General features: G+C 74.3%; 50 protein-coding genes and 1 tRNA gene (1 of these 51 running past the window's edge). 30 read left to right on the top strand and 21 right to left on the bottom strand.

The annotated features are described in order from the left end of the window. The 3 genes from LN037_RS25115 to LN037_RS25105 all read right to left on the bottom strand — a co-directional run. Positions 1-220: the start of a class I SAM-dependent methyltransferase gene (locus LN037_RS25115; RefSeq protein WP_230758604.1), read on the bottom strand. 413 nt of this gene lie to the left of the window's left edge; only the first 220 of its 633 coding nucleotides appear in the window; the start codon lies at positions 218-220; its stop codon lies off the left edge, out of view. Positions 221-287: 67 nt separating this feature from the next. Beyond that, positions 288-1,610: an MFS transporter gene (locus tag LN037_RS25110; protein ID WP_230758601.1), complete on the bottom strand. Its 1,323-nt coding sequence runs from the start codon at positions 1,608-1,610 to the stop codon at positions 288-290. 88 nt (positions 1,611-1,698) lie between these two features. Beyond that, complete coding sequence (locus LN037_RS25105; RefSeq protein ID WP_230758598.1) at positions 1,699-2,082, bottom strand: nuclear transport factor 2 family protein; 384 nt, start codon at positions 2,080-2,082, stop codon at positions 1,699-1,701. 55 nt (positions 2,083-2,137) lie between these two features. Between LN037_RS25105 and LN037_RS25100 the strand changes: the two genes are divergently transcribed. Together LN037_RS25100 and LN037_RS25095 are read left to right on the top strand one after the other, a co-directional pair. Continuing rightward, complete coding sequence (locus tag LN037_RS25100; RefSeq protein ID WP_230758596.1) at positions 2,138-2,887, top strand: endonuclease/exonuclease/phosphatase family protein; 750 nt, start codon at positions 2,138-2,140, stop codon at positions 2,885-2,887. A gap of 20 nt (positions 2,888-2,907) precedes the next feature. Beyond that, positions 2,908-3,195, top strand: coding sequence for a conserved oligomeric Golgi complex subunit 6 (locus tag LN037_RS25095; protein WP_230758594.1), 288 nt, complete (start codon positions 2,908-2,910; stop codon positions 3,193-3,195). On the opposite strand, the gene LN037_RS25090 is transcribed toward LN037_RS25095, so the two are convergent. Next, the gene (locus LN037_RS25090; RefSeq protein WP_230758592.1) at positions 3,182-4,108 is read right to left on the bottom strand and encodes a nicotianamine synthase family protein; all 927 of its coding nucleotides are present in this window, start codon (positions 4,106-4,108) and stop codon (positions 3,182-3,184) included. The two genes, LN037_RS25095 and LN037_RS25090, sit on opposite strands and share 14 nt — an antisense overlap. Positions 4,109-4,164: 56 nt before the next feature. Here LN037_RS25090 and LN037_RS25085 point away from each other — a divergent pair, with 56 nt between their 5' ends. After that, on the top strand, positions 4,165-4,509 hold the full coding sequence (locus tag LN037_RS25085) for an ArsR/SmtB family transcription factor (protein WP_372460526.1): 345 nt from the start codon (positions 4,165-4,167) through the stop codon (positions 4,507-4,509). An 11-nt stretch (positions 4,510-4,520) separates the two neighbouring features. Here LN037_RS25085 and LN037_RS25080 read toward each other — a convergent pair whose 3' ends face one another. Both LN037_RS25080 and LN037_RS25075 read right to left on the bottom strand, forming a co-directional pair. Continuing rightward, a complete protein-coding gene (locus LN037_RS25080) occupies positions 4,521-4,754 on the bottom strand; it encodes a hypothetical protein (protein ID WP_230758590.1) in 234 nt (77 codons plus the stop codon). Positions 4,755-4,850: 96 nt separating this feature from the next. Beyond that, a complete protein-coding gene (locus LN037_RS25075; protein WP_372460525.1) occupies positions 4,851-5,279 on the bottom strand; it encodes a helix-turn-helix domain-containing protein in 429 nt (142 codons plus the stop codon). A 124-nt stretch (positions 5,280-5,403) separates the two neighbouring features. Between LN037_RS25075 and LN037_RS25070 the strand changes: the two genes are divergently transcribed. From LN037_RS25070 to LN037_RS25035, 8 genes are all read left to right on the top strand, one after another. Next, positions 5,404-5,481: transfer RNA gene (locus LN037_RS25070), tRNA-Leu, on the top strand. 264 nt (positions 5,482-5,745) lie between these two features. Beyond that, entirely contained in the window at positions 5,746-6,384 is a 639-nt protein-coding gene (locus tag LN037_RS25065) for an ANTAR domain-containing response regulator (RefSeq protein ID WP_230758586.1), read from the top strand. 137 nt (positions 6,385-6,521) lie between these two features. Then, positions 6,522-7,727 (top strand): branched-chain amino acid ABC transporter substrate-binding protein, encoded by a 1,206-nt coding sequence (locus LN037_RS25060; RefSeq protein WP_230758583.1) that lies wholly within the window; start codon positions 6,522-6,524, stop codon positions 7,725-7,727. Positions 7,728-7,899: 172 nt separating this feature from the next. Continuing rightward, a complete protein-coding gene (locus LN037_RS25055; protein ID WP_230758581.1) occupies positions 7,900-9,105 on the top strand; it encodes a branched-chain amino acid ABC transporter substrate-binding protein in 1,206 nt (401 codons plus the stop codon). A gap of 219 nt (positions 9,106-9,324) precedes the next feature. Continuing rightward, positions 9,325-10,269, top strand: a complete 945-nt coding sequence (locus tag LN037_RS25050; protein ID WP_230758579.1) for a branched-chain amino acid ABC transporter permease — start codon at positions 9,325-9,327, stop codon at positions 10,267-10,269. Further along, positions 10,266-11,474 (top strand): branched-chain amino acid ABC transporter permease, encoded by a 1,209-nt coding sequence (locus LN037_RS25045; RefSeq protein ID WP_230758578.1) that lies wholly within the window; start codon positions 10,266-10,268, stop codon positions 11,472-11,474. Before LN037_RS25050 ends, LN037_RS25045 begins: the two co-directional genes overlap by 4 nt. 83 nt (positions 11,475-11,557) lie before the next feature. Then, complete coding sequence (locus LN037_RS25040) at positions 11,558-12,409, top strand: ABC transporter ATP-binding protein (protein ID WP_230758705.1); 852 nt, start codon at positions 11,558-11,560, stop codon at positions 12,407-12,409. Continuing rightward, positions 12,406-13,125: an ABC transporter ATP-binding protein gene (locus LN037_RS25035; protein WP_230758575.1), complete on the top strand. Its 720-nt coding sequence runs from the start codon at positions 12,406-12,408 to the stop codon at positions 13,123-13,125. Before LN037_RS25040 ends, LN037_RS25035 begins: the two co-directional genes overlap by 4 nt. A 66-nt stretch (positions 13,126-13,191) precedes the next feature. Here the strand turns inward: LN037_RS25035 and LN037_RS25030 are convergent, their stop codons facing one another. The 5 genes from LN037_RS25030 to LN037_RS25010 form a co-directional block, all read right to left on the bottom strand. Then, a complete protein-coding gene (locus LN037_RS25030) occupies positions 13,192-14,436 on the bottom strand; it encodes a heparan-alpha-glucosaminide N-acetyltransferase domain-containing protein (RefSeq protein ID WP_230758573.1) in 1,245 nt (414 codons plus the stop codon). 32 nt (positions 14,437-14,468) lie between these two features. Next, positions 14,469-15,842 carry a M1 family aminopeptidase gene (locus LN037_RS25025; protein ID WP_230758572.1) on the bottom strand — a complete coding sequence of 458 codons (1,374 nt, stop codon included), beginning with the start codon at positions 15,840-15,842 and terminating at the stop codon, positions 14,469-14,471. Further along, positions 15,839-16,480 (bottom strand): BPL-N domain-containing protein, encoded by a 642-nt coding sequence (locus tag LN037_RS25020; protein ID WP_230758570.1) that lies wholly within the window; start codon positions 16,478-16,480, stop codon positions 15,839-15,841. The genes LN037_RS25025 and LN037_RS25020 overlap by 4 nt, the downstream gene beginning before the upstream one ends. Beyond that, positions 16,477-20,391 carry a Pls/PosA family non-ribosomal peptide synthetase gene (locus LN037_RS25015; protein WP_230758568.1) on the bottom strand — a complete coding sequence of 1,305 codons (3,915 nt, stop codon included), beginning with the start codon at positions 20,389-20,391 and terminating at the stop codon, positions 16,477-16,479. The genes LN037_RS25020 and LN037_RS25015 overlap by 4 nt, the downstream gene beginning before the upstream one ends. A 197-nt stretch (positions 20,392-20,588) precedes the next feature. Further along, a complete protein-coding gene (locus LN037_RS25010; protein ID WP_230758567.1) occupies positions 20,589-21,020 on the bottom strand; it encodes a hotdog fold thioesterase in 432 nt (143 codons plus the stop codon). Between the two features lie 58 nt (positions 21,021-21,078). Between LN037_RS25010 and polA the strand changes: the two genes are divergently transcribed. From polA to LN037_RS24995, 3 genes are read left to right on the top strand one after another with little or no spacing between them, the layout of a single operon-like run. Next, positions 21,079-23,835, top strand: coding sequence for a DNA polymerase I (gene polA / locus LN037_RS25005; protein ID WP_372460524.1), 2,757 nt, complete (start codon positions 21,079-21,081; stop codon positions 23,833-23,835). A 51-nt stretch (positions 23,836-23,886) separates the two neighbouring features. After that, positions 23,887-25,377 carry a flavin-containing monooxygenase gene (locus LN037_RS25000; protein WP_230758566.1) on the top strand — a complete coding sequence of 497 codons (1,491 nt, stop codon included), beginning with the start codon at positions 23,887-23,889 and terminating at the stop codon, positions 25,375-25,377. Next, positions 25,374-26,231: an NAD(P)-dependent oxidoreductase gene (locus LN037_RS24995; protein WP_230758563.1), complete on the top strand. Its 858-nt coding sequence runs from the start codon at positions 25,374-25,376 to the stop codon at positions 26,229-26,231. Before LN037_RS25000 ends, LN037_RS24995 begins: the two co-directional genes overlap by 4 nt. Here the strand turns inward: LN037_RS24995 and LN037_RS24990 are convergent. Then, positions 26,228-27,214 (bottom strand): GNAT family N-acetyltransferase, encoded by a 987-nt coding sequence (locus tag LN037_RS24990; protein ID WP_230758561.1) that lies wholly within the window; start codon positions 27,212-27,214, stop codon positions 26,228-26,230. The genes LN037_RS24995 and LN037_RS24990 overlap by 4 nt on opposite strands. Continuing rightward, positions 27,214-28,008 carry a class I SAM-dependent methyltransferase gene (locus LN037_RS24985; RefSeq protein WP_230758558.1) on the bottom strand — a complete coding sequence of 265 codons (795 nt, stop codon included), beginning with the start codon at positions 28,006-28,008 and terminating at the stop codon, positions 27,214-27,216. Before LN037_RS24985 ends, LN037_RS24990 begins: the two co-directional genes overlap by 1 nt. A gap of 260 nt (positions 28,009-28,268) precedes the next feature. On the opposite strand from LN037_RS24985, the gene rpsA reads away from it, so the two are divergent. Continuing rightward, positions 28,269-29,783, top strand: a complete 1,515-nt coding sequence (gene rpsA / locus LN037_RS24980; protein WP_230758556.1) for a 30S ribosomal protein S1 — start codon at positions 28,269-28,271, stop codon at positions 29,781-29,783. 364 nt (positions 29,784-30,147) lie between these two features. Further along, the gene (coaE, locus tag LN037_RS24975; RefSeq protein ID WP_230758554.1) at positions 30,148-31,065 is read left to right on the top strand and encodes a dephospho-CoA kinase; all 918 of its coding nucleotides are present in this window, start codon (positions 30,148-30,150) and stop codon (positions 31,063-31,065) included. Between the two features lie 37 nt (positions 31,066-31,102). On the opposite strand, the gene LN037_RS24970 is transcribed toward coaE, so the two are convergent. Next, complete coding sequence (locus tag LN037_RS24970) at positions 31,103-31,615, bottom strand: ribonuclease FAU-1 family protein (RefSeq protein WP_230758551.1); 513 nt, start codon at positions 31,613-31,615, stop codon at positions 31,103-31,105. Positions 31,616-31,778: 163 nt separating this feature from the next. On the opposite strand from LN037_RS24970, the gene LN037_RS24965 reads away from it, so the two are divergent. The 4 genes from LN037_RS24965 (at position 31,779) to LN037_RS24950 (ending at position 36,760) form a co-directional block, all read left to right on the top strand. Then, a complete protein-coding gene (locus tag LN037_RS24965) occupies positions 31,779-33,011 on the top strand; it encodes a DUF5685 family protein (RefSeq protein ID WP_255694901.1) in 1,233 nt (410 codons plus the stop codon). Between the two features lie 45 nt (positions 33,012-33,056). Further along, positions 33,057-35,288: an excinuclease ABC subunit UvrB gene (uvrB, locus tag LN037_RS24960; protein ID WP_230758546.1), complete on the top strand. Its 2,232-nt coding sequence runs from the start codon at positions 33,057-33,059 to the stop codon at positions 35,286-35,288. Between the two features lie 37 nt (positions 35,289-35,325). After that, a complete protein-coding gene (locus tag LN037_RS24955; protein ID WP_230758543.1) occupies positions 35,326-35,895 on the top strand; it encodes a TetR/AcrR family transcriptional regulator in 570 nt (189 codons plus the stop codon). A gap of 67 nt (positions 35,896-35,962) precedes the next feature. Then, positions 35,963-36,760: an SDR family oxidoreductase gene (locus LN037_RS24950; RefSeq protein ID WP_230758542.1), complete on the top strand. Its 798-nt coding sequence runs from the start codon at positions 35,963-35,965 to the stop codon at positions 36,758-36,760. Here the strand turns inward: LN037_RS24950 and LN037_RS24945 are convergent. Both LN037_RS24945 and LN037_RS24940 read right to left on the bottom strand, forming a co-directional pair. Further along, on the bottom strand, positions 36,757-37,416 hold the full coding sequence (locus LN037_RS24945; protein ID WP_230758539.1) for a UdgX family uracil-DNA binding protein: 660 nt from the start codon (positions 37,414-37,416) through the stop codon (positions 36,757-36,759). The genes LN037_RS24950 and LN037_RS24945 overlap by 4 nt on opposite strands. Before the next feature lie 125 nt (positions 37,417-37,541). Continuing rightward, positions 37,542-38,021: a GNAT family N-acetyltransferase gene (locus LN037_RS24940; RefSeq protein ID WP_230758537.1), complete on the bottom strand. Its 480-nt coding sequence runs from the start codon at positions 38,019-38,021 to the stop codon at positions 37,542-37,544. Positions 38,022-38,106: 85 nt separating this feature from the next. Between LN037_RS24940 and LN037_RS24935 the strand changes: the two genes are divergently transcribed. The 7 genes from LN037_RS24935 to LN037_RS24905 all read left to right on the top strand — a co-directional run bounded on the left by LN037_RS24935 (position 38,107) and on the right by LN037_RS24905 (position 47,249). Next, positions 38,107-39,351 carry a helix-turn-helix domain-containing protein gene (locus tag LN037_RS24935; RefSeq protein WP_372460529.1) on the top strand — a complete coding sequence of 415 codons (1,245 nt, stop codon included), beginning with the start codon at positions 38,107-38,109 and terminating at the stop codon, positions 39,349-39,351. A gap of 48 nt (positions 39,352-39,399) precedes the next feature. Then, positions 39,400-40,455 (top strand): 2,3-butanediol dehydrogenase, encoded by a 1,056-nt coding sequence (locus tag LN037_RS24930; RefSeq protein ID WP_230758535.1) that lies wholly within the window; start codon positions 39,400-39,402, stop codon positions 40,453-40,455. Beyond that, on the top strand, positions 40,452-41,234 hold the full coding sequence (locus tag LN037_RS24925) for an acetoin reductase (RefSeq protein WP_230758534.1): 783 nt from the start codon (positions 40,452-40,454) through the stop codon (positions 41,232-41,234). Before LN037_RS24930 ends, LN037_RS24925 begins: the two co-directional genes overlap by 4 nt. 230 nt (positions 41,235-41,464) lie before the next feature. After that, positions 41,465-41,776 carry a hypothetical protein gene (locus LN037_RS24920; RefSeq protein WP_230758532.1) on the top strand — a complete coding sequence of 104 codons (312 nt, stop codon included), beginning with the start codon at positions 41,465-41,467 and terminating at the stop codon, positions 41,774-41,776. Between the two features lie 158 nt (positions 41,777-41,934). Then, positions 41,935-43,503 (top strand): ABC transporter transmembrane domain-containing protein, encoded by a 1,569-nt coding sequence (locus tag LN037_RS24915; RefSeq protein WP_230758530.1) that lies wholly within the window; start codon positions 41,935-41,937, stop codon positions 43,501-43,503. After that, positions 43,500-45,248: an ABC transporter ATP-binding protein gene (locus LN037_RS24910; RefSeq protein ID WP_230758527.1), complete on the top strand. Its 1,749-nt coding sequence runs from the start codon at positions 43,500-43,502 to the stop codon at positions 45,246-45,248. Before LN037_RS24915 ends, LN037_RS24910 begins: the two co-directional genes overlap by 4 nt. Before the next feature lie 54 nt (positions 45,249-45,302). Beyond that, positions 45,303-47,249 (top strand): AAA family ATPase, encoded by a 1,947-nt coding sequence (locus LN037_RS24905; RefSeq protein ID WP_230758524.1) that lies wholly within the window; start codon positions 45,303-45,305, stop codon positions 47,247-47,249. A 63-nt stretch (positions 47,250-47,312) separates the two neighbouring features. Here the strand turns inward: LN037_RS24905 and glmS are convergent, their stop codons facing one another. Genes glmS through LN037_RS24890 form a run of 3 tightly spaced genes read right to left on the bottom strand, consistent with a single transcriptional unit; the run spans position 47,313 to position 50,566 of the window. Next, a complete protein-coding gene (glmS, locus tag LN037_RS24900; protein ID WP_230758521.1) occupies positions 47,313-49,121 on the bottom strand; it encodes a glutamine--fructose-6-phosphate transaminase (isomerizing) in 1,809 nt (602 codons plus the stop codon). A gap of 10 nt (positions 49,122-49,131) precedes the next feature. Then, a complete protein-coding gene (locus LN037_RS24895; protein WP_230758518.1) occupies positions 49,132-49,389 on the bottom strand; it encodes a hypothetical protein in 258 nt (85 codons plus the stop codon). 49 nt (positions 49,390-49,438) lie between these two features. Further along, the gene (locus LN037_RS24890; protein ID WP_230758515.1) at positions 49,439-50,566 is read right to left on the bottom strand and encodes a citrate/2-methylcitrate synthase; all 1,128 of its coding nucleotides are present in this window, start codon (positions 50,564-50,566) and stop codon (positions 49,439-49,441) included. A gap of 55 nt (positions 50,567-50,621) precedes the next feature. Here LN037_RS24890 and LN037_RS24885 point away from each other — a divergent pair, with 55 nt between their 5' ends. Beyond that, positions 50,622-51,740, top strand: a complete 1,119-nt coding sequence (locus LN037_RS24885) for a citrate synthase (protein WP_230758512.1) — start codon at positions 50,622-50,624, stop codon at positions 51,738-51,740. A gap of 101 nt (positions 51,741-51,841) precedes the next feature. Then, positions 51,842-52,999: a hypothetical protein gene (locus LN037_RS24880; RefSeq protein ID WP_230758510.1), complete on the top strand. Its 1,158-nt coding sequence runs from the start codon at positions 51,842-51,844 to the stop codon at positions 52,997-52,999. Between the two features lie 28 nt (positions 53,000-53,027). Here the strand turns inward: LN037_RS24880 and LN037_RS24875 are convergent, their stop codons facing one another. Together LN037_RS24875 and LN037_RS24870 are read right to left on the bottom strand one after the other, a co-directional pair. Beyond that, a complete protein-coding gene (locus LN037_RS24875) occupies positions 53,028-53,891 on the bottom strand; it encodes an ABC transporter permease (RefSeq protein ID WP_230758508.1) in 864 nt (287 codons plus the stop codon). Next, complete coding sequence (locus LN037_RS24870; RefSeq protein ID WP_230758506.1) at positions 53,888-56,788, bottom strand: alpha/beta fold hydrolase; 2,901 nt, start codon at positions 56,786-56,788, stop codon at positions 53,888-53,890. The genes LN037_RS24875 and LN037_RS24870 overlap by 4 nt, the downstream gene beginning before the upstream one ends. 263 nt (positions 56,789-57,051) lie before the next feature. Between LN037_RS24870 and LN037_RS24865 the strand changes: the two genes are divergently transcribed. Next, on the top strand, positions 57,052-57,671 hold a 620-nt coding region (locus LN037_RS24865), incomplete at its 3' end, for a TerC family protein (RefSeq protein ID WP_443611902.1).

The following is a 57,671-nucleotide window of genomic DNA, read 5'->3' as shown; positions in this document are numbered from 1 at the left end:
GCTCGACCGCGGTGGGGGAGGCGTCGGCGGCGAGGACGTCGTAGCCCTGCCGGGCGAGCAGCAGGGCGTGCTCGCCGGCCCCGCAGCCGAGGTCGAGGACCGGCCCGACGATGCCGCCGGCCCGCTCGAGCTCGACCACCGCGGGCTGCGGCCCGCCGATCACCCACGGCGGTTCCCCGGTGCGGTACGCCTCGTCGAACGTGCTCGGTGGTGTGGTCATCGCGGCCTCCCGGCGTCGTACGGACGGCGCGCACGCTCCACCCTGAACCGCGGTCGAGGTCAAGCCCTCACGCCTGCGCGCGCACCGCCTCGTCGTCGGAGGTGCCGTCGACGAACGCCTCCCGCTCGGCGGCGGGCCGCTCGCGCAACGCGAGCACCGCGGCGAGGGTGATCAGCGACAGCACCGCGATGTACCCCGACACCGACAGCGAGGTGCCGGTGACCTCGACCAGGTACGCCGAGAGCAGTGGCGCGAAGGCCCCGCCGAGCACCGCGCCCAGGGCGTAGGCCAGGGACGCGCCGCTGTAGCGGACGGCGGCGGGGAACATCTCCGCGTAGGTCGCGGACTGCTGGCCGTAGGTCAGGCCCAGCGGGATCCCGAAGACGACGACGGCGAGCACCATCAGGCCGACGTTCGCGGTGTCCAGCAGCAGGAACAGCGGGAACGCCCAGACCAGCAGCGCGAGCGTGCCCACGAGGTAGACCCGCTTGCGGCCGACCCGGTCGGACCAGCGGGCGGCGTACAGCGTCGCGAACCCCCACGAGACCGCCCCGGCGATCCCGATCAGCAGCATCGTCGCCGTCGAGAGCCCGAGCGTGCGGGTGCCGTAGGCGGTGATGAAGGCGATCAGCAGGTAGCCCGCCATGTTGTTCGCCATGAAGAGACCGATCCCGACGAGCAGCTCGCGGGGGTGGCGGCGCAGCACCACACCCAGCGGGGCCGAGCGCCGGGCCCGCCGGCGGCGCAGCTCGTCGAAGACGGGGCTCTCGTCGACCCGGTACCGGATCACGAAGCCGACGGCGATCAGCACGATCGAGAGCAGGAACGGCAGGCGCCAGCCCCAGGAGAGGAACTGCTCGCGGGTGGTGAGCCCGGAGACCGTGAAGAACACGCCGTTCGCGATCAGCAGCCCGATCGGCACCCCGAGCTGCGGGAACGACCCGTAGTAGCCGCGCTTGCCGTGCGGCGCGTGCTCCACCGACATCAGCGCGGCCCCGCCCCACTCGCCGCCGGCCGACACACCCTGGAGCAGGCGCAGGACGACGAGCAGGACCGGCGCGGCCGCGCCGATCGAGGCGTAGGTGGGCAGCAGGCCGACGCCGACGGTCGAGACGCCCATCAGCAGCAGCGTCGCCACGAGCACCCCGCGGCGCCCGAAGCGGTCGCCGAGGTGCCCGGCCAGGATCCCGCCGAAGGGACGGACGACGAAGCTCACGCCGATCGTCGCGAACGAGGCGAACAGCCCCGCCGTCGGCCCGAGCGGGGAGAAGAACAGCTGCCCGAACACCAGGCCGGAGGCCGAGGCGTAGATGAAGAAGTCGTACCACTCGATGGTGGTGCCGACGAGGCTCGCGCCGAGCACGCGGCGCACCTGGCGCTGATCGGACATCGGTGACCTTCCCGACGGGGTGCCCTGGGCGCGGTCACCGTAGGCGAGGGGCCCGACACGCACCAGGATCCGTCCGCCCGGTGGAAGGTCAGTACTCCGCGAACTCGCCCATCCGCCGCCAGTCCGGCCAGGTGAGCTCCTTGAGCCAGTGGATCCGGCCGTCGCGGTAGCCCGCCAGCAGTACGACCTCGATCCGGGTCGGTCGCTCGCCCGGCATCGTCGTGGTGATCCAGACGCGGCCCGCGAGGCGGTCGCCGGACTCGATCCAGGCCTCGTCGTCGTACTCGACCGCGTAGGTGATGGCGGTGGGGTAGACGCGCTCGTGGCCGGCACGGAAGGCCGCGAGGTCCTGGACCGCGCCGTTGGTGTGGAGCTCGAACCCGGGGTCGTAGAACTCGTCGACGAGGGAGGCGTCCTTCGCCTCGACCATGCGCGTGAACATCTCGCGCAGCCGTGCCTGGAGGGTGCTCATCGGTCCACCCTGGCCCACACCGCGGCGCTCGCGACCCTCCGCGACACTGCTCGTCGTGCTGGCCCGGTCCGTGCTGCTGGTCGTCCTCCTGCTCGGCGGGTGCGGCACGGCGGCGGCGCCAGCGCCCGCGCCGGTGGGCGAGCCGCTGCGCGTGATGACCTGGAACGTCCTCACCTCACGGTCCGACCCCGCCGACTGGGCGCCCGTGATCGCCGCGCACCGACCCGACGTCGTGGGCCTGCAGGAGATCTGCGCCGCGGAGGTGACCGGGCTGGCCGCGCTGCTGCGGGCGCGGGGGCTGGCGTACACGGCGGTGCCCGGGCCCGTCGTCCCGACGCCGGACGAGGACGCGGCCCCCGTCAACGCCGCGCTGCGCCGGCCGTGCGCGGACCGCGGGGACGTGACCTACGGGCTCGGGGTGCTCAGCCGCCTCCCCGTCGCCGCCGCGTCCACGACCCTGTTCGCCCCCGACCGCCGCGACGAGCAGCGCGGCTACCAGCGCGTCGACCTCGGCGGACTCGTCGTCGTGAACGCGCACCTCGGGCTGAACGGGACCGCCGGGCCGCAGCTGCGGGCGCTGGCCGGGGTCGCGGCCGGAGAGCCCGGACCCGTCGTCGTGCTGGGGGACCTCAACCGCGCCGACGTCGGGCCCCTCGGGGCCCTCACCTCCGTGGGCTCCTTCCCGACGTCGGGTGCGGGCGCGATCGACCACGTGCTCGTCCGGGGGCTGGGCGTGGTGTCCGCCGCGGCGCCCGAGGTGTCGGTGTCCGACCACCGGCCGCTCGTGGCGGAGCTGCGTCGGTGACGGCACGTAGCGTCGGGGGCATGCGTGGATGGGTGCGACCGTGGCTGCAGCTCGTCGAGATCTCGGTGTCCGCGCCGATCGTGATCGGACTGCGGACGGCGCGGATCGTCGCGAGCGGGCGCCCGCCGGGCCCGAAGGAGCGCCGGGAGCTGCGGCGGATGGTGACCGAGAAGGCGACGGCGTTCACCGAGGCCGGCCGCATCGCCGTGACCCGGCCGCCGAGCGACGTCGCCCGCTACGTCGGCGACGTGCTCGCCCCGGTGCACCGCACCGTCCGCGGCAACCGGCGCCGGCTCACGCGCCTCTGACGCGGGCCACGAGCACCGAGTTGACGACGTCGGTGAAGGGGTGGACCACCGAGAGCGTGTCCATCCCGGGCAGGTCGTGCGGGTCGAGCACCGGGTAGAGCAGCCCGCGCAGGGAGTGGGCGCTGCGGGCGAGGACGAGCGTGCCCGGCGCCAGGGTGCGCGCGAGGTGGGAGAGCAGGGCGAGCTTCGCGTCGGGGTCGAGGCCGGCGAGGGCCGCGAGGTAGACGAGGTCGTGGTCGAGGTCGTGGCGGTCGAGGACGTCGCCCACGTCGAAGCGCAGCCCGGTGCGCCCGAGCCGTCGGGCGAGCGCGGTGCTCAGGGCGACCGCCTCGGGGGCGTGGTCGAGGTTGTCGACCGCGCAGCCGTACGTGTCGGCCAAGAGCATCGAGGTGAGGGGGAGCGGGCCCGACCCGACGAACAGCACCCGCCGGATCCGGTGCGGCACCAGGCCGGAGACCGCGTGGTGCTCCAGGCGGGTCAGGTCGACGTAGTTCTGGTGGTACGGGAACCGCGCGAGCTCGGCCTCGGGGTCCTGGGCCGCCGCGATCCGCTGCGCCCAGTGTCGCTCGAGCTCGAACTCGCCGTCGGCGCAGAGGCGGCGCAGCTCCGGCAGGAGGCTCGCGACGGCGGGGTCGCCGAGGACCGCGTCCGCCTCGCGGGCGGCCGACGGGTCGACGGCGAGGGCGACGAGCCGACCGAACAGGTCGTCGGTGCGTGGGCCGGGCGTCAGGTCCGGACACGCGGCGAGGGCGGCGTGCAGGGCGCGGACCTGGGTGACCACGGCGGCCCGTGCGGACCCGGTGTCGCCGTGACCGCACCCGTGGACGGCCGGTCGCGCCGCCCGGGACGGGGTCGGCTGGTGCTGGTGGGACGGGTGGGGCCCGGGACGACGGGTCGGCGTCGAGCTCGTCATGATCGTTCGACCTCCACGATGGTGCCCGGCGGGAACGCGTGCCAACATACGTGCTCGTGTGCGCACGCAACACCACTGAACCGGTCGATCCGTGGCAGCAGCTGCCCGCGGACGACCGGGTGGAGGAGGTCGTCGACGGCCTGCGGATGCTGGCCGACCCGACGCGCCTGCGGCTGTTGTGGCTGCTCTGTGGCGAGGAACTGGACGTCTCGACCCTCGCCGAGCGCCTCGGCGCGGCACGCCCCGCGGTGTCGCAGCACCTCGCGAAACTCCGCCTCGTGGGCCTGATCACCCAACGCCGCGACGGTCGCCGGGTGCTCTCGCGCGCCCGGGACCACCACGTGGGAGAGCTGCTGGCCGTGCTCGTCCACGACGCGGGGCACCGGCTCGCGGAACGGTGACGGTCGGAGCGTCAGTACTTGGGTCCGACGAATTCGTCGAGTCTCGCCACCGCCGCCCTGCGTGCCACCGAGATCGCGTTCCAGCGCGGTCGACGGTGCTCGACCCCGATCTCGTCGAGGGCGTGCGCGCAGATGTCGAGGATGTCGACGGAATGGTTGGAGAACCAGTAGCGCGGATATTCGTAGCGCTTGCCGCCGGGCCGCGACCGGGCCCAGTTCACGACGCGGCAGCCGTCGGAATGCATCAGTCCTCGCACGAGACGCCCGGCGTGCGCCCGGGAGACCTGTTCCTGCCAGGGCGCCAGGACGATGGTGCGATCGTGCTTGCGGCCCGGCCCGTGTTAAGGGAACAGGCACGTCCAGTGCGTCGAGTAGCTCTTCACCTCGCGGCAGCCCGCCCGGCGCACCGAGGAGACCGACGACGTGGGCATGACGGCGCACATCGCCCGTTCCACCTCGGCCCGGACGCCGGGCCAGTCGTCCGCGCAGAAGACGGACAGGGAGGCGACGCCGCGCCGACCCTCGACGATGTGTCCGTCGCCGAGGTACTGCCCGAGCAGATAGGCGTACTCCGCGTCGTCGAGACCGACCGCGTGGCAGATCGGACATCGATCCCGACGTGAACCGTCGGAATCCGGTCCGGATCGCGGGGCACGGCACCACCGCCGGACCGTGGACGGCGAGACGCCCACGCGACGCGCGATCTCGTCCGTCGACACCCCGTCGGCGAACAGGGCGAGAACGACGTCGACGGTGGCTCGGTCATGCATGTCGGAATGGTGCATCGACGCCCCGACAGTCTCGGCGGGAGTCGATCGGCGCCGCGAGCGACACCGCGTCCGCCGGTCGCCGGAGCACTGCACTAGAATCGTCGGAGCACGACCGAGTGGAGCAGCCCCCGTAGCCCAATCGGCAGCAGGCAATGGTCTCAAACTCCATACAGTGTGGGTTCGAATCCCACCGGGGGCACCACGCTCGTCCCGCGGGTACGTCAGGCAGGGGTCATCCGCCGGCGCCCGGGATGCCTGACGTCAGGCTCGCGACGCGGCGGCCACCGGGGCTGACGGGGCACTGTGAGAGCGCCCTCATCGTGGCGCTCGTCGTCGACGGCGGGCGAGGGCCGCTCGGTACGCTGCACTGAATCGAACCCGCCAGCACGGGGACGAGGATCGGCCCGCCCCTCGGGGGAGACGCAGGGCGGCTCGAGCGGCAGCGAGCGCACCAGGAGGACCCGCCATGAGCCAGCAGGCCGCGGACATCGTCGCCGAGGCGGACACCGTCCCCGAGCCCGAGGAGACGCCGCGCGAGTCGCTGCGTGTCCTGGTCGCCGAGGACGAGGCGCTCATCCGCATGGACCTCGTGGAGATGCTGCGCGAGGAGGGCTACGACGTCGTGGGCGAGGCCGCCGACGGCGCGCAGGCCGTGGAGATGGCCCGCAGCCTGAAGCCGGGCCTCGTCATGATGGACATCAAGATGCCCGGCACCGACGGGCTCGAGGCGGCCACGACGATCGCGCAGGAGCGCATCGCTCCCGTCGTCATGCTGACCGCCTTCTCCCAGCGCGAGCTGGTCGACTCGGCGCGCGACGCCGGGGCGATGGCCTACCTGGTCAAGCCGTTCACGCGCACCGACGTGGTGCCGGCCATCGAGGTCGCCGCGAGCCGGTTCGCCGAGGTCCGGGCGCTCGAGGACGAGGTCGCCGGGCTCACCGAGCGCCTCGAGACCCGCAAGGCCGTCGAGCGCGCCAAGGGCCTGCTCATGGCGAAGAAGAAGATGACCGAGCCGGACGCCTTCCGCTGGATCCAGCGGACCGCGATGGACCGGCGCACCTCGATGAAGGTCGTGGCCGACGCCGTCATCGAGACGTTCGGCTGACCGGGGCGCGCGCCGTACCGAGACGATCACGGTGACGGTGCGTCGATGGTCCGCGTGAGTGACCGGTGACGCTGACCTGCAGTAACGGGCCCACCCGTCACCGGGCTTCACCTGATCGTGACCTACGGTGTCCGGCCATGAGGCGAACCGCAGCGCTCGCGACCGTCGTGGTGACGGCTGCCCTGGCCCTGACGGCCTGCGGCGCCTCGGGCTCCTCGCCGGGGGACTGCGACACCGACCGGGGCACGCTGACCGTCGGCCTGGTGGCGCCGCTGTCCGGCGAGCTCGCGAACATCGGCGCCGGCATGCGCAACGCCGCCGACCTCGCCGTCCGCCAGGCCAACGACCGGTGCGCGATCCCGGGGTACCGCCTCGCGCTGGACGCGCGGGACGACCGCGCCGACCCGGCGACCGGCGCCGAGGCGGCCCGGCAGCTCGCCGCCGACCCCGACCTCGTCGGCGTGGTCGGGACGTACAACTCCTCCACCGCGCAGGCCGTGCAGCCGGTGCTCAGCGACGCCGGGGTCGTGCAGGTGTCCCCGGGCAACACCAACGTGTCCCTGACCCGGGGGGCGAACCCCGTCACCGCCCCGCTGCGGCAGTACCAGACCTACTTCCGCGTCGTCGCGACCGACGCCGTGCAGGGCCCCCTCGCGGCGAACTACCTCGCCGGGACCGGACGGACCCGGGTCGCGGTGATCAGCGACGGCAACACCTACGGCGAGGGTCTCGCGGGCGAGTTCGTCAAGCAGTTCCAGACCCGCGGCGGCCAGGTGGTCCTGCGTCAGACCCTCCCGGCGACCGCATCCGCGACGGCCCGGGACGCCACGGTCGCCGCCGTCCGCGCGGCCCGGCCGCAGGCCGTCTTCTACGGCGGCGAGTACCCGGCCGGCGGGCCGCTCTCCGAGGCGCTCGCGGGCGCGGGCGGCCCTGTGATGGGCGGCGACGGCATGGTGAACCCCGCCTACGCCGCGGCCGGGGGACAGGACGGCGACCTGGGTACCACCGTGGGCGCGCCGCCCGAGTCGGTGCCCGGCGCCCGGGGCTTCGTCGACGCCTACCGCGCGGCGGGCTACCCCGAGGGCTACGGCGAGTACGGCGCCTTCAGCTTCGACGCGACCAACGTGGTGCTCGATGCCGTGGCGAGCGTGGTGAACGGTCGTGGTGGCGGAGAGTGGTCGACCGATCAACGCCCCGCGGTGGACCAGGCGGTGCAGTCGACTGACGCGGACGGCGTCACCGGGCCGATCTCCTTCGACCGCTTCGGGGACGTCAGCTCCGACGCGGTGGCCGTGTATCGGCTGGTCGGCGGCCGATGGATCCCGGAGCGTACCCAACCTTAAGCGGTTGCGCCGAGCGGCACGTCCGTTCCGGCAGAGCTTGCGTTACGGCTTCGATACCAGCTGGACGCCCGCTGTTCCTCGCGGTGATTTGGGTCTATGTTTCCCACCCGACCGGCGGAGTTTGGAACTTCAACGGTCGCTCTGCGAGCACACCAGCATGGAGGTTGTTTCAGTGGTCCGACGTCGGTTCGCCGCCGCGGGCGCCCTGGTCGCGGCAGCGGCCCTGGTGCTCTCCGGCTGCGCCAACCAGAGTGGGAGCGGTCCGGCGCAGACCAGCGCCGCCCCCGCGCCCGCCCAGCCCAACAACGCCGTCCTGCCCGCCGGTGACGGCCAGGGCCGGTGCGCGCCCGGCACCTCGATCGCGTACGTCGGCACCCTCGCCGGCCAGAACGCCGCGCTCGGCCAGGCGATCGCCAACGCCACCGAGCTGGCGGTCAACCAGCACAACCAGGCGAACCCCGGGTGCCAGGTCACCCTCGTCAAGGCCGACTCCGGCGGCACGCCCGACACCGCGGTGGGCCCGACGCAGGCCGTCATCAACAACCAGGCCGTCCTCGGCATCGTCGGCCTGCCGTTCTCCGGCGAGTCGAAGGCCGTCGGCCCGGCGCTCAACGCCGCGGGTCTGGTCAACATCACCCCGTCGGCCACCAACCCGGGCCTGACGCAGAACGGCTGGACGACCTTCTTCCGCGGCCTCGGCAACGACGCCGTCCAGGGGCCGGCCGCCGCGAAGTGGATGCAGCAGAAGTTCACCCCGCAGTCGATCTGCGTCATCAAGGACGACTCGGACTACGGCATCGGCCTCGCGCAGGCCGTCACCCAGGCGCTCGGCCCGCAGGTCGCCGCGTGCCAGGGCGACGTCAAGACCAACCAGAAGGAGTTCTCCGCGACGGTCGGCCAGGTCCAGCAGGCCAACCCGCAGGCGATCTTCTACGCCGGGTACTACACCGAGGCCTCGCCGCTGATCCAGCAGCTGCGTGACGCGGGCGTCCAGACGCCGTTCGTCGCGCCGGACGGCGTCAAGGACGAGCAGTTCGTGGTCAACGCCGCCGGCTCCGCCAACGGCTCGTTCCTCACCTGCCCGTGCGTCCCGCAGGAGGGCTTCACCGCCTTCACGCAGGCCTACCAGCAGGCCTACAACACCCCGCCGCAGACCTACTCGGCCGAGGCGTACGACGCCGCGACCATCCTGCTGCAGGGCATCGACAAGGGCGCGAACTCGCGTCCGGCGCTGCTCAACTTCGTCAAGTCCTACAACGGTCAGGGCCTGACGAAGAAGTTCCAGTGGCAGCCCAACGGCGAGCTCACCGACACCCCGGTGTACGTCTACCGGGTCGACGGCGACAAGATCGTCACGGATTCGCCGATCACCGGCTGATCACCGCCAGATGACGGCCGCGTCCGGGCCAGGAGCCCGGGCGCGGCCGTCGTTCGTCCGCCCCCGCGGCACCACTACGGTCACCACCGCCGCGTTCCCCCGGCCGGGCCACCAGCCTCGGCCGCCGGCGCCCCCAGGGAGAGCGTCATCCACACCCTCACCGCTGTCACGGACCTGGTCGCCCAGGGTTCCGGGCCGTGGATCAACTTCGACGTCGGGTTGTTCCTCGACCGCTTCTGGGCCAACACCATCAACGGGCTCTCCTACGGGAGCATCTACGCCCTGGTCGCCCTCGGTTACACCCTGGTCTACGGGGTGCTCCAGCTCATCAACTTCGCCCACTCCGAGATCTTCGTGATCGGGGTGTTCGGCGTGTACTTCACCTTCCTCGCGCTGGGCTTCCAGCCGGGTCAGACCCCGAACGTCCCGCTCGCCGGGATCATCGCGAACCTGGTCCTCGCGGGCGCGGTCGGCATGATCCTCGCCGGGGTCGCGGCGGTGATCCTCGAACGCGTCGCCTACCGGCCGCTGCGCAAGCGCAACGCCCCGCGCCTCGCGTTCCTCATCACCGCGATCGGCGCCTCGTTCGTCATCCAGCAGATCTTCCGGATCACCCGCGGCTCCAACCCCGAGGGCACCATCCGGCTGCTGCCGCCCGAGCCGCTGTTCCGCATCTTCGGCGCGCCCGTCACCAACCTCCAGGTGATCATCATCCTGGCGGCGCTGGCGTTGTTCGTCATCGCGGACTCGTTCGTCAACCGGACCCGCCTCGGCCGCGGCGTGCGCGCCGTCGCCCAGGACCCGGCCACCGCGACCCTCATGGGCGTCAACCGCGAGCGCGTCATCATGATCACGTTCCTGCTCGGCGGCCTGCTCGCCGGCGCGGCGGCGCTGTTCTACCTGATGACGATCCCGCAGGGCGCCGTGTTCAACGGCGGCTTCCTGCTCGGCATCAAGGCGTTCGCGGCGGCCGTCCTCGGCGGGATCGGCAACCTGCGCGGCGCCCTGCTCGGCGGGCTGATCCTCGGGATCGCGGAGAACTACGGGCAGTCCCTGTTCGGCGGCGACTGGCGCGACGTGGTCGCGTTCGTGCTGCTCGTGGGCGTCCTGATGTTCCGGCCGACCGGGATCCTCGGCGAGTCGCTGGGGAAGGCGAGGGTATGACGACCACCGAGGCACGTCTGTCGTCGTCGGGCCCGAAGCAGAGCCGCCGCGCCGAGCTCTCGCGCTGGTGGAACGCCCGCAGCCGTCCCCAGCAGTGGGGCCTGCTCGTCCCGGTGGCCGCGCTCATCTACCTGCTGCCGGTGCTCAACCCGCCGATCATCACCACCGAGCCGGCGACGTCGTTCCCGATCGCGCTGTTCAACGCAGCGGTCTTCGCGCTGATCGCGATCGGCCTCAACGTCGTCATCGGGCAGGCGGGCCTGCTCGACCTCGGCTACGTCGGCTTCTTCGCGATCGGCGCCTACACCGCGGCGCTGCTCTCCTCGCCCGACTCCGAGCTCGGCGTGCGCTTCCCGTGGCTGGTGATCGTGCCGATCGCCATGGTCGTCACGATGATCTCCGGGGTCATCCTCGGGACGCCGACGCTGCGGCTGCGCGGCGACTACCTCGCGATCGTCACGCTGGGCTTCGGCGAGATCGTCCGCCTGCTGGCCGACAACATCGACCCGCTGCGCGGCAACCGGGGCTTCCAGGACATCGCGCGGCCCGGCGGCGCGTACTCCGACGGCACGCCGATCTTCACCCAGAACGACGCCCAGGGTTTCTACTGGCTCGCGGTCACCATCGTCATCATCATCCTGCTGTTCATGGGGAACCTGGAGCGCTCGCGGGTCGGGCGCGCCTGGATCGCCGTGCGCGAGGACGAGGACGCCGCCGAGCTCACCGGGGTGCCGACCTACCGGTTCAAGATCTGGGCGTTCGCGATCGGCGCCGCGGTCGGCGGCCTGTCCGGCACGCTGTTCGCCGCGCAGGTCGGCTTCGTCAACAACCAGCGCTTCGACGTCACCACCTCGATCCTCTACCTCGCCGCGGTCGTCCTCGGCGGGCAGGGCAACAAGATCGGCGTCGTCGTCGGGGCCTTCCTGGTCTCCTACATCCCCGACCGGTTCCAGTTCGAGCCCGAGTACCGCTTCCTGGTCTTCGGTCTCGCGCTGATCGTCCTGATGATCTTCCGGCCGCAGGGCCTGCTCGGGATGCGCCAGCACCTGCTCACCTTCGGGCGGCAGGCATACCAGAAACTGTTCGGGGCGGGGACCGGCGTCGCGCCGACGTCGCTCACCCCGGCGACCAGACCGGCGGGTGAGCCGCCGGAGGCCGTTCCCGACGACAGGTCCGGGTCGCGTCCGGAGGGAGGTGGCGAGTGAGCAGCGCAGCGGGAGACGGAGCGGAGCGGAGCTCGACCCGGACGACGCAGCCCGAGGAGGGCCTGCTCGAGGCCGTCGAGCAGATGGACTCTGCCGAGCGGGCGGAGCACGAGGCCGCGGTCGCCGAGAAGGTCGCCCCGGACCGCGAGATCGCGGTGTCGGCGGGGGAGACCCTGCTCGCCGTCGACGGCCTGACCGTCCGGTTCGGCGGGCTCACCGCGCTCGACGACGTCTCGTTCGACGTGAAGCGGGGCGAGATCCTCGGCCTCATCGGACCGAACGGCGCCGGGAAGACGACCTGCTTCAACATCGTCACCGGCGTCTACCGGCCCACCGAGGGCGACATCCGCCTCGAGGGCCGGTCGCTCGCGAAGATGAAGCGGTACAAGATCATCCAGGCGGGCGTGGCCCGGACGTTCCAGAACATCCGGCTCTTCGGGGCGATGACGGCGCTGGAGAACGTCGTCGTCGGCACCGACGCGCGGCACCGCACGTCGGTGCCCGGCGCCCTGCTCCGGCTCCCGCGGCACCGTCGCGAGGAGCGGGAGGCCGTGGACAAGGCGATGGCGCTGCTGGAGTTCGTCGGGATCGCCCACCGGGCGGCGGACAAGGCGACGTCGCTGCCCTACGGCGACCAGCGCCGGCTGGAGATCGCCCGCGCGCTCGCGACGGAGCCCAAGCTGCTCTGCCTCGACGAGCCCGCGGCCGGGTTCTCGGCGGTCGAGAAGGACGCGCTCTCCGAGCTCATCCTCAAGATTCGCGACGACGGGTTCACGGTGGTCCTCGTCGAGCACGACATGCGGGTGGTGCTCGGCGTGACCGACCGGCTCGTCGTCCTCGACTTCGGCCGCAAGATCGCCGACGGCGTCCCCGACGACGTGCGGCGCGACCCCGCCGTCGTGTCGGCCTACCTCGGAACGGCGGTGGACGAGTGAGCCTGCTCGAGCTCGCGGACGTCAACGTCGCCTACGGGCGCATCCAGGCGCTGCGGGGGATCACGCTCTCGGTGACCGAGGGGCAGATCGTCTCGCTGATCGGCGCGAACGGTGCCGGCAAGACGACGACGATGAAGACCGTCTCCGGTCTCCTCGGACTGCAGTCGGGGACGATGACCTTCGACGGCGAGGACCTGACGAAGGTCCGCGCCGACCTGCGGGTGCGCAAGGGCATCTGCCAGGTGCCCGAGGGCCGGGGGATCTTCCCCGGCATGACGGTGCTGGAGAACCTGGACATGGGCGGGTTCGTCCGGTCCGACCGCCGGTCCAAGGAGTTCGCCGAGGACCAGGAGCGGGCGTTCACCTACTTCCCGCGCCTGGCCGAGCGACGCAACCAGGTCGGCGGCACCCTCTCCGGCGGCGAGCAGCAGATGCTCGCCATCGGCCGGGCGCTCATGGCCCGGCCCCGGCTGCTGCTGCTCGACGAGCCCTCGATGGGGCTCGCCCCGCAGTTCATCCAGCAGATCTTCCGGGTGATCGAGGACATCAACAAGGAGGGGGTGACGATCCTGCTCGTCGAGCAGAACGCCACCCAGGCCCTCGGGCTCGCCCACCAGGCGTACGTGCTGGAGACCGGGGAGGTGACCCGCTCCGGGCCGGGCTCGGAGCTGCTCGCCGACCCGACGATCCAGGACGCGTACCTGGGCGTGTCGTAGGGGTCGCCCCGCTGTTCCCGACGAACGGGTCGATCGTGCGGTGAGAACGCACGGACGACCCGTTCGTCAGGTCCGGGCGGCCCGCGCCGCGGTCACCGCCCGGACCGCCCGCCGGCTCAGGGCGGTCACGACGGCCTCGAGGGGACCGCGGCCCGCGGTCGCGCGCCAGCCCCAGCCGAGCAGGAGGACGGCGACGACCTGGATGACGTAGCCCGCCGTCGGGCCGTACACGTCCAGGTCGGAGTTGATGAACAGGACGTGCAGCGCGTAGAAGGTCAGCGTCATGCCGCCCGCGGCCGCGAGCGGGGCGCGGACCACGTCGAGCGCGACCCGCAGCCGTGGGCGCGTCACGTGGTCGGCGAGCAGGGCGACCCCGAGCACCGCGAGCGAGATGCCGATCGTCAGGGTCAGGTCGGGCGGTGTGGAGGAGTGCGGGGTGTCGACGGCGAGCCACCACCAGGTCGTCGTCGGGGTCACCCCGTCCGGCCCGACGGTCAGGGCCTCGTGGACGGTCGCCGGGTCCGCGCCCGACGAGGCCGCGAGGATCCGGGGCAGCCCCTCGCGTATCAGCAGGTCCGAGACCACGACCGCCGTGACCGCGAGCGCCGCGCCGACCCCCGCCAGCAGACCCGCCGTCCGAGCCGAGGACAGGCGCATCCGGCCGACGGCCAGCCCGACACACAGGTAGGGCAGCCAGGACAGCACGGGGTAGTAGCCCGTGACGGCGAGCTCGGTGAGCAGCCCGCCGGGGTCGCTCGCGAGCCACGCGAACGACGGGTTCAGCCCGCTCGCCACGGGCAGGTGCGCCCGCAGCGCGTGGCTCGCGACCGGGGCGGCCACCACCAGCACCGCCCCGAGCGCGAGCAGGGTGCGCCGCCCCAGGAACACCAGCGGCACCGCGGCCACGAACAGCAGCGCGTAGTAGACCAGGATCACCGCCGCCACCTCCGGGTCGTTGCCGCCCAGGAGGAGCCCGACCAGCCCGACCGCGAGGCCCCGCACCACGAGCCCCACCGCCGTCGGGAGCGCACGGTCGCTCCGCACCGGGACCCGGCTGCGCCCGGTGGTGAAGGCGATGCCGACGCCGGCGAGGAGTGCGAACAGCGCGGCCGACTTCCCGCCGGCGAGCACCGAGGTCCAGGTCGCGTTCCCGGCGGCGTCGGACTCGTAGAGGGCGTGGACCGCCATCATCCCGATCAGGGCGAGGCCGCGGGCGGTGTCGACCCCGAGGATGCGCGCCCGCGGGGGAGCGGGCTCCTCGGCGACGGGAGGGGCGGGCTCCGGGGGCGTCAGGGTGAGGGCATGCGTCATCGCGGGTCCTCTTCGGGAGGGGTCGGCAGGGCTCAGGCGGGCGGGAGTGCGCCGCGGGAGGTGAGCAGGTCGGTCACGGCGGGGAGGTCGCGGAACGCGGCGGCGACGTCGGCCGGGCCGGCCACGCGGTGGGCGTTCACCGCGAGGTAGCGGCGCACCGCGTCGTCGAAGGCCGATGCGCCGACCCGCCGTCGGGCCTCGAGCAGCGTGGCGGCGCCCTGGACGTAGACGCCGTCCTCGTAGCGGCCGAAGCGGTCGCCCCACGCGGTCATGGGGTCGCCGAGCCGGCCGTCGAGCCGGTCGGGGACCGCGGCGAGGGAGTACTCGTCGGGCCGGCCGGTCGCGACCGCCTCGGCCCACGTCGCGAACGCCTCGTCCATCCACGGGTGCAGGCCCTGGTCGTTGCCGACCAGGGCGTAGAACCACTGGTGGGCCAGCTCGTGGGTGGCCAGGCCCGCCAGGTCGCCCGGGCGCGTGTCCCCGAACTGCAGCGCGCCGGGGTACTCGATGCCCGACGACTGCCCGGGCGCCAGCGCGACCCAGAGGTCGGGGTACGGGAACGGCCCGAGGAGCGGCTCGAGGCGGCCGATCGCGGTGTCGAGCTCGGCCACCCAGCGGTCGGGGTCGGTGCGGGTCCCCGTGAGCAGGAACAGGTGCAGGCGGGTGCCGGCGATGTCCCGCTCGACGACCTCGTACGGGCCGACGGCCACCGCGACGTCGCGGACGGTGTCGGCGGCGAAGCGGTGGGTCGTCCGCCCTCCGGCATCGGTCGTGCCCGATGCGCGGCCGACGCCGGACACCGCGAGGCCGCGGGGCGCGGTCACCTCCAGCGAGCGCAGCGTGAACTCCTCGGACACCGCGTTCTCGCCGGCGACGGACGCGGCCGGGGTACGGGACCACCCCTGCCCACGCACCCACGCGAGCAGCGGGAAGGCGGATCCGAACCACGCGACGCCGCGGGACGAGCCGAGCCGGTCGTCGGCGTCGGGTCCCAGCGTCAGCGTGAAGCCGAGATCGGCGGTCACGGTCCGACCGGCGGGCACGCAGGACGGCAACGGCAGGGACACGAGCGTGCCCGGCGCGCCGGCGGGGGCACCGGCCGCCTCGACGCGCGGCGCGACCGGGGCGCCGTCGACCGCCGCGGCGTCGACCCGCAGCGAGCTGCCCTCCCCGGCCGACACCGGCGCGTTGGGCCACGCCCGCAAAACCACCTCGCAGATCGGGGCGTCGGGGGTGAACACGACGCGCTCGCGACCGGTCGCGCCACGGAGGTCGTCGGCGAGATCGAACGCCAGGGACACGACGGGCCGGGCGGGATCGGGGTCCGCCCGCGGGGCGGCGGAGGGGCCCGGCGAGCACGCGACCAGCAGCGTCAGCAGGGCCGCGACGACGGCGGCCCGCCTCACGTGGTCACCGTGGCCACGAGGTCGTGCGCCAGGTCCCGGGCGTCGTGGACGGGGAGCCCGACGTCGGTGAACCAGTCGGCGGTGGCCTCGGGGTGCGGCCCGACGACGCCCACCCGCCCGGTCCCGTACGCGGCGACGAGGGCGGCGGCCTCACCGCCGGGGTACCGGGCCAGGACGTCGGTCCCGCCGGGGCCGGTGAACCGGGCCCCGTCCTGGAAGAAGAGCGTCCGGCGGTGACCGCGCCAGTGCACGTCGACGAGGGTGTCGACGTCGGCGTCGTCCAGGGTCGCGTGCGGGGACGTGACGTACCGGTCGGTGTCGCCGGGCAGCAGCCCCAGCCCCGGTCCCCGTCCGGCGAGGTAGGCGCCGAGGCAGAAGCCCACGTAGGCCCCGCCGTCCGACACCCAGCCGCGCAGCAGGCGCCGGTGCCGCCGCAGGTGCCGCCACGCGTGCCTCAGGGTCCCGCCGCCGGGCTGGGCGTAGAGCGCGGCCCCGGCGAGGACGTCCGCCTCCAGCGGGCGCTCGCCGCCCGGACCCACCGTGGCGACGTCGAACCCGTGCGCGGCGAGCAGCGTCGCCACCGCCTCCGGGCAGCCCGGCAGCGTGGCGGGGCCGACGTGGACGAGCGCGAGGCTCACGCGGCCACCGCCTCGGCGGGGATCCCGCACGACCGGCTCCCGGCCGCGAGGTGCTCGCCCTTCATGACGAGGCTGAGCGGACCGAGCTCCGCGCCCGGGCCGACCCGGCCGTCGTACAGGACGATCGAGCGGTCGCCGACGGTCGCGCCCGCCTCGACGCGCACCGTCGACAGCTTCATGACGCGGTCCTCGAAGAGGTGGGTCTGCAGCGAGGCCTCGCGGCCGACCGCGGCGTCGTCGCCGACGTCGACGAGGTCGAACTCGGTGAGGTAGGTCGTCCCCAGCCAGACCCGGCGCCCGATGCGCGCGCCGAACAGCCGCAGCGCCCCGGGCAGGAACGGAGTGCCGGAGAGCAGGTCCAGACCCGCCGGCACCGCGGCCGCCTCGTAGAGCCCCGTCACGAACTCCGAGCGCCGCACGAACTCGTCCCACAGCGGGGCGGTACGGGGGCGATAGGTCCCGAGGACGTGGTGCTTCACCGCCGCGACGTAGCCGATCACCAGCGCGGAGGCCGCGGCGGCGAGGAACGGGGCCACGAGGGCCGGGACCCAGAGCGGCTGACCACCGGCGACCGAGGAGAGCACCGTGAGGTGGAGGTAGACGGCGAGTCCGAGCAGCGACGCCGGCAGCGAGGCGCGGACGAACTCGACCGCGAGACGCTGCCGCACCCGTCGTCGGGACGGCCGGAACGTCTCCGAGTCGGGGTGGGGCTCGGAGACCTCGCGCCGGGGCAGGTGGATCGCGGGGGAGCCGAGCCAGGACGAGTCGCGGTCGACCACGGCCGGCGGCGCGGTCGCCACGCCGACCAGCGAACCGCTCTCCGCCCGGGTCCCGCCGGGCAGGAGGGCGGCGTTCCCGACGAAGGCCCGTTCCCCGACCAGTGTCGGGCGCAGCAGCATCCGCCCGCGGGCGAACACGGCGCTCCCGACCCCCGCCATGTCGGCGACGAAGCTGCCGGCGCCGAGGTCGAGCAGGTCGGGGTCGACGTGAGCGACGGTGGAGATCTCCGCGCCGGGGCCGATGCGGGCGCCGAGCAGCCGCATCCAGCCGGGCGTGTAGAGGGTCGCGTAGAGGGAGTTGGTGAACGTCAGCGAGTCGACGAGCAGGGCGTCGGCGAGCCACTTGCGCAGCCCGAGCCCGGAGCGGACCGGGTGCACGCCGACCGGGGTGCGGGGGAGGAGCAGCCGACGACCGCCCGCGACGACCGCGCAGACGGTGACCACGAACAGCGGCCCGGAGAGCAGCGTGGCGACGAGGCCGGCGAGCACGCCCCAGGCGAGCAACGCCGCCCAGACCGCGACGACGGTCGGGACGACCATGAGGACCGCGGCGGCCTCGAGGCCGATGACGCCCGCGACCGCCGGCCCGAGGTGGTACCAGCGCCAGCCCCGGGCCGGGCGGGCCCGGCCGATGGCGGCGAGCATCGGGTCGGTGCTCGCGGCGGGCACCGGGGGCGACCCCGCCACGACGGCGCCGTCCGGCACGCACGCGTCACGGGAGAGCACGGACTGCTCGCCGATCACCGCGTCGACGCCCACGACGGACCCCGAGGCGAGGACGGTGCCCGTCCCGACGACGGCGCGCTCGCCGACCGTGATCCTCCCGACCTCGACCCGGCCGCCGCGGACCTGCCACGGGCGCAGCGAGACGCCGTAGCCGAGGGAGGCGTCGTCGCCGAGGTGCAGCAGGGACGGGGCGCTGACGGCGGCGGACGCGAGGTGGACCCGGCGTCCGACGCGGGCTCCGAGGAGGCGGAGGTAGGGAGCCGCGAACGGGCCGCCCGCGAGCACGGGCAGCGGCGAGAGCCGCACCAGCAGGTCGACCGCCCACAGCCGGAGGTACACCGCGCCCCACAGGCGGTACGTGCCCGGGCGCAGGAACAGCGTGAGCGGCCGGACGAGCAGCACCGGCAGCACCCAGCGGACACCGAGGTAGGTCGCGGTGCCGGCGGCGAGGATCTCGAGCAGCACCGCCGGCGAGACGACGCCGTCGTTCCACCAGTAGACGACGGACGCGGGCAGGGTCAGGGCGAGCAGCACGAGGTAGAGGGCGACCGCCTGTGCCCCGCCGGCAGCGGCCACGCGCCCGCCGGCGTGCCGCAGCGGTGGCTCGGCCGGGACGGCGGTCGCGGGGCGGTCGTGCAGGACGGCGGCGAGCCCGCGCACGTCGGGATGGGCGTAGAGGTCCCGGACGGCGACCGCGAAGCCCGCCTCGCGCAGGGCGGTCACCACGCGGGCGGCGAGCAGCGAGTGGCCGCCCAGGTCGTCGAAGAAGTCCGCCGTCGCGGGAACCGTCCGCAGGCCGAGCACCGACGCCATCACGTCGGCGATCCGCGACTCCGGGCCGGGGGCGGGGGCGTCGCCGACGACGGTCGCCCCGACGAACCGGGACCCCGTGGGCGGGGGCAGCGCGGACCGGTCGACCTTGCCGCCGGCCTGGGTGGGGAGCGCGTCGAGGACGTCGAGGGTGGCCGGGACCATGTAGGACGGCAGGCGGTCGGCGGCCACGGCGTGCAGGCGGTGCCGTCGGGCGTCCGGGTCCGCGACGCCGCCGGCGGGAGCCACCACGTACGCGGCGAGTTCCCCGGAGGCCGCGTCGAGGGCCACGACGGCCGCCCCCACCTCGTGGTCGGCGAGCAGCACGCTCTCGATCTCACCGAGGTCGACGCGGTGGCCGCGCACCTTGACCTCGGCGTCGGCCCGGCCGAGGTAGACGATCTCGCCGTGCTCGTCGAGCCGCCCCAGGTCGCCGGTGCGGTAGACGCGTTCGCCGGTCTCCGGGTGCACCACGAACTTGTCGGCGGTGAGCTCGGGCCGACCCAGGTAGCCCAGCGCCACGCCGGGTCCGCCGAGCGTGATCTCCCCGACCGCGCCGTCGGCGACCCGCGGATGGTCCGGGTCGTCGGGGTCGGTGAGCTCCGCGGTGTACGTCGGCAGGGGGCGGCCGATCGTGACGGGGTGCCCGGGGCGGAGCTCGCACCAGGTGGCCGTGACCGTGGCCTCGGTGGGCCCGTAGGTGTTGAGCAGGCGGCGGCCGGGTCGGGCCCAGCGCTCCACGATCGCGCCGGGGCAGGCCTCGCCGCCCACCAGCACGGTGCGCAGGTCCGGCAGTGCGGTCGGCACCGTGGCGAGCAGGGTCGGCACGGCGCACAGCACGGTGATCCGGTGCGTGGCGAGGTGCTCGCCCAGGTCGGCCCCGAAGGCGCGCTCGTCGTCGGGACCCGCGACCACGGTCGCGCCCACCGCCCAGGCGGACCAGATCTCCTCGATCGAGAAGTCGAAGGAGATCGTCATGCCCTGGTGCACGCGGTCGTCGGGCCGGACGTCGTAGACGGTCGGGATGACGCCGAGGAAGTTGGCGATGCTCGCGTGGGAGACCGCGACGCCCTTGGGCCGGCCGCTGGAGCCGGAGGTGAAGATGACGTACGCGGTCCCGACGTCGGGTCGCGGGGCCGGTCGGGCGGGGTCCGCGGCGGCGAGCTCGTCGGCGGCCTCGTCGAGCACGACGGCGGTGGCCCCCCTGACCCGGTCCGCGAGCGCGCGGACGGTGACCACGACGGCCACCTCGGCGTCGTCGACCACGTGCGCCACCCGGTCGGCGGGGGACCCGGGGTCGAGCGGCACGAGGGTGGCCCCGGCCTTGAGGACCCCGAGGATCGCGACGTAGGTCCGGCCGGAGCGGGGCAGCAGGACCGCCACCCGGTCCCCGACCCCGACGCCGCGGCCGGCCAGCAGGTGGGCGAGCCGGTTGGCCCGCGCGTCCAGGTCGCCGTAGCTGACGGCCTCGCCGTCGGCCTCGACCGCGGTGCGCCCGGGCGACCGGTCCGCGATCGCCTCGAAGAAGCCCTCCATGCGTCCCGGGCCGGTGGCCGGGTCGGACGGGGGCGGGCAGGGGGAAACGTGCGTGGTCACCGTCGCGCCTCCGGGCGCCCCCGGTCCGGGGGCGGTGGGAATCGTGACGGACGGCTCGCGACGCCGGTGGTGTCCACGCGGCGAACGTCCGAGTGTTCAGGGCGTCGCGACGGTCACCCGTCGTCGACCGCGGGGCGGATCGCCACACGATCGTGCAGGCAAACGTCACTCGGTCGTGGCGCGGGCATCACGCGTGGTCAGGCCTGCGGGGTCGCGTCCCGGTAGACGCAGGTGAGCTTCGCGGTGCAGACCCGCCGGCCCTCGTCGTCGGAGATCACGATCTCGAACGTCCCGACCGTCTTCCCGACCGACGCCGGCGTGCACACCGCCGTGACCAGGCCGGACAGGGCCGACCGGTGGTGGGTGCAGGAGAGCTCGAGGCCGACGGGGCGACGCTCCCCGACGCGGTTCAGGTACGCCGCGGTCGACCCGATCGTCTCCGCGAGGACCGCGCTGGCGCCGCCGTGCAGCAGGCCGAAGGGCTGGCGGTTGCCGGCGACCGGCATCGTGCCGACCACCCGCGCAGGATCCCACTCGGTGATCTCGATGCCCATCTTCGTCCCGAGCTGCTCGTCGGGGTACGCGACCTCGAGCTCGGGGACGGCCTGCTGTTCCGGGGACTGTGCCACGGCTGCACCCTAGGGACGTCGGGCGAGACCGTCGGACCCCCCTGGCAGACTCGGCGACGTGGCTGGGACGACGACCGCAAGCAAGCCCTCGACGACGCCGGGGGACGAGGCCGGGGGCGCGCGCCTGCTGCTGCTCGACGGGCACTCGCTGGCCTACCGCGCGTTCTTCGCGCTGCCGGTGGAGAACTTCACTACCACGTCGGGGCAGAAGACGAACGCGGTCTACGGCTTCACGTCGATGCTGATCAACCTGCTGCGCGACGAGGCGCCCACCCACGTCGGCGTGGCCTTCGACGTCTCGCGGCAGAGCTTCCGGTCCGAGACCTACGCGGCCTACAAGGCCAACCGCAGCGCGACGCCCGACGAGTTCCGCGGCCAGGTCGACCTGATCAAGGACATCCTCGCCACGCTGCACATCCCGGTGATCACGCGGGAGGGCTACGAGGCGGACGACGTGATCGCCACGCTGACCACCCAGGCGGTCGCCGAGGGCATGCGGGTGGCCATCTGCACCGGCGACCGGGACGCGTTCCAGCTGGTCACCGACCAGGTCACCGTGCTCTACCCACGCAAGGGCGTGTCCGACCTCGTGCGCTACACCCCCGAGGCGGTGCAGGAGCGGTACACGCTCACCCCGGAGCAGTACCCGGACTTCGCGGCGCTGCGCGGCGACCCCAGCGACAACCTCCCGAGCATCCCGGGCGTGGGGGAGAAGACCGCCCAGAAGTGGGTGCGCGAGTTCGGCAGTCTCGACGCGCTCGTCGAGCGGGTCGACGAGGTCCGTGGCAAGGCGGGCGACGCGCTGCGCGAGCACCTGTCGTCGGTGGTGCTGAACCGCCAGCTCACCGAGCTGGTGCGCGACGTCGAGCTCGACGTCTCCCCGCCCGAGCTGGAGGCCCGGGCCTGGGACCGGGACGCCGTGCACCGGCTGTTCGACGAGCTGGAGTTCCGGGTCCTGCGCGAGCGGCTCTTCTCCACGCTGCAGTCCGCCGAGCCGGAGGCCGACGAGGGCTTCGAGGTGCGCGGCGCCGCGCTGGAGCCGGGCGCGGTCCCGGCGTGGCTCGACGCGCACGCCCGCGACGGCCGCCGCGCCGGGCTGGGCTTCAGGGGCACCTGGTCGCACGGCACGGGCGACCTCGAGGGCGTCGCGATCGCCGCGGCCGACGGCGAGACCACCTACGTCGACGCCCGCGCCCTCACCCCCGAGGACGAGACCGCGCTCGCCGCCTGGCTCGCCGATTCGGAGGTGCCCAAGGCGGGCCACGAGATCAAGGGGCCGCTGCACGCGGTGCGGGCCCGGGGCTGGCAGCTCGGGGGCGTCACCAGCGACACGGCGCTCGCCGCCTACCTCGCCCGGCCGGGGGAGCGCAGCTTCGACCTGGCCGACCTCGCGCTGCGCTACCTGCGCCGGGAGCTGCGCGTCGAGGGGCCGTCGTCCGCCGGCGGCGACCAGCTCACGCTCGACGGCGGCGAGGAGGAGGCCGACGCGACGCTCGCGCAGACCGAGATGCTGCGGGCCCGGGCGGTGGCCGACCTCGCCGACAAGCTCGACTCCGACCTCGAGGAGCTCGGCGGCACGGCCCTGCTCACCGACCTCGAGCTGCCGCTGCTCGCCGTGCTGGCCGACCTCGAGGCCGCCGGGGTGGCGGTCGACGTGTCGGCGCTGCAGGACCTCGAGTCGCAGTTCGGCGGCCGGGTCCAGGCCGCGGCGCAGTCGGCGTACGACGTGATCGGCAAGGAGATCAACCTCGGCTCGCCGAAGCAGCTGCAGGTGGTGCTGTTCGACGAGCTGCAGATGCCGAAGACCAAGCGCACCAAGACCGGCTACACCACCGACGCCGACGCGCTGCAGACGCTGAACGAGACCAACCCCCACCCGTTCCTCGAGCACCTGCTCGAGCACCGCGACGCCACGCGGCTGCGGGTGACGGTGAAGGGCCTGCTCGACTCGGTCTCCGACGACGGGCGCATCCACACCACGTTCAACCAGACCATCGCGCGCACCGGCCGGCTCTCCTCCACCGAGCCGAACCTGCAGAACATCCCGGTGCGCACCGAGGCCGGGCGGCGCATCCGCGACACGTTCGTCGTCGGGGCCGACTCGGCCGACGGGGCCTACGCCGAGCTGATGACCGCGGACTACGCGCAGATCGAGATGCGGATCATGGCGCACCTCTCGGTCGACGCGGAGCTCATCGAGTCGTTCAAGTCCGGCGAGGACTTCCACTCGGTCACCGCGGCGAAGGTGTTCGGGGTCGCCGAGAACGAGGTGAGCCAGGGTCAGCGCGCGAAGATCAAGGCGATGAACTACGGGCTCGCCTACGGCCTGTCCGCGTACGGCCTGTCCGCCCAGCTCCGCACCTCCACCGACGAGGCCAAGGAGCTGATGGAGGACTACTTCGCCCGGTTCGGCGGGGTGCGCGACTACCTGCACCAGGTGGTCGACCAGGCGCGCAAGGACGGCTACACCAGCTCGATCCTCGGCCGCCGCCGCTACCTGCCCGACCTCACCAGCGACAACCGCCAGCGGCGCGAGATGGCCGAGCGGATGGCGCTCAACGCCCCCATCCAGGGCAGCGCGGCCGACATCGTCAAGGTCGCGATGCTCGGGGTGCACGCGGCGCTGCGGGACGAGGGGCTGCGCAGCCGGATGCTGCTCCAGGTGCACGACGAACTCGTGCTCGAGGTGGCGCCGGGGGAGCGCGAGCAGGTGACCGAGCTGGTGCGCCGCGAGATGGGGGCGGCGTTCGCGCTCGACGTGCCGCTCGAGGTGTCGGTCGGGTTCGGGCGGTCCTGGGACCAGGCGGCGCACTGAACATCGGGCCAGGACTGGTACGCGGCGGTACCGGGCGCTAGGGTGGTACGCATGAGTACCGCGGACGGGGCCACCCCGGAGCACCTGGACGTCGTCATCGTCGGCGCGGGCCTGTCGGGCATCGGCACGGCCTGCCACCTGACCACCGAGCACCCGCAGCGCTCGTACGCGATCCTCGAGGCGCGCGACGACCTCGGCGGCACGTGGAGCCTGTTCCGGTACCCGGGCATCCGCTCGGACTCCGACATGCACACGCTCGGCTTCCGGTTCCGCCCGTGGCCCGACTCGGTCGCGCTCGCCGACGGGCCGTCGATCCTGCAGTACGTCCGCGACACCGCCGAGGAGTACGGCGTCGACTCCCACATCCGCTACGGGCGCCGGGTCACCGCCGCCGCCTGGTCGAGCGCGGAGCAGCGCTGGACGCTGACCGTCTCGAGCGCGGCCGGCGAGGAGCGGGTGACGTGCTCGTTCCTGCTGTGGTGCTCGGGCTACTACCGCTACGACCAGGGCTACACGCCCGACTTCCCCGGCATCGAGAACTTCGGCGGCACCGTCGTCCACCCGCAGCTGTGGGACCCGGAGCTGGACTACGCGGACAAGAAGGTCGTCGTCATCGGCTCGGGTGCCACGGCGGTGACGCTGGTCCCGGCGATGACCACGGGCGAGGGCCGCGCCGCGCACGTCACGCAGCTGCAGCGCACCCCGAGCTACGTCCTCTCGATCGGGCGCACCGACCCGGTGGCGGAGACCCTGTCGCGTTGGCTGCCCGCGAGGATCGCCGACCCGATCGTCCGCGCGAAGAACATCGCCCAGCTCATCGCGCTGTACCAGATCTCGCAGCGTTTCCCGGGCTTCATGAAGAGCGTGCTGCGCAAGCAGGCTGCGGCCCGGCTGCCCGAGGGCTACGAGGTCGACACGCACTTCAACCCGCCGTACGACCCGTGGGACCAGCGCATGTGCATGGTCCCGAACGGCGACCTGTTCACGGCGATCCGGCGCGGCGACGCGGACATCGTCACCGATCGCATCGAGACCTTCACCGAGCACGGGATCCGGCTGCAGTCCGGGCAGGAGCTCGAGGCCGACATCGTGGTCACGGCCACCGGCCTGAACCTGCAGATGTTCGGCGGCGCGACGCTCACCGTCGACGACGAGCCGGTCAAGCTCCCCGACACCATGGCCTACAAGGGCATGATGCTCTCGGGCGTGCCGAATCTCGTGTTCATGATCGGCTACACGAACGCGTCCTGGACGCTCAAGGTCGACCTCGTCGCCGAGTACTTCTGCCGCCTGCTGCGCTGGATGGACGCCCACGGCAAGGCCGTGGCCACCCCGGAGCGCGACCCGGCGGTCGAGGAGCGCCCGCTGCTCGACTTCGAGGCCGGCTACGTGCAGCGCTCGATCCACGAGCTGCCCCGCGGCGGCGACCGCAAGCCGTGGGCCCTGGCCATGAACTACGCGATCGACGCGGTGGCCCTCCGTCGTGGCGACCTGGAGGAGGGCATGCGCTTCGAGCCGGAGCGCGCCACGATCCCGGCGTGACGACGACGGTCGGGATTCATGCACCGGGCGCGATGGGCACCGCCCTCGCCCGGTGCCTGCGGGCGGGCGGCCACGAGGTCCTGACGACGGCCGCGGGCCGCTCGCCCGCGACGGCCCGGCGGCTGGCCGAGGCCGGCGTCCCCGACGCCGGGTCGCTCGACGCGGTGGTCGCCGGCGCCACGGTGGTGGTCAGCGTGGTGCCGCCCGGGCAGGCGCGGGAGGCCGCCGACGCGATCGCGGCGGCCTGCGCGCGCACCGGGGCGCGTCCCCTCGTGATCGAGGCGAACGCGGTGGCGCCGGAGACGGTCACGGCGATCGCCGCCGGCCTGCCGACCGACCTGGTCGACGCGGCGGTCTCCGGACCGCCGCCCGCGCCCGACACGGCGTCGCCGACCCGCGTCTTCCTGGCGGGGGAGCGGGCCGACGAGGTCGCCGCGCTGGAGGTCCCGGGGGTGGCGTGGGTGGTCCTCGGTGCGACGCCCGGAGCGGCCAGCGCGGCGAAGATGTGCACCGCCTCCGTGCGCAAGGGCTTCACCGGCCTGCTGGCCCAGGCGCTCGTCACCGCCGAGCACCACGGCGTCCTCGACGAGGTCCTCGCCGACCTGCGCCTCGACTTCCCGACGGCGGGTCCGGGCCCGGCCGCCGCTGCGGCGACGAAGGCCTGGCGGTTCGTGGACGAGATGACCGCGATCGCCGACACGCAGGAGGCGGCCGGCCTGACCCGCGCGCTCTTCGACGCCTACGCGCAGGTCTACCGCGACCTCGCGACCAGCGAGTACGGCCACCGGCGGCCGGAGGACCTCCCCGCGACACCCGACGTCGGGAACCTCCGGCCGCGGGACCCCGGGCCCTAGGCCGACCGGAGCCCGGCCGCGGGCCGGACCTCCCACAGCGTCCACAGCGGGCGGTAGCCGACGCGGGGCCAGAACACCGAGGACAGCGGGTTCGGCGGGTTGTAGTAGAGGTAGGTCCCGCGGACCGGCAGGCCCGAGTCGGTCGTCTCCAGCTCGGGCAGGGCCGCCGCGACGAGCCGGTGCCCGACGCCGCTGCCGCGTTCCGCGGAGGTGACCGAGGCGCAGTTGACGTAGCCCCAGGCCCCGGCCGGCAGCAGACCGGCCAGCCACGTGCCCGGCGTCGACTCGGCGCGCCCGCACTCCATCATCCCGACGGGCCGGTCGCGCCGGAGGGCGATCCAGGTCGGTTCGCCGCGGCCGAGCCGGTCGCGCAGGGTCGTGCGCTTGACCGCCTCCGCGTCGGCGCGCACCAGCGAACCGCCGACCTGGCTGGAGTAGGCCAGCTCCTCCATGGCGAGCCGGACGCAGGCGTCGAGGTCGTCGGCGCCGGCCCGGCGGACCTCGAGCGTCGGGTCCGGGGGCGGCGCGGGCAGTGCGGCGGGCGGGCGGATCGCGAGGACCGCCAGGGGCACGAGCCCGTGGTCGAGGAACACCCGGGTCGCCACCACGTCACGGCTGGGCCAGGTCACGGTGGCCGCGGAGTCCGGTTCGCGCAGCACGGCGGGCAGCAGGCGCCCCCGCCAGGCCTCGACCAGGGCGTGCAGTGGCGCGTGCCCGGCGGCGCCGACCACCGGGTGCAGCTCGGAGACCTGGGCGGCCGACCACAGCAGGGGACCGCTGCCGGCGGGCCACGTGTGGTGGGTGACGACGCCCGCCACCCGCTGCGGGGGCGTCCCGACGACGACGATGTCGCCCGGCGGAGGAGCGACGGCCTCCGGCAGCCGCGGGTCGAGCGCGGCGAAGCGACGGCGCTGCACCTCGAGCAGGTCGGCGAGGACCCGGGCGGGCGCCTCCGGGGCGGTCCGGGCCGCGTGGCGGGGCATCAGTCCGGCAGCCGGCAGCGGAAGATCGCGGTGCCGGGGAACAGCGCGCCCCGCATCGGGGACCACTGCCCCCACACGTCCGTGAGGCCCGCGGGCCACTCCGGCTCCACCAGACCGTCGAGCACGAAGCCGGCGCCGACGACCTCGGCGATCCGGTCGCCCAGGGTGCGGTGGTGCTCGACGTAGGTGGCGTGGCCGTCGTCGTCGAACTCGGCGTAGCCGGTGCGGTCGAAGTACGAGTGGACGACGGTCAGGCCGTCCTCGCCGGGGTCGTCCGGGAAGATCCACCGCAGCGGGTGGTTCACGGCGAACACCCACCGGCCACCGGGGCGCAGCACCCGCGCGACCTCGCCCATGAGCGCCGCCGAGTCGGCCACGAAGGGGACGGCCCCGAAGGCCGAGCAGGCGAGGTCGAACCCGTCGTCGGGAAAGGGGAGCCGGCCGCCGTCGGCCTGGACGAGCGGCACCGCGGTCCCGGTCCGCCGCGACGCGGCCCGCGCCTCGCGGAGCATGCCCGCCGAGAGGTCGAGCCCGACCGCGTGGGCCCCCTGGTCGACCAGCCAGCGCGAGCAGGAGGCCGCGCCGCACCCGATCTCGAGCACCCGCGCGCCGACGAGCCCGGCCACGGGGCCGAGCAGGTGCGCGTCGGCCTCCCGGAGCCGCTCCGGGCACCAGACGAAGTCGGCGTCGCCGAGGAACGCGCCGTGCTCGGCCTGGTAGGCCGCCGCGTCGGCGTCCCACCAGGCGCGGGAGGCCGCGACGGACTCCGCGTCCCCGACCGCACCGGCGCTCATGGGCGGCATCCTGACACGGCGTCCGGACATCTCCGACACGCCGGGCGGGCCGCGTGGTGTGACCCGTTTGCCGGTCCGTCGGGCGGGTGGATACGATGGTGGTCCACGTCAGTGGTCTCGCCCTGTCCGGTCGGCTCCGGTGGGCAGCGATCCCCTCGGTCCCCGCGGGTCCGATCTGAGCGTCAGGACGACGTCCGCCCTCGTGGGTCACGAACACGTCCACCCGACCGAGACCTGCCCATCCCGGAGCCATCCACCGTATGTCCATCGACACCCACACCGCCCCGAGCCACAGCAGCCCGCAGGTTGCTGTCAACGACATCGGGTCGGAAGAGGACTTCCTCGCTGCCATCGACGAGACGATCAAGTACTTCAACGATGGTGACATCGTCGAAGGCACCATCGTCAAGGTCGACCGCGACGAGGTCCTTCTCGACATCGGCTACAAGACCGAGGGCGTCATCCCCTCGCGTGAACTGTCGATCAAGCACGATGTCGACCCCAACGAAGTCGTCGCCGTCGGCGACGAGGTCGAAGCCCTCGTCCTCCAGAAGGAGGACAAGGAGGGCCGGCTGATCCTGTCCAAGAAGCGTGCGCAGTACGAGCGCGCCTGGGGCACGATCGAGCAGCTCAAGGACAACGACGAGCCGGTCAAGGGCACCGTCATCGAGGTCGTCAAGGGTGGTCTCATCCTCGACATCGGCCTCCGCGGCTTCCTCCCCGCGTCGCTGGTCGAGATGCGCCGCGTCCGCGATCTCCAGCCGTACGTCGGCAAGGAGATCGAGGCCAAGATCATCGAGCTGGACAAGAACCGCAACAACGTGGTCCTGTCCCGCCGCGCGTGGCTGGAGCAGACCCAGTCCGCCGTGCGCAGCGAGTTCCTCAACCAGCTCGCGAAGGGCCAGATCCGCAAGGGTCAGGTCTCCTCGATCGTCAACTTCGGCGCGTTCGTCGACCTCGGCGGGGTCGACGGTCTGGTCCACGTGTCCGAGCTGTCCTGGAAGCACATCGACCACCCCTCCGAGGTCGTCGAGGTCGGCCAGGAGGTCACGGTCGAGGTCCTCGACGTCGACCTGGACCGCGAGCGCGTCTCGCTGTCGCTCAAGGCGACGCAGGAGGACCCCTGGCGCCAGTTCGCCCGGACCCACCAGATCGGCCAGATCGTGCCCGGCAAGGTCACGAAGCTCGTGCCGTTCGGTGCGTTCGTCCGCGTCGACGAGGGCATCGAGGGCCTGGTCCACATCTCCGAGCTGGCCGAGCGCCACGTCGAGGTGCCGGAGCAGGTCGTCCAGGTCGGCAACGACGTCATGGTCAAGGTCATCGACATCGACCTCGACCGTCGCCGCATCTCGCTCTCGCTGAAGCAGGCGAACGAGGGCATGACGCCGGAGACCGAGTTCGACCCGGCGCTGTACGGCATGGGCGCCGAGTACGACGACGCCGGCAACTACATCTACCCGGAGGGCTTCGACCCCGACTCCGGGGAGTGGCGCGAGGGCTTCGAGTCCCAGCGCGAGGAGTGGGAGCGCCAGTACCAGGCGGCGTACGCCCGCTACCAGCAGCACATCGCGCAGCTGCAGCGCACCGCGGAGCAGGAGGCGGAGGCCGCCGAGGCGGCCCCGGCCAACTACTCCTCGGGCGGCCCGGAGGACGAGTCCGCCGAGCCGCGTGACGACGACGACCCGGGCCAGGGCCCGCCGTCGCAGTCCGGTGCCGGCTCGCTCGCGAGCGACGCGCAGCTCGCCGCCCTGCGGGAGAAGCTCTCGGGGAACTGATCACCCCGAGCGCCTGACCGTGCTCGTCGACGGGCCCTCACCCCAGCCGGGGTGGGGGCCCGTCGTCGTGTCGGGCGTGCCTCGATCGAGGCCGTCTAGTACCTTCCGTCCCACAAGTCACAGCAGTCACAGGGGGTCGGAATGTTCGCGTGGCGTCGTCGGCCGGGTCGGCACCGTCTCGGGTCCGCCGGTCTGACCTGGGCGCGGGAGCACGGTCCCGTCGCCGCCGCGCTCGCCGTGCCCGCGGTCTCGCGGCGCGGCCTGTTCGAGACCTTCTTCGCGACGCCGAGGCACACGGCTCTCGCGTGAGCGCGCCCGGGCGCGCGCCGCGACGGGACGATCACGGCTGGGGCAGACTGCGCACGTGCTGCGTGTGGGACTGACCGGTGGGATCGGGGCGGGCAAGTCGACGGTGGCCTCCGAGCTCGCCTCGCTGGGCGCCGTGGTCGTGGACTCCGACAAGATCGCCCGCGAGGTGGTCGAGCCGGGCACCGAGGGCCTGGCCGCCGTGGTCGAGGCGTTCGGCGAGGAGGTCCTCGACGCCGAGGGCGCGCTCGACCGGCCGGCCCTGGGGAAGATCGTCTTCAACGACGACGAGGCCCGGCAGCGGCTGAACGGCATCCTGCACCCGCGGATCGGGCGTCGGACCGGCGAGCTGGTCGCCGCGGCGCCGGACGACGCGGTCCTGGTGCACGACGTGCCCCTGCTCGTGGAGAACGGCATGGGCGCGGCGTTCGCGCTCGTCGTCGTGGTGGACGCACCGGAGGACGTGCGCGTGGAGCGCCTCGGGCGGACCCGGGGCATGGCCGAGGACGACGCCCGCTCCCGCATCCGGGCACAGGCGACGACCGACGCCCGCCGGGCCGCCGCGGACGTCTGGATCGACAACGTGGGCTCGGAGGAGGACGTCCGCGCGGGGGTCCGGTCGCTGTGGTCGGACCGGCTGGTGCCGTTCGAGGCCGCGATCCGGGCCGGGACGGCGACGCCGTGGCCCGACGAGCCCGTCGACCCCGATCCGACGTGGCCGGAGCAGGGCCGCCGGCTCGCCGCACGCCTGGTGCTCGCGGGTCGGGACGGGGTCGACCGGGTGGAGCACGTGGGCCCGACGGCGACGCCGGGGGAGTCCGCGCCGGACGTCATCGACCTGCTGGTGCACGCTGCGGCGGACCCCGGGGAGCTGGCGGACGCGTTCGGCGGGATCGGCTTCCCCGCGGTGGGGGACGGCCGGTTCGGCGGCGCCGACCCGGCGCGGCCGGTGCGGGTGACGGTGCAGCGGGCCTGACCCGCCCCGACCCGCCCCGACCCGTCGTCGGGAACGCCTAGTGCCAGGGCCAGTCGAGGACGACGCCACAGGTGGCGAGCCACGCGTCGAGGTCGTGGCCGTGCTCGGCGATGCCGGCGTGGGTGGTCGTCGCCGTGGTGAGGGCGCGCTCGGCGGGCTCCGGGGCGAGCACCCCGGCCGCGACGGCCTCGACGTACTCGTCGACGTCGAGCAGCTCGGTGCGGTCCCCGGTGTGGACGACGAGGTCCAGGTAGAAGTCGGTGGTCGTCCAGGTGTCGCCGTCGCGGTCGACGTCGGCGATGTCGACGTAGAAGTCCTGCAGCCGCTCGAAGCCCGGCTTGAAGCTGAAGTCGGTGACGCGGAGCCCGAGGTCGGGGAGGAGCCAGGACCGCATGTGCGTCAGGCTCGGGTGGTCGGGCATCGGGCGGGCGAGGTAGAGCCCGAACGGCTCGGTGCGGTAGAGGTCGACGGCGCGGACGAAGCCCTTCGGATCGGTGTTCGTGCCCTCGGCCACGGCGAACGTCTCGACCTTCGGGGGATGCAGCGCCACGGGGCGCGACCCTAACGAGGTCGCGCCGACGCTGGCCGACCGACGACCGGGACCGGGTCGGGCGGCTGCGCCTCGGTGACGACACGGCGCCCTGCGCGGCGCGGGGAATCGGTCTTGCCGTAGCCCGGACGGACGCTGGAACACACGCTCCGCCACCGCGATCATGTCCGCTGTGTTCGGCTTCCTCCGTCCGTGTCGTCATCACCTGGCGCCGGAGTTGCACGCGCGCTGGAGCGCCCACCTGTGCGGGCTGTGCCTGACCCTCCGCGACGAGGCCGGTCAGCTCGCGCGCGCCACGACCCACGTCGACGCCCTCGTCGTCTCCGTGCTGGCCGAGGCGCAGGGCGTGGTGGACGGTCGGCGCGCCGGGCCGTGCCCGCTGCGCGGGATGCGGGCCGCCGACGTCGTGACGGGGGACGGGGCGCGACTCGCGGCCTCCACCGCGCTGCTGCTGGCCGCCGACCGCGTCGCCGACCACGTCGACGACGGCGACGGCCTGTTCGCGTCCCGGCCCGCTGCCGCGGTCGGGGGCCGTGTGGCGACGCGGTGGGCCCGGGCCGGGTCCCGGACGGCGGACGGGGTCGGCTTCGACCCGGCCGCCCTGCTCGCCGTCCCCGCCCGGCAGCGCGAGGCGGAGCGGGGCGTGACGACGCTGGACCGGGTCACGGCACCGACGGAGGAGGCGGTGGGGCGGGCGCTCGCGCACACGGCGGTGCTCGCGGGGCGACCGGAGAACGTCGGGCCGCTCGACGAGGCGGGGCGCCTGCTCGGCCGGCTCGCCCACCTCCTCGACGCCGTGGCCGACCGCGCCGACGACGAGACCTCCGGCCGGTGGAACCCGCTGGCGGCCACCGGCACGTCGAGCCCCGACGCCCTCGCCCGGTGCCGCGCGGCGGTCGCGGGGATCGGGGCGGCCCTGCGGCGGGTGGCGCTGGACCCCGGCGACGCCCGGCGGCTGGCGCACCGGCTCCTGGTGCACGAGACGGCGCGCGCGGTGACCCGGGCGGAGCAGGCCTCCGAGCCGCCGCTCGCGCCGTGGGACCCGGCGCGGCGACCGGGCTCGGAGCCGCCGTCCGGCCCGTCCGATCCCCCCGAACCGGGTGGGCCGGGTGGGCCGGGTGGCCCGGACGGTCCGGCGGGGCCGGTCGACCCGCCCGGACCGCGGCGGGTGGGGCCGCAGCGCGGGCTGCTCGGCGGGTGCGCGGCGGCGGCCGGCCTGTGCTGCACCGGGCAGCTGTGCTGCGCCGACGAGTTCCCCGACCCGTGGACCGGGCAGCCGCGGCAGGGTCGCTGCGCGGACTGCGTCGACTGCACGAACTGCTCGTGCGACTGCTGCGACTGCTGTTCGGACTGTGGCGACGGGGACTGCTGCTGCTCGTGCGACTGTGGGTCCTGACCTGCGCGGACCGTGACTGTCGGGGGGTCGGGTTAGCCTCGTGTCATGGCGTTCGCGACCGAGGTCCCCGGTGCCGCCCGTGACCAGCACGAGCACGGGCAGGGCACGCTGCTCGACAACCCGGAGGGGCTGCCCGACGACGCCCTGGCCGAGTCCGAGTTCCGGCCGATCGGGGAGATCGAGCGCACGGGGGTGCCGTTCGAGGTCGTCAGCCCCTACCAGCCCGCGGGCGACCAGCCGGCCGCGATCGACGAGCTGGAGCGCCGGGTCCGGTCGGGGGAGCACGACATCGTGCTGCTGGGCGCCACCGGGACCGGCAAGTCGGCCACCACGGCGTGGCTGATCGAGCGGGTCCAGCGGCCGACGCTCGTCATGGCGCCGAACAAGACGCTGGCGGCGCAGCTGGCCAACGAGCTGCGGGAGCTGCTGCCGAACAACTCGGTCGAGTACTTCGTCTCGTACTACGACTACTACCAGCCCGAGGCGTACATCGCGCAGACCGACACCTACATCGAGAAGGACTCCTCGATCAACGAGGACGTCGAGCGGCTGCGCCACTCCGCGACGTCGAACCTGCTGCTGCGCCGCGACACCGTGGTGGTGGCGTCGGTGTCGTGCATCTACGGCCTCGGCACGCCGCAGTCCTACCTCGACCGTTCGGTGAAGCTCGAGGTCGGCGAGGAGATCGACCGGGACCAGCTGCTGCGCGCCCTGGTCGACGTGCAGTACACGCGCAACGACATGGCGTTCGCCCGCGGCACGTTCCGGGTGCGCGGCGACACCGTGGAGATCATCCCGGCGTACGAGGAACTCGCCATCCGCATCGAGTTCTTCGGCGACGAGATCGAGGCGCTGTACTACCTCAACCCGCTCACGGGCGACGTCGTGAACCAGGTGCAGGACGTCCGCATCTTCCCGGCCACGCACTACGTCGCCGGGCCGGAGCGCATGGAGCGGGCGATCAAGGCCATCGAGCAGGAGCTCGAGGAGCGCCTCGCGGAGCTGGAGAACCAGGGGAAGCTGCTGGAGGCCCAGCGGCTGCGCATGCGCACCAGCTACGACATCGAGATGATGCGCCAGGTCGGCTTCTGCTCCGGCATCGAGAACTACTCGCGACACATCGACGGCCGCGGTCCGGGCACCGCGCCCGCCACGCTGATCGACTACTTCCCGAACGACTTCCTCCTCGTCATCGACGAGTCGCACGTGACGGTGCCGCAGATCGGCGGCATGTACGAGGGCGACATGTCCCGCAAGCGCAACCTCGTCGAGTACGGGTTCCGCCTGCCCAGCGCCACCGACAACCGGCCGCTCACGTGGGAGGAGTTCGCCGACCGCATCGGGCAGACCGTGTACCTGTCGGCGACGCCGGGCGACTACGAGATGCGCCAGGCCGGCGGCGAGTTCGTCGAGCAGGTCATCCGCCCGACGGGCCTCGTCGACCCCGAGGTGATCGTCAAGCCCACCAAGGGCCAGATCGACGACCTCGTGGGCGAGATCCGGACGCGGGTCGACAAGGACGAGCGCACCCTGGTCACCACGCTGACCAAGAAGATGGCGGAGGACCTCACCGACTACCTGCTCGAGCTCGGGATCAAGGTCCGGTACCTGCACTCCGAGGTCGACACGCTGCGGCGCGTCGAGCTGCTGCGGCAGCTGCGGGCGGGGGAGTACGACGTCCTCGTCGGGATCAACCTGCTCCGCGAGGGTCTCGACCTCCCCGAGGTGTCGCTGGTGGCGATCCTCGACGCGGACAAGGAGGGCTTCCTGCGCAGCGAGCGGTCGCTGATCCAGACGATCGGCCGCGCGGCCCGCAACGTCTCGGGGCAGGTGCACATGTACGCCGACAAGGTCACCGAGTCGATGCAGTACGCGATCGACGAGACCGCCCGGCGCCGCGAGAAGCAGATCGCCTACAACACCGAGCGGGGCGTCGACCCGCAGCCGCTGCGCAAGAACATCGCCGACATCCTCGACCGCGTCTACCGTGAGGCCGAGGACACCGAGGTCGAGATCGGCGGGTCCGGCCGCAACGCCTCCCGCGGTCGTCGGGCGGCGGGCGAGGCCGGCGGCACCCGGGGCCACTCGGGCGTGGTGGAGCACCGCGACACCAGCGGCATGGCGCGCGCGGAGCTCGCCGACCTCATCCAGCAGCTGACCGACCAGATGATGTCGGCGGCCCGCGACCTGCAGTTCGAGTTGGCCGGGCGCCTGCGCGACGAGATCGCCGACCTCAAGAAGGAGATGCGGGGGATGGACGCGGCCGGGGTGAAGTAATTGACCTCGAGGTACAGAACGGGCTAGCGTCCTCGTCATGGGTCGGCCACGCACCTTCGACGAGGACGCGGCCGTGGACGCGGCGGTGGACCTGTTCTGGACGAAGGGCTACCGCGCCACCACGCCCGCCGAGCTTGGCGCCGCGATGGGCCTGGGCAAGGGGAGCGTCTACCACGCGTTCGGCTCGAAGCACGAGCTCTACCGACGGGCGCTCGCGCGGTACGTCGAGGGTCAGCGGGCGCAGTTCCTCGAGATGCTCGCCGGCCCCGGCCCGGCAGACCAGCGGCTCCGACGCGCGCTCGGGCTGGTCCTCGACGTCGGCTCCGACGCCCGCGGCTGCCTCGTGACCACCACGGCGGTCGAGTCGTCTCCGGACGACGAGGTCGTGGCGGAGTTCGTCCGCGGGGTGCTCGCCGGCCAGCGGGAGGCGCTGCGTGCCGTGATCGAGGACGGGCGGCGCACGGGGGACCTGCCGCGGGTGGACGGATCGCTCGATGCCGGCGTCGCGGCGGACGCGGTCCTCGCGCTGCTCAACGGCGCGCGCGTCCTCCAGCGCATCGGCGCCCCGCCGACGTCGCTCGTCGACGCCGCGATGCGTCTGATCTGACGTCCGTGCGGGCGCGCCGACGCCTGCCGTCGTTCTGTACCTATGGGTCAACAAAGGAGATCGGGACATGGATCTGCACCTGACCGGGCGCACGGCCGTCGTCACCGGGGCGAGCCGAGGGATCGGGCTGGCCACCGCCGAGCGGCTGACCGAGGAGGGTGCCCGGGTCCTCGGCGTGGCCCGACGGTCCACGCCCGAGTTGGACAAGGTCGCCGACGAGGTGGTCACGGCCGACCTCGCCCGGCCGGAGGGGGCGGACGCCGTCGCCGACGCTCTCGAGGGGTGGGCTCCTGCCGGGATCGACGTCCTGGTCAACAACGCCGGTGGCATCGTGTCCGGTGGCCCGGATCCCGCGCACCTCGGTGGCTTCGCCACGATCTCCGACACGGCCTGGCAGGCGACGCTCGACCTCAACCTGCTCAGCGCGGTCAGGGTCACCCGCGTACTCATCGACGCGCTGCTCCGCCGACGGGGAGTGATCGTGAACGTCTCGTCCATCGGCGCGCGGATGGCCCACCCGCCCGTCGACTACGGCGCAGCGAAGGCGGCCATGACCAACCTGACGAAGGCGCTCTCCGAGGAGTACGCCCCGAGGGGAATGCGGGCGGTGACGGTGAGCCCCGGCCCGACGCGCACCGGCAACTGGACGGATCCGGCGAGCATGGCGGGCGACCTCGCACACCGGGAGGGGCTCGAGCTCGACGAGTTCCTCGCCCGGCTCCCCGGCGAGATGGGCATCAGCACCGGACGGCTCGCCGAGCCCGAGGAGACCGCCGCGACGATCGCGTTCCTCGCCTCCCCGCACGCCGCGAACATCACGGGCATCGACGTGGTGGTCGACGGGGGAGTGCTGAAGACCGTCTAGGCGAGGAGCCCGGCGGCCACGCGGAGGTCGGCGACGAAGCCCGCCCGCATCTCGTCGCCGTCCTGACCACGGGCCGGGTCGGCCCGCAGGATCGCCGACGGGTGGATCGTGGGCACCAGCGTGGTGCCCTCCCACTCCCGGGCCTCGCCGCGCTCGCTCGTGATCCGGAACGACGAGCCGAGCAGGGCCTTGCCCGCGGTCGCCCCGAGGGTGACGACGACGTGCGGGCGGACCAGCGCGAGCTCGCCGTCCAGCCACGGCCGGCAGGCACGGACGTGCCCCACCTTCGGCGTCTGGTGGATCCGGCGGTTCCCCTGGCGACGGAACGAGAAGTGCTTCACCGCGTTGGTCACGTACGCGTCCTCGCGCGCGATCCCCGCCTCGACCAGGGCGCCGTCGAGCAGCTTCCCCGCGGGTCCGACGAAGGGGGAGAGCTGGCGGTCCTCCTGGTCGCCGGGCTGCTCGCCGACGAACATCATGCGGGCGGTGGTCGGGCCGGTGCCGAACACCGTGCCGGTCGTGCCCTCGTACAGCTCGCAGGCGGTGCAGGCGGCGGCGCGTTCACGCAGGTCGTCGAGGGTGAGCGCATCGGACACGGCGGTCGCCGGGTCGGGTGTCGACGACTCCGGCTCGGTGGAGAACAGGGGCTCGGTCACCGACCGGGGGTGCCCACCAGCACCTCCGGACACCCGGCCCGTCTCGCGAGAGGTACACCAGGCAGCCCGGCGGGTCGCAGAACCTGCCCTACGTACACCTCGCGCCGGGGGGCGGTGGCGCGGGCTCAGTCCGTCCGGCAGGCCATGATCAACGACGACCGCAGGGTCCCGTCGGCGCGGCGATAGTGCCGGTCGCGCAGGCCCTCCACCACGAACCCCGTCGCGGCGTACAGCGCGATCGCCCGCGCGTTGTCCGGCCACACCTCGAGGTCCACCTTGTGCGCCTCGCCGGCCCGGGCCCACGCTAGGGCCGCGTCCACCAGCGCCCGCCCGCCGCCGCGGCCGCGGCCCGACGGCAGGATCGCCATGCCCAGCCCGAACACACCCCGGGTGCGCGGCGTCAGGGACAGGGACCCGACCACGGTCCCGTCCTCGACCAGCACCCACGCCGCGCCCACGCCGCCCGCCACGAGGTCGGCGTACGCCGTGGCCCGGGCCTCGACGTCGACCGGCGGCTGCGCCCCGAGCACGTCCTCCGGCGCGACCGCGGCGACCACCGCCGCCATCGCCGGCGCGTCCTGCGCCACCGCCCGCCGCACGTCCACGCGGCGAGCCTGCCCGGACCGGTGCGCGGACGCTGCCCGTGGGCCGACCGCCCGGTTATGCTCTGCGCCACAGGAGGTGCGCGTGGTGGACGACGGCGTCTGCGCGGTGACGCGGAGTACCGATCTCCGCCAACACGCGCGCCTGCTCCACCAGGCCCACGACGCGCGGCTGTCCGGTGGACGCGTCACGACGGGCCTGCGTCGGGTCGTCTCCCGGTCCTGGGACCGGATGCTCGCCCTCGGTGTGACGCCGGACGTGCGGTCGCTGCCCGACCCGGCCGCGCCCGAGGTCGTCGAGCGCCGCCGCGCCGAGTCGCCCATCTCCGGTGTGCTGCCGCAGCTGCGGGCGAGCCTCACGGCGGTGGCCGAGGACGCCGAACACATCATGGTCATCACCGCGGCCGACGGCTTCGTGCTCTGGCGGGAGGGCGCCAGCCGGGTCGCCCGGCTGGCCGAGGGCCTCGGGTTCTCCCCGGGCGCCGACTGGACCGAGGAGTCGGTCGGCACCAACGCCATCGGCACCGCGCTCGCCGAGCACGCCTCGGTGCAGCTGTTCTCCGCCGAGCACTTCGCCCGCGCGCAGCACCCGTGGACGTGCACGGCGAGCCCGATCCACGACCCGCGCACCGGCGAGATGCTCGGCGTCGTCGACCTGTCCGGCCCGGCGCCGACGGTGCACCCCACCACGGTGGCGCTCGTGCACACCGCGGTGCGGCTCGCCGAGTCCGGCCTGTGGGCGCAGCACGAGCAGCGGCTCGACTCGCTGCGCGCCGTCGCCGCCCCGCTGCTCGCCCGGCGCGGCGGCCCCGCGCTCGTGGTGGACGACCACGGGTGGGTCGCCGGGGCCACGGGACTGTCCCCGCGCGACCGGGTGGGCGTGCCGCGGGCGGGCGAGGTCATGCTCGTCCACGGTCTCGGTCCGTGCCTGCCCGAGCCGGTGCCCGGCGGGTGGCTGCTCCACCCCACGAGCGCGCAGGAGGGGTCGACCCGCCTGCGGCTCGACCTCGCCGCCGACCCGCCCGTCGCCGTCGTGGAGGGCCGCGAGACGTGGCGGCACACGTTGTCGCGCCGCCACCTGCAGATCCTCGCGCTGCTGATGCGCGCGGGCACGACGGGTCTCGACGCCGCCGCGCTCAGCCGCGCGCTCTACGACGACGCCGACCACCTCGTCACCGTGCGCGCGGAGCTGTCCCGCCTGCGCCGGGTGCTGGGCAACCTCGTCGTCGCCCGGCCCTACCGGATCGCCCCGGGCGTGGGCGTCGAGGTGCCCCCGCCCGACGTCATGGCCGGGCTGCTCGGCCCTGCAACACCGCTGCAACGCTTCCCGTGACCCCGGTCACTCGCCTGGGATGGACACATCCCGAGCGAGGAGGACCGAATGAAGGCTGCCCGCTTCCACGGACGCGGTGACGTCCGCGTCGAGGACATCCCCGAGCCGCACCCGGCACCCGGCCAGATCCAGGTCGCCGTCGAGTGGTGCGGCATCTGCGGCACCGACCTGCACGAGTTCCTCGACGGTCCGATCTTCACCCCGACCCCGGACGCGCCGCACCCGCTGACCGGCGGCGCCGTCCCGGTCACGCTCGGGCACGAGTTCTCCGGCGTGGTCGCCGAGGTCGGCGAGGGCGTGACCGGCCTGCGCGAGGGCGACCGCGTCGTCGTCGAGCCCTACGACGTCTGCGGCACCTGCGTGGCCTGCCGCGACGGCCGCTACAACATCTGCCGCCGGCTCGGGTTCATCGGTCTCGACGGCGACCAGGGCGGGTTCGCCGAGAAGATGGTCGTGGACGCCCGGTGGGCGCACTCGATCGAGGGCCTGACGACCGAGCAGGGCGCGCTCGTCGAACCGCTCGCCGTCGGCTACCACGCGGCGAAGCTCTCCGGCCTGGAGCGCGGGGGCACCGCGGCGGTCTTCGGGTCCGGGCCGATCGGGCTCGTGACGGCGGCCGCGCTGCGCGCCACGGGCGCGGGTCAGGTGATCGTCGTCGAACCCGCCGAGGCCCGGAAGGCCAAGGCGCCCGGGGCGGGCGCCGACCACGTGCTCGACCCCACCGAGGTCGACGTCCCCGAGGCGATCCGCGAGCTCACCGGCGGCCGCGGCGCGGACGTCACCTTCGAGTGCGCCGGCATCGACCAGGTCCTGGCGAGCGCCGTCGCGTCGACCGCGCCCGGCGGGACCTGCGTCAACGTGTCGATCTGGGGCCACCCGGCGACCTTCGACGTCAACTCGCTCGTCTTCTCCGAGATCAACCTCGTCGGCTCGCTCGCGTACGCCAACCGGCACGCCGAGGTGATCGAGCTGATCCGCAGCGGCACCGTCGACGTCGAGCAGTTCATCACCGGCCGCATCGCCCTGGAGGACATCGTCGACCGGGGCTTCCGCGAGCTCATCGACCACAAGGAGACCAACGTGAAGATCCTGGTGCACCCGTGAGCGCCCCGGGGACGAGGACCGCGATCGTCACCGGCGCGGGACGTGGCATCGGCGAGGCGATCGCCCGCCGGCTCGCGAGCGACGGCTTCGCCGTCATGGTGTCCGACATCGACGAGGCGACCGCCCGACGCACGGCCGACGCCGTCACCGCCGACGGCGGCCGCGCCGCCGCCCACGCCGCCGACGTGTCGGACCGCGACGCGTGCTTCGCGCTCGTGGCCGCGACCCGCGAGGCGTTCGGCGGGCTCGACGTCATGGTGTCCAACGCCGGCATCGCCCAGGTGAAGAACCTGCTCGAGGTCACGCCCGAGGACCTGCAGCGGATGCTCGCGGTCAACGTGGGCGGCGTGCTGTGGTGTCTGCAGGCCGCCGCGGAGACGATGATCGAGCAGGGCCGCGGCGGCAAGATCATCTCGGCCGCCTCGATCGCCGGCCACCAGGGGTTCGACCACCTCGGGCACTACTCGGCGTCGAAGTTCGGCGTCCGGGCGCTCACGCAGGCGGCCGCGAAGGAACTGGCGCGGCACGGCATCACGGTCAACGCGTACTGCCCGGGCATCGTCGACACGACGATGTGGGAGGAGATCGACGCGGGGCTCGGCGGCTACCTGGGCACCGGGAAGGGCGAGGCGTTCGCGCAGTACTCGCAGCTGATCGCCCTCGGCCGGCCGCAGACCGCGCAGGACGTCGCCTCCTACGTGTCCTACCTCGCGAGCCCGGACGCGGACTACATGACCGGTCAGGCCGGGATCATCGACGGCGGGATCGTCATGAGCTGAACGACGACCTGATCGGGGCGCGCCACCCCGGGGCCCTGGAGTTGCGTGCCGGGGTGGCGCGAGTAACATCGCCGTCATGATCGCGCGGGCGGAGGTAGTACCCCAGCGCGTCGGGTGAGCCAGGCTCCCGGCGCGCACACCACGGCGCGCCCGTGAGCTCCCGTGGACGAACTCCCGAGACCTGGCTCGGATTCCAGACAGCGGATCCCAGCACGTCCAGGAGCATCGTCATGACCACGCTCGAGCCCGCCCGTATCCCCGCCGCCGACCTCGAGCGGGCCGTCAACGGTCCCGGTCGCCGCGCCTCGCGTCTGCCCCGCCCGTTCACCATGGTCACCACCGGCGGGATGACCGGCGTCATGGCGCTCGCCTCGTCGCTGTGCGAGCTCGGGTACCGGGTCCCGGACTTCGCCGTCGACGTCCACGAGGGCGTGTCCTGCACGAGCATCAGCTGCACCGTCGCGCTCACCACCGACGAGTGCGCGGCCTTCGCCGACACCGTCCGCAACCTGCCGGGCGTCGAGTCGGTCGAGCCGTACTGACGGCGCCGGGCGGTCGAGCCCGCAGCGAAATCGGTCGCGACGGCGAGCGGGGTCGTCCTAGCGTCGGGCCGATGCGCCCCCACACTTGACTCCCCGCCGAGCGCCGTCCGTACCCGGCTCCGGCGCTCCGCCTCGACGACCCGCCGACCGCGAGCGGGTTGCTGCGGGCGCTGCTGCGCGCCCGGCCCGGCCTCGTGGCCGCCACCGTCGTGGTCGGCACCCTCTGGCTCGTCCCCGGAGCCCTGGTCCCGCTGGTCGCGGGCGAGGCCGTCGACGCCGGGATCGCCGGCGGTGACACGACGGCGCTGCTGCGCGGCGCCGGTCTGGTGCTCGCGCTCGGCCTGGCGCAGATGGCCGCCGGCGCCGTCCTCGACTTCCTGTCGCACGGGATGTGGCTGCACGCCGCGTCGAGCACGCAACGCCGGCTGACGAGCCACGTCCTCGGGCTCGGCGCGTCGCTGACCCCGCAGGTCGGCAGCGGCGACGTCACGGCCGTGACCACGTCCGACCTCAACAAGATCGGCAACCTGTTCGACACCGCCGGCCGCTTCGTCGGGTCCGTGGTCGCCTTCGGCGTCGTCGGCGCGGGCCTGCTCGCCCGCTCGCCCCTGCTCGGGGTGGTGGCGCTGGTCGGCGTGCCGCTGGCCGTCGTCGGGATCGGCCCGCTGCTGCGGCCGCTGCAGCGGCGGCGGGACGCCCAGCGGACCGAGCTCACCGCCGTGAACGCGCTCGCCGCCGACATCGTCGCCGGCCTGCGGATCCTGCGGGGCGTCGGCGGCGAGGCCCGGTTCGCGGCCCGGTTCGGCGACGCCACCGCCCGGGTCCGCACCGCCGGGCTCGGGGTGGCCCGCAGCACCGCGTCCCTCGCGGCCGCCGAGGTCCTGCTCCCGGGTCTGGTGCTCGTGGCGATCACCTGGCTCGGGGCCCGGCTCGCCGTCGCGGGGACGATCAGTCCCGGCGAGCTGGTGGCCGTCTACGGTGCGTCCGCCTTCCTCGTCGTCCCGGTGACGACCGCGACCGAGGCGGCGGCGTCGCTGGCCGCCGCCCGGGCCGGCGCGAAGAAGGTCGCCCGCCTGCTCGCGCTGCGCCCGCTGCTCACCGACCCGGGGGAGGCGGCCGAACCGCTGCCACCGGGTCCGCTCGCGGTCGCCGACCCGACGACGGGGCTGGAGGTCCGGGCCGGCGAGCTCACCGTCGTCGACGCCGGGGCCGACGCCTCCGCGGTCGCCGCACGACTGGCCCGCTTCGTCGACGGCGGGACGGTCGAGGGCCGTGGCACGGACACCGTCGCGGTCGCCGACCTGCGCCGCCGGGTGGTGCACGCCGGCCCGGAGGACCTGTGGTTCTCCGGGGTGCTGCGCTCCGAGCTGGTGCCGTGCGGGGACCTCACGGTCGCCGACGCGCTCGACGTCGCCGCCGCGACCGAGATCCTCGACGGGTTCCCCGACGGGCTCGACGAGGTCCTCGGGGAGCGCGGCCGCGAGGTGTCCGGCGGGCAGCGCCAGCGCCTGGCCCTGGCCCGCGCCCTGCTCACCGACGCGGACGTGCTCGTCCTGGAGGAACCGACCTCGGCGGTCGACGCCCACACCGAGGCCTGGATCGCGACGCGCGTCGCGGCCCGGCGGCGCGGACGGACCACCGTCGTCCTCGCCCAGACCGCGCCGTGGCGCCACGTCGCCGACCGCACCGTCGACCTGACCCGCGTCCTCGAAGGGAGCACCTCGTGACCACCCCGGTCCTCGGCTACGCCTCCGGCCGGGAGGCCCTCCGGTGGGCCGCGGCCGTGCTGCGGGCCCGCCGGCGCCGGTTCCTGACGGCGACGGGGCTCTTCCTGGCGGCCTCGGCCGCCGGTCTGGTCGGTCCGCAGCTCCTCGGTCTGATCGTCGACGAGGTCGCCGGTGGCGCGGGCTCGACGGCACGGATCGACGTCCTCGCCGGCATCTTCCTGGCCGCCCTGCTGCTCACCGCCTGGCTGCGCCGTGCGGCCCGGTGGCGGGCCGGCGCGCTGGGGGAGGACCTGCTGGCCGCCAACCGGACCCAGCTCGTCGACCGTGCCCTGGCGCTGCCCCTCGGCCAGGTCGAGGCGGTCGGCACCGGCGCGCTGCTCTCCCGCGCCACCACCGACCTCGACCGCGTCGACTCGGCCCTCCGGCAGGGGCTGCCCGAGATCGTGACGGCCGTCGTCACGGTGGTGCTGACGATCGTCGCGATGATCGTGACCTCGCCGCTGCTCGCCCTCGCGCTGCTGGTCGGCGTCCCCACGATCGTGCTCCCGACCCGCTGGCTCTGGCGCCGTCTGCCGCCCGCGCAGGCTCGGATGCTCGACGCGTGGGCCCTGCTCGCCTCCCGCGCCCACGAGTCGACCTCGGGGGCACGCACCCTCGACGCCCTCGGGCGGATCCCGGCCCGGCGGCGCGGCGACCACGCGGCGCTCGACGGCGGGGTCGACCGTGAGCGGGACCTGCGCGCCCTCTACGTCCGGTGGACGCCGTGGCTGGAGATCTCGCACGCGCTGCCGCTCGCGGCGGTGCTGCTGCTCGGCGGCTGGGCCCACACCGAGGGCCTGGCGTCGCTGGGCACCGTGACGACGATGGTGGTCTACACCCAGGCGCTCGCCACGCCGCTGGACACGGCGCTGTGGTGGGTCGAGGACCTGATGGTCGCCTCGACCGCCCTGCGCCGCGTGCTCGGGGTGCGGGTGCCGCCGCGGACGGCCGCCGGACCGGTCGGACCGGTCGGACCGCCGACCCGTGCCGGTCTGGAGGTCGAGGGCGTGCACTTCGCCTACCGCTCCGGGCGCCCCGTGCTGCGCGGCGTCGACCTCCACGTCCCGCCCGGCGAGCGGTGGGCGGTGGTCGGCGGGTCCGGCGCCGGCAAGTCGACGCTCGCGCGGCTCGTCGCCGGTATCTCCGTTCCCGACGTCGGGTCGGTGCGGGTCGGCGGGCGAGAGGTCACCTCCCTCGACGACGACACCCTGCGCTCGGAGGTGCTCCTGCTGACCCAGGAGCACCACGTCTTCACCGGCTCCCTGCGCGACAACCTGCTCCTGCCCGCCGGCACGTTCACCGACGACGACCTCCGCCGGGCCCTCGCCGTCGTGGGACTCGAGGACTGGACCGCCGGGCTGCCGGACGGCCTGGACACCGTGGTCGGCGCGGGCGCCCGCGCCGTGTCGGCCCCGGTGGCGCAGCGGCTCGCGCTCGCCCGGGTCGTGCTCGCCGACCCCGGGACCGTGGTCCTCGACGAGGCCACGTCCCTGTTGGACTCGGCGTCGGCACGCCGCACCGAGCAGGCGCTCGAACGGGTCCTGGCGGGCCGCACCGTCGTCGCGATCGCCCACCGGCTCCACACCGCGGCCGCCGCGGACCGGGTGGTGGTCATGGCCGACGGGCAGGTCGTCGAGCAGGGTCCGCCGGCCGACCTGCTCGCCGCCGGGGGCGAGTACGCGAGGTTGGTGGCGGCCGCGTCGTGATCGGGCCGGGCGTGAGCCCGGTGGTCGCCCCGCCGACGGGCGCACACTGGAGGCATGGCTGACCAGGACCGTGCCCGCGGGGGCGACCGCAGCGACGGGGGATGGCGGCGGGAGGACCCGGGCCCGGGCCCGCTGTTCGAGGACCTCCTCGGCCGGCTGGTCGACCTCGACCTCGGCACGCTCTTCGGCGGCGCGTTCGACGAGGACGGGCCCCGGGACGCCGAGCGACGCGACGAGCCGCGGCAGGACCCGCCGTCGGGAACGCGGACCCGGCGCACCCCCACCCTCGACCGGCACGGGCGCGACCTCACCGCCGACGCCCGGGCGGGGCGGCTCGACCCGGTGATCGGGCGCGACCGGGAGCTCTCGCAGGTCCTCGAGATCCTCGCGCGGCGCAGCAAGAACAACCCGGTGCTGCTGGGGGAGCCCGGTGTCGGGAAGACCGCGATCGTCGAGGCACTGGCGAGCCGGATCGTCGCGGGCGAGGTGCCGGCGGCGATCCGCGACGCCCGGGTGGTCACCGTCGACCTCGCGGGCATGGTCGCGGGGACGAAGTACCGCGGCGAGTTCGAGCAGCGGCTGACGGCGCTCGTCGCCGAGGCCTCGCACCCCGACACGATCCTGTTCGTCGACGAGCTGCACGCGATCGTCGGGGCGGGGTCCGCCCAGGAGTCGCCGATGGACGCGGCCGGCATCCTCAAGCCGGCCCTGGCGCGGGGCGAGCTCCGGCTCGTCGGCGCGACGACGACCGCCGAGTACCGCCGCCACGTCGAGCCTGACGCCGCGCTGGCACGTCGGTTCGCCGCCGTCGACGTCCCGGAGCCGAGCCCCGCGCAGACGATCACGATCCTCGACGGGCTCGCGTCGAGCTACGAGGCGCACCACGGCGTCGTGCTGCTCCCGGCCGCCCGGCGGGCCGCGGTGGAGCTGACGGCACGGCACGTCCGCGACCGCTTCCTGCCCGACAAGGCGATCGACGCGATCGACCGGGCCGCCGCGCGCGTGCGCACCCGGGAGCCGGAGGGGCGGCCGACCGTGACGGCGCAGGACGTCGCGCAGGTCGTCGCCGACCTCACCGGCCTCCCGGTCGCCGACCTCACCGAGGACGACCGCTCCCGCCTGCTCGACCTCGACGCCCGTCTCCGCGCGCGGGTCGTGGGGCAGGACGGCGCGGTGGACACCGTCGTCGACACGGTGCTCGCCGGCCGCGCCGGCCTGGCCGACCCGGAACGGCCGCACGGCGCGATGCTGTTCGTCGGCCCGACCGGCGTGGGGAAGACCGAGCTGGCCCGGGCACTGGCCGACGCCCTCGGCACCGAGCTCGTCCGGTTCGACATGGCCGAGTTCGGCGAGGCGCACACCGTGTCGCGCCTGACGGGGGCGCCGCCCGGCTACGTGGGCCACGACCGGCCCGGCGAGCTCGCCGAGGCCGTCCGCCGGCACCCGGCGTCGGTGGTGCTGTTCGACGAGATCGAGAAGGCGCACGCCGACGTCGTGGCGGTGCTGCTCGGCGTGCTCGACGCCGGTCGGCTCACCGACTCCCACGGGCGGACCGTCAGCTTCGCCGACACCGTCCTGATCATGACCTCGAACCTCGCCGCGGCCGAGCTGAAGGTCGTCGGGGACGACGGAGACCCCGAGGACGCCCGGGAGCCCGTGATGCGGGTGCTGCGGCGCTCGCTGCGCCCGGAGCTGCTCGGCCGGATCGACGACGTCGTGCTCTTCCGACGCCTCACCCCGGACCTGCTGGCCCGCGTGGTCGGCCTGGCGCTCGACACCACCCGCGAGCGGCTCGCCGCGCAGGGCATCACCTTCACGGTCGAGCCCGCCGCCCTCGCCGCGCTCGCGGCCCGCGCCGACCCGGCGTCGGGGGCCCGCGGTCTGCGGCAGGTCGTGTCCCGCGAGGTGGAGCGCCCGCTCTCGCGCCGGATCGTGGCCGGCGCGGTGCGGGACGGCTCCCAGGTGGTCCTCGACGGCGAGCTGAGGCTGGAGGTGCGCTGACGCGCCCGTGAGCAGTTGTGACGGTGATAGCCGTCAGAAGTACTCACGGGGCCTCCGGCCACCTCACTCGACCGTCACCGACTTCGCCAGGTTCCGGGGCTTGTCGATGTCGCGGCCGAGCGCCGCGGCGCAGTGGTAGGCGAACAGCTGCAGCGGGACGCCGAGCAGGATCGGGTCGAGCTCCGGCTCCACGCGCGGCACCCGGATGACGGCGTCGGCGAGCCCGTCGGGCAGGTCGGCGTTGGTCACCGCGATGACGGGGCCGCCGCGGGCCTTGACCTGCTCGATCGTCGAGATGTTCTTGGCGACCAGCTCGTCGTCGGGCACCACGATCACGCACGGCATCGTCGCGTCCACCAGCGCCAGCGGCCCGTGCTTGAGCTCGGAGGCGGCGTACGCCTCGGCGTGCACGTAGGAGATCTCCTTGAGCTTCTGCGCGCCCTCGCGGGCCACCGCCGACCCCCGCACCCGCCCGAGGAAGAACATGGACCGGGCGTCGGCGTACCGCTGCGCCACCGCGGCGATCTCGTCCTCGACCCCCAGCGCCAGGTCGACCGCGTCCGGCAGTCGCCGCAGCCCCTCGACCAGCCGGGTGCCGTGCGCGGCGGACAGGTCGCGCACCCGACCGAGCAGCAGCGCGAGGAGCGCGAACGACGTGGTCATCGAGCTGAACGCCTTCGTCGAGGCGACGCTGACCTCCGGCCCGGCGTGCAGGAACATGCCCGCCCCGCACTGCCGCGCGATCGCCGACCCGATGACGTTCACGCAGCCGACGACCCGCCCGCCCTTGCGCTGCAGCTCCTCGACCGCCGCCAGGGTGTCGATGGTCTCGCCGGACTGGCTGACCGCGACGTAGAGCGTGTCCGGGTCGACCAGGGGGTTGCGGTAGCGGAACTCGCTCGCCTGCTCCGCGTCGGCGGGGACGCGCGCGAGCTCCTCGACCAGCGCCGCGCCCATCTGGCCCGCGTAGTGCGCCGACCCGCAACCGAGGAACGTCACCCGCCGGATCCCGCGGAGCTCGCGGGGATCGAGGTGCAGGCCGTCCAGCCGGGAGGTGGCGAAGCGGCTGTCCAGGCGGCCGGCCAGCACCCGGCGCAGCGCCGCGGGCTGCTCGTGGATCTCCTTGGAGAGAAAGTCCGGGTGGCCGTCGAGGTCGTAGGCCTCGTCGTCGACGTCGACCGTGGTGGGCGGGCCGAGGCGCGAGCCCTCGTAGCCGGTCGCGGTGATCGTCGCGATCTCGCCGTCGGCGAGGAAGACGACCTGGCGGGTGTGCCGGACCAGCGCGGCCACGTCGCTGGCGACGAACATCTCGCCGTCGCCGAGCCCGAGCACGATGGGGCTGCCGTTGCGGGCCACGACGAGCTCGTCGGGCCGGCGCGCGTCGAGGACCACGAGGCCGTACGTGCCCTCGACCGTGCGCAGCGCCTCGCGCACCGCCGCCTCGAGGGAGTCCTGCTGCTCGACGGCCTGCGCGATCAGGTGGGGGAGGACCTCGGTGTCGGTGTCGCTGGCGAGGGTGATCCCGTCGGCGACCAGCTTCGCCCGCAGCTCCTCGGCGTTCTCGACGATGCCGTTGTGCACCACCGCGATCCGCCCGGCGGCGTCGGTGTGCGGGTGGGCGTTCCGCTCGCTCGGCTCGCCGTGGGTCGCCCACCGCGTGTGCGCGATCCCCGTCCTCCCCGACGACGGGTCGTGCCCCACCTTGGCGCGCAGGTCGTCGACGCGGCCGACCGCCTTCGTCGTGCGCAGGGCCTTGCGGTGGGCGACGGCGATGCCGGCGCTGTCGTACCCGCGGTACTCGAGACGGGCGAGCCCGTCGACCAGGATGCGCGCCGCCGGCCGGTGACCGACGTACCCCACGATGCCGCACACGGCTCTGCCCCTATCCGTAGACGATGCGCCGCAGCTGCCGCTCGCTGACCTCGCCGGCCCGGACGGGTCGCGCGGAGAGCTCCGACGCGATCACCGCCCAGATCTCGGCGTTGCGCCGGTCGCGGGCCTGCAGCTCCCGGTGGCGTCGCCGGACGTACTCCTCGGTGGTCTCGGAGAAGTACGCGACGACGTCGGCCACCACCCGGGCGGCGACCGGTCCGGGGAGACCCGTCGACGCGGACACGTTCCGCACCAGTTCCGGGTCCACGGGGCAGGAGCCTGCCCGGCTTCGACGATTCAGGCCAGGAGTTTGCCCGCTATCGGGCAGACGTCGACCCGGTATACCGGGCCGACGGCCGGATGATCGTGGAGCTCCGGGTCTGCTCGAGCACGTGGGCACACCAGCCGACGACCCGGCTCACCGCGAACGTCGGGGTGAACATCTCCCGCGGGATCCCGGCCAGCGACATCACCACGCCCGCCCAGAACTCCACGTTGACCCGCAGCTCCCGGCCCGGGCGGTGCTCGGCGAGCAGCGCCTCGGTGCGGTCCTGGGTCCGGGCGGCCAGCTCGACGAGCGGCCCGCCGATCGACTCGGCCACCTCGCGCAGCATGACCGCCCGCGGGTCGGCCGTCCGGTACACCGCGTGCCCGAACCCCATGACGCGGTCGCCCGCCGCGAGCTTCGCCCGCACGTACGGCTCGATGCGGTCGGCGGTGCCGATCTCGTCGAGCGCCTCGAGCGCCCGGTCCGGGGCACCCCCGTGCAGCGGCCCCACGAACGTCCCGACCGCCGCGACCACGGCCGACGCGACGTCCGTGCCCGCCGACGCCGCCACCCGCGCGGTGAAGGTCGAGGCGTTGAAGCCGTGGTCGATGGTGAGGACGAGGTAGCGCTCCACCGCCGCGGCGAGGACCGGGTCCGGCTCCACGCCGTGCAGCGCCCACAGCCACGCCGCGCCACCGTGCAGGTCGTCGCGCGGCGCCACGGGGTCGAGCCCCTGCCGACGGCGCCACAGGGCGGCGAGGACCGTCGGGGTCACCGCGACCACGCGAAGGGCGTCGTCCCGACGACGGGCCGGGGCGGCTCCCCAGGTCGGCTCGAACCCGTCGGCCTCGGCGAGGACGCAGAGCGCGGCGCGCAGACCGGCGAGCGCGTCGAACCGGGCGCCCGCGCCCGCGACCTGCGGCAGCACCGCGGAGACGGCCGGCGGGAGCGACCGGTGCACCGCGAGCTCGGCCCGCAGGCCTGCACCCAGGTCGTCGGGGAGGTTCCCGTCGAGGACGAGCGCCGCGGCCTCGTCGAAGGAGTGCGTGCGGGCGAGGTCGACCGCCGACCGCCCGCGGTAGTGGTAGGTGCCCTCGGCGCCGAGCACGTCGCCGATCCCGGTGTCGGCGACGACGACGCCGCGGAGTCCGGGCGGCACATCCAGAGCAGGTGTCATGCCGGAGACGGTCCGCCTGGGCGATCAATGTCGTCAATCTTGATATCGTCAACCCGTGCGGACGTTGACGACCACCGAGGCCGCCGCCCGGCTCGGGGTCAAGCCCGAGACGCTCTACGCCTACGTCAGCCGCGGGCTCCTCACCTCGCAGCGCGGCACCGGCGGGCGGCCGAGCACCTTCGACGCCGACGAGGTGGACGCCCTGGTCGCGGGCCGGGGCCGCCGCCCGACGGGTGTGGCGGAGACGATCACCACCCGGCTCACGCTCGTCGAGCCCGACGACGTGATCGTCCGCGGCCACCGCCTCGTCGACCTCGCACGCACCGAGACCCCGGACCGCGTCGCCGCGCTGCTCTGGCTCGGGTCGCTCGACGCGCCGCTGCCCGGGGCCGATCCCGACGAGGCCGTCGTCGCGACCGTCCGCGACCTCGTGGCGGGGATGCCCGGCGACCCCCGACCGGTCGACCGGCTGCGCCTCGCCGTGGCCGCCCTCGCGCCGAGCGACCCGTGGCGTTTCGACCTCGACGCCGCCGCCGCGAGCGGCCTGCGGTGCTGGCGCGGCATGACGGCGGCCCTGGGCGGGCTCTGGCCGGCGCTGTCCGACCGTCCGGAGGCGCCGGACGTGCTCCGGACCGCCCTCGTGGTGCTCGTCGACCACGGCCTCGCCGCGTCGACGCTGGCCGCGCGGGTCGCGGCGAGCACCCGGGCGCACCCGTACGCCGTCGTGTCGGCCGGGCTCGGGGCGTTGGACGGTCCCGTGCACGGGACCGCCTCGACCGCCGCGTACCGCTTCCTCGCCGAGGCGCTCGACGACCCCGCCCGCGCCGTGGCCGACCGGCTCCGCGCGGGGGAGCGGCTCCCCGGGTTCGGGCACACGATCTACCGGGAGCGGGACCCGCGGACGGCGGTGCTGCTGGAGACGATCGCCGGGACCCGCGAGGCCGACCTCGTGGCCGCGCTCGCGGCCCAGGTCGCGAACCGTCCCGGCCTCTTCCCCAACGTCGACCTCGGTCTCGCCGCGATCATGCACGCCCACGGGATGCGCCCCGACGCCGGCGAGGCGATCTTCGCCGTCGCCCGCACCGTGGGCTGGATCGCCCACGCCCTCGAGCAGTACGCGGAGCCCGGGCTGCGGTTCCGCGTCACCGGCACGTACGTCGGCGAACGGGCGTAGCGCACGACTCACGTCCCGCAGCCCTGTCACGCCGGGGCCCCGGCGCGCGATGATTCACTCGGCAGGTGCGGAACACTCCGAGGGCGGCGAGGTAGCGCGTGGTGGCACAGGCGACATCGGCCGAGGGCGACGCCGCGAGGCAGGACGAGGCCGGTCCGGTCCACCCCTACGTCGAGGCGCTCACCGGGCTCCCCGGCGTGGAGCACGTCGCCGTGGTGGACGTGTCGGGGCAGCGGGTCCTGGGGGAGTGGGGCGGCCCGGCGGGATCGGCCGACGCGCTCCTGGAGCGGGCCCGCGCGGCCGCCGACCGGTCCGGGCGCCGCGAACTCGAGGACGTCGTCTCGACCACCCCGTCGGCGATCCACCTCTCACGGCTCGTCCTGGCGGGCCCGGGCCACCCCGAGTCGGTGTGGGTGGGCCTGCGCGTCGACCGCGCCCAGGGGAGCCTGGCGTGGTCGCGGGCCGCTCTCGCCGGGCTGGACCACCCCGCCGGGCTGCCCCGGATCCCGGTCCCGCGCGCCGCGCCGGACCGGCCGGCCCCGACGCACCCCGAGGCCGGGCCCGTCGTGCCCGCCCAGCGGATCGTGCCCCCGCCGCCGGCCCGCACGCCGACCGTGGTGCGGCCCGTCGCCCCGCCTCCGCCCCCGCCGCGGGCCCACGTCACGCTCACCGCGCGCACGGCCCCGCCGCCGGCGGTCGTTCCTCGGCCCCCGGACGTGGCGCCGGCCGTGGAGGCCCCGGACGTCCCGGTGACCACCGAGACCGCGATCCCGGAGCCGGCGACGACCGTCGAACTGGCGTCCCCGGCCGCGTCGCCCCGCCTCGAACCGACGCCCGCGCCGGCTCCCGTGGCCGCTGCCGCGCCGACTCCCGCGGCCGCTGCCGCGCCGGCCGTCGCGCCGACCCCGGAGCCCGGTCGACGCAGCTCGTTCGCGCCGGTCATGGTCGTGGCGGCCCCGCCCGCCCCGGTCCCGGACGACGGCAGCTTCGAGGAACCGGCACCGATGCCGGCGCCGATCGTCTACGCCCCCGACCCCGCCGCACCTGGGCCCGCCGTCCCCGCGTCGGCCGTCCCGGCGGCGGCCGCGTCCGCGCCGGTCGAGGAGCGCGCCGTCGACGACACGGTCGGCGTCGAGGCCGAGGCGGCTCCGGTGGCGGAGGCCTCGGAGGCCCTGGAGGCCCTGGAGGCCCCGGAGGCCCAGCCCGACGAGCCGAGGGTCGCGCGGCGCCTGTTCCACGGTCTCCGCCGCCGCGGCTGAGTGCCGCGGCGGCGGGCCCGCCCCGTCGTCAGCTGGTGATGTCCTTGCGCCGGAACCACCAGACCGCGGTGGCGCCGAACGCCGTCGCCCACACGAACGCGGCGAGGACGCCCTGCGCCATCTCGGTGCCGTCGACGTCCGCGGTGAGCAGGTCGGTCCACGCGAACGCGTAGTGCGTCGGCAGGACGTTCCGGATCGACCCGAGCGCGTCCACGGTGTCGAGGATCTGCGACAGGATCGACACGAGCACCGCCCCGCCGACCGCCCCGAGCGGCGCGTCCGTGGCCACCGACAGCAGCGTCGCCACCCCGGCGACCCAGGTGAGCTGCAGCGCGATGTACACGGTGGCCAGGAGCAGCCGGAGCACCCCGGTGCCGTACGCGAGCGTCTCCCCGGTCGGCGACGCGAGCGCCCCGTCGCCGTAGACCAGCGTCCCCAGCGCGAGCGCCACCAGCGGCAGGACCGCGATCACGGTGATCGACAGCAGCCCGGCGACGATCACCTTCTGCCGCAGCAGCCGCACCCGCGGCACCGGCACCGCGAGCAGGTAGCGCAGCGACGACCACGACGCCTCGCTCGCCACGGTGTCCCCGAAGAACAGCGCCACGACGACGACGAACAGGAAGCTCGCCGACGAGAACAACGCGAATACCACGAAGTTGGGCCCCGAGGTCTGCGCCAGGTCGGTGAGCGACAACCCGGCCTGGCCGGACGAGTCGTCGCCCACCGAGAACGCGATCCAGAGGATCACCGGGAGCAGCGCGAACAGTCCCAGGGTGATCTGGGTGCGTCGGCGGCGGAGCTGCCGGAGCAGCTCGATGCGGACGGGCAGGGTCCGTCCCGACGAGGCCTCGCGCGGCCCCAGCCGGTGGTCCGCCAGCTCCGAGGTCATCGGCTCTCCTCCCCGATCAGCGCGAGGAACGCGTCCTCGAGCCGCCGCCGCGGGCCCACCCCGACGACGTCGACGCCCGCCTCCACGAGCACCCGCACGACGGCGGCCCGCTCGGTCTCGGTGCTCCCGCTCTCGGCGATCACCACGTCCTCCCGTTCGGGGTCGGCCTCGGCGGCGAACCCGGCGTCGCGCAGCGCGACCACGGCGCGGTCCCGGTCGCCCGCGACCGCGACGGCCACCTGGCCGCCCGCCACGAGCTCGGCGACCTCGCCCGCGGCCACGACCTCGCCGCGGTGCATCACGACGACGTGGTCGCAGGTCTGCTCGACCTCCGCCAGCAGGTGGGACGAGACCAGCACCGTCCGGTGGCCCTCGCTCGCGTACTGCTTCAGCACCTCGCGCATCGCGTGGATCTGGGGCGGGTCGAGCCCGTTGGTGGGCTCGTCGAGGACGAGGAGGTCGGGCAGCCCGAGCATGGCCTGGGCGATCGCGAGGCGCTGGCGCATGCCCTGCGAGTAGGTCCGCACGACGCGGTCCACCGCGGTGCCGAGCCCCGCGATCTCCAGGGCCTCGTCCATCCGCGCCTCGCCGATCGGCCGCCCCGTCGCCGCCCAGTACAGCTCCAGGTTCGCCCGGCCCGACAGGTGCGGCAGGAACCCCGGTCCCTCGACGAACGACCCGATGCGGCCCAGCACCGGCGCGCCCGGCGTCACCCGGACCCCGAAGACCCGCAGCTCACCCGCCGTCGGGCGGAGCAGCCCCATGAGCATCCGCAGCGTCGTCGTCTTGCCGGCGCCGTTCGGGCCGAGGAGTCCGAGGACCTGGCCGCGCTCCACCCGGAACGACACGTCGCGCACCGCCGTGAACCCGTTGCGGTACTGCTTCGCGAGGTTCCGGACGACCAGCGGGACGTCCACGAGCTCCGGGTCGACCGCGAGGTCACCGCCGGGCTCCAGGTCCCGGCGACGGCGGCGGGCCGCCACGACCCGCCCGACCACCACCGCGGCCACGACCCCGAGCAGGAGGATCCCGATCGCCACCAGCGGCCCGGCCGGGACGGTCGAGCCGCCGGTCTGCTCGCCGGGCACCTCGGGGACGGACAACGTCGGGTCGGCCAGCGCGATCCGGTACACGGCCGGGTCGGCGGGGGAGGCGAAGCCCTGGTCGGTGGTCGCGATCGCCACCTCGAGGCGGTGCCCCGCCTGCACCGTCGCCGCGACGGCGGGCAGCGTCACCGTCACCGTCCGCGTGCCACCCTGGGCGGGCAGTCGCAGGGGCGCCACCGCGTTCCCCAGCAGGCTGCGGGTGTCCGGGGCACCGTTCTGACCGGGCGCGACGTCGTAGACCTTGCCGAAGAGCACCGGCCCGGAGGAGGGCGCCGGCGCGCCCGGCGCCGCCGACCCCGTCGTCGTCACCGCGATCCGCACCTGCGGTGAGCCGGAGACGATGGTCCGGTCGGCCAGCGGGGCGGTGCGGAACGTCGCGGCCTGGCCGGGGAGGTCGGCCGCGAGCCGGCCCAGCAGGGCGCTCGCGCCACCGCCGCCGCCGGCACCGCCGCCGGAGCCCCCGGAACCGCCCGAGCCACCCGAGCCGCCGTCGTCCTCGTCGTCCCCGTCGTCCCCGCCCCCGGAGCCGCCCGCCGCGCCGCCGGCGAGCGCGGACAACCCCGGGATCGAGGAGATCGACCCGGGCACGCCACCCGCGGGCGCGACGACGGCCTGCTCGTCACCGGTGAGCGCGAGACCGGTCCGCGGCGCGACCTGCGGATAGGCCGGCGCGGTCACGGTGCGCTGGGTGGGCGCCGAGCGGCTGCGCACCCCGGAGGGCAGGACGTAGGTGAAGTCCGCCGGGGGCGCCGAGCCGGCGCGGAGCAGCCAGTGGTCGAGCCACGCCGAGATCCGCGCGTTCGTGCGGGAGTCCGGGGACCCGCCGTCGTGACCGCCGTTGAACCAGGCCACGGCGACGGTCCCGCCGCCCGAGGCGATGGCGCGGGCGTTGGCGTCGGCCTGGTCGAGGCCGAAGAGGGTGTCGTTCTCGCCCTGCACCAGCAGCGTCGGCGCCTGGATGCGGTTCGCGACCGAGGCGGGGGAGGAGCGCTGCAGGTAGGTCGCGAGCGCGGCCGGCTCGCGTCCCGTGCGGACCGCCTCGACGTAGCCGGCGCAGACCTCGGGGAGGAAACGGCCGCAGACGTCCGGGGCCTGCCCGGACCCGGTCCGCGTGCCGATGCCGAAGAACAGCGACGCCCACGACCGCTTGAACACCCCGTCCGGCGCGTCCGCCCCCACCGCGGGCGTGGTGGCGAGCGGCCCGGTGGCGGCGTTGTTCGGGAACAGGGCCTGCCCGAGGTCGTTCCAGGTGATCATCGGCACGGTGACGTCGACGCGGCGGTCGTCGGCGGCCAGCAGCAGTGCGAGGGCGCCGCCGTAGGAGCCGCCCATGACGCCGACCCGAGGATCCCCGGGGCCGTCCTTCGTCACCTCGGGCCGCGCGGCGAGCCAGTCGATGAGCTGCGAGGCGTCCGCGACCTCGTAGTCGGGGTTGTTCAGCGCGATCTGCCCGGTGCTCTGCCCGAACCCCCGCGCCGACCACGCCAGGACCACGTAGCCCCGGGCGGCGAGGCTGCGCGCCTCCCCGGCCACCGACCGCTTGTCCGCCCCGAAACCGTGGGCGAGCAGCATCGCGGGCGCCGGCGTGCGGGCCGGCAGGTACAGGGTCGCGTCGAGGGACTGGGGCTGGTCGCGGGCCGGGCCGTCGCGGACGTCGATCCGCAGGTCCTCGGTGCGGACGGTGCCGGCCCCGTCGTCGGTCGGCGTCTGCGCGGGCGCCGCCAGGGCCGGCGCGGCGAGGAGCACCCCCAGCAGCACGACCAGGGGCAGCACGAACAGGCGGATCACCACCGGAACCCTAGGTGCCCGCGGTGTTGTCGGCGTGCGGCGGCGGGGTTGCGCGCCACCGAGTGAAGTGAGCGACACCCCGGGTGTTTGCTGAGGATCGGTAATGGAATAGTCCGCGGCGGAGGGGAGTATCCCCGGAACGCCTGCGAGCGCCTCGTCAGCACGACAGCCGGAAGATGTCCGGGGCGCACGGTGCGCCGACCCGTGTCGGGTCGCGCGCGGGAGAGACCTCCGGTGTGGTGCCGACCTTCCCACCGGAGGATTCCGTGTTGCTGTCTGCTGTGCCGGGGCCCGTCGTGGCCACCGAGGGTGAGCCGTTCTGGGTGTGGGCTCTCACGATCGCCGGGTTGGCGGTGATCTTCGCGATCGACCTGTGGGCGGGCCGTAAGCCCGCCGAGGTCACCATGCGCCAGGCCGGCCGCGGGGTGGCGATCTACGTCGGCCTCGCGGTGCTCTTCGCGGCCGGTGTGCTCGTGTTCGGCGGTCAGCCGAAGGCGACGGCATTCATCGCGGGTTACGTCACCGAGTACTCGCTGTCGGTGGACAACCTGTTCGTGTTCCTGCTGATCATGACCGCGTTCGCGGTGCCCAAGGCCTTCCAACACCGGGTCCTGCTGGTCGGCATCCTCATCGCACTGGTGATGCGCGGCGGATTCATCCTCGCCGGCGCCGCCGTCATCGAACGCTTCTCCTGGGTCTTCTACCTCTTCGGCGCCTTCCTCGTCATCACCGCGGTCAAGGTCTGCCTCGAAGGCAACGACGACGACGACGAGGAGGAGTACCGGGAGAACATCCTGCTCCGCGCCGTGCGCCGCATCGTCCCGGTCACCGAGGACTACCGCGGCGCCCGGCTCACCGTCCGCGAGGCGGGCCGACGGATGATCAC

The organism is Actinomycetospora soli (genome assembly GCF_021026295.1).
Classification (GTDB): domain Bacteria; phylum Actinomycetota; class Actinomycetes; order Mycobacteriales; family Pseudonocardiaceae; genus Actinomycetospora; species Actinomycetospora soli.
This window is presented reverse-complemented; position numbering and strand designations above follow the sequence as displayed.

What these genes read in the sequence shown, in the direction of transcription:
- LN037_RS25105 (WP_230758598.1), bottom strand. Translation starts at nt 2,082, where the DNA reads ATGAGCACCCTCCAGGCACGGCTGCGCGAGATGTTCACGCGCATGGTC.
- LN037_RS25030 (WP_230758573.1), bottom strand. Translation starts at nt 14,436, where the DNA reads ATGACGCATGCCCTCACCCTGACGCCCCCGGAGCCCGCCCCTCCCGTC.
- LN037_RS24950 (WP_230758542.1), top strand. Translation starts at nt 35,963, where the DNA reads ATGGATCTGCACCTGACCGGGCGCACGGCCGTCGTCACCGGGGCGAGC.
- LN037_RS25090 (WP_230758592.1), bottom strand. Translation starts at nt 4,108, where the DNA reads ATGACGAGCTCGACGCCGACCCGTCGTCCCGGGCCCCACCCGTCCCAC.
- LN037_RS25110 (WP_230758601.1), bottom strand. Translation starts at nt 1,610, where the DNA reads ATGTCCGATCAGCGCCAGGTGCGCCGCGTGCTCGGCGCGAGCCTCGTC.
- LN037_RS24905 (WP_230758524.1), top strand. Translation starts at nt 45,303, where the DNA reads ATGGCTGACCAGGACCGTGCCCGCGGGGGCGACCGCAGCGACGGGGGA.
- LN037_RS24930 (WP_230758535.1), top strand. Translation starts at nt 39,400, where the DNA reads ATGAAGGCTGCCCGCTTCCACGGACGCGGTGACGTCCGCGTCGAGGAC.
- LN037_RS25095 (WP_230758594.1), top strand. Translation starts at nt 2,908, where the DNA reads ATGCGTGGATGGGTGCGACCGTGGCTGCAGCTCGTCGAGATCTCGGTG.
- LN037_RS25000 (WP_230758566.1), top strand. Translation starts at nt 23,887, where the DNA reads ATGAGTACCGCGGACGGGGCCACCCCGGAGCACCTGGACGTCGTCATC.
- LN037_RS24920 (WP_230758532.1), top strand. Translation starts at nt 41,465, where the DNA reads ATGACCACGCTCGAGCCCGCCCGTATCCCCGCCGCCGACCTCGAGCGG.
- rpsA (WP_230758556.1), top strand. Translation starts at nt 28,269, where the DNA reads ATGTCCATCGACACCCACACCGCCCCGAGCCACAGCAGCCCGCAGGTT.
- LN037_RS24890 (WP_230758515.1), bottom strand. Translation starts at nt 50,566, where the DNA reads ATGACACCTGCTCTGGATGTGCCGCCCGGACTCCGCGGCGTCGTCGTC.
- LN037_RS24965 (WP_255694901.1), top strand. Translation starts at nt 31,779, where the DNA reads ATGTCCGCTGTGTTCGGCTTCCTCCGTCCGTGTCGTCATCACCTGGCG.
- LN037_RS24955 (WP_230758543.1), top strand. Translation starts at nt 35,326, where the DNA reads ATGGGTCGGCCACGCACCTTCGACGAGGACGCGGCCGTGGACGCGGCG.
- uvrB (WP_230758546.1), top strand. Translation starts at nt 33,057, where the DNA reads ATGGCGTTCGCGACCGAGGTCCCCGGTGCCGCCCGTGACCAGCACGAG.
- LN037_RS24990 (WP_230758561.1), bottom strand. Translation starts at nt 27,214, where the DNA reads ATGCCCCGCCACGCGGCCCGGACCGCCCCGGAGGCGCCCGCCCGGGTC.
- LN037_RS24985 (WP_230758558.1), bottom strand. Translation starts at nt 28,008, where the DNA reads ATGAGCGCCGGTGCGGTCGGGGACGCGGAGTCCGTCGCGGCCTCCCGC.
- LN037_RS24875 (WP_230758508.1), bottom strand. Translation starts at nt 53,891, where the DNA reads ATGACCTCGGAGCTGGCGGACCACCGGCTGGGGCCGCGCGAGGCCTCG.
- LN037_RS25045 (WP_230758578.1), top strand. Translation starts at nt 10,266, where the DNA reads ATGACGACCACCGAGGCACGTCTGTCGTCGTCGGGCCCGAAGCAGAGC.
- LN037_RS25075 (WP_372460525.1), bottom strand. Translation starts at nt 5,279, where the DNA reads ATGCATGACCGAGCCACCGTCGACGTCGTTCTCGCCCTGTTCGCCGAC.
- LN037_RS25080 (WP_230758590.1), bottom strand. Translation starts at nt 4,754, where the DNA reads ATGCATTCCGACGGCTGCCGCGTCGTGAACTGGGCCCGGTCGCGGCCC.
- LN037_RS25060 (WP_230758583.1), top strand. Translation starts at nt 6,522, where the DNA reads ATGAGGCGAACCGCAGCGCTCGCGACCGTCGTGGTGACGGCTGCCCTG.
- LN037_RS25040 (WP_230758705.1), top strand. Translation starts at nt 11,558, where the DNA reads ATGGACTCTGCCGAGCGGGCGGAGCACGAGGCCGCGGTCGCCGAGAAG.
- LN037_RS25065 (WP_230758586.1), top strand. Translation starts at nt 5,746, where the DNA reads ATGAGCCAGCAGGCCGCGGACATCGTCGCCGAGGCGGACACCGTCCCC.